The following is a 57,671-nucleotide window of genomic DNA, read 5'->3' on the forward strand; positions in this document are numbered from 1 at the left end:
TCTGGGCGTGGTGCTGTGGATGCTGCGGGTGCACGAGTGGCAGGCCCTGCCCGCGCTGCTCGGCACGTGTGCCGCTCTGCTGCTCGGCGGCGCCGGAGTGGTCTCCGTGGTGTCGGCGCGCTACACGTATCCCACACCGCCGCCGGGCGCCTCGCCCATGAAGACTCCACAGGGTTTCACCATCCTCAACCTGGTGGTCCAGTTCGTCGTCATGGGACTCATGCTCCTGCTGGCACTGCCGCCCCTCGTGCTGCTGTTCGTCCACCTCGGCTCAGGGGCTGCGGTGTGGAGCTGGCTGGCGCTCGCGGTGGGGCTCGTGGAGGGCCTCGTGCTGCTGTGGCTGGGCGTACGACTGGGCGGGAAGTGGCTGGACGCCCGCGGTCCCGAGCTGCTGCAGGAGGTCTCCGGGTACCGGTGACCCGGACACCCGCCCACGGCGCACGGGGTAGAGTGGACGGCATGGACACCACCGAAGCCCAGCACGTCGGGGGCCCCTTCTCGCGGTCCTCCCGGGTTCTGAACAGCACCGAGTCCGGCACGGAGACCGTGGGGGGAACCGCCACGATTGAGCGGGAGGAGACCCGCCAGTTCGCGGAGCCCGGTGACCACGAGCGGTTCGCCCACTACGTCCGCAAGGAGAAGATCATGGAGTCGGCACTGTCCGGCGAACCCGTGATCGCGCTGTGCGGCAAGGTGTGGACCCCCGGACGCGATCCCCAGCGCTTCCCGGTGTGCCCGGAGTGCAAGGAGATCTACCAGGGTCTGCGCCCCGGCAAGGACAAGCCCGAGAACTGACAGCACCACCGCAGCACCCCGTCCCGCCCCGCGGGACACCGGCGGCGCCCGCACAGCGGGCGCCGTTGCCGTGCCGACCGGTGGCGGCCTGGACGACGCCGCGCGGCGGCACGGCCCCGCCCCCGGCGTGTCTGCGTCACCGGAGACTGTCGCGGTGCGTCGGCGCCCGGCCGCAGCGCGTGCTGGCACGGGGTGCCGGCACCACACGAGAGGCCGCGGTTCTCGAGCCGCGGCGTCGTGGATGGACCACGGGTCCGCGGACGCGCGAACGGATCGGGCAGGCGAGCGGACGGGCAGGGCGCACGCCGGGGCCGCGGACGGGACCGGGCGGCGTCGTCCGGGGAAACGGTGCCCGGAGAAACGGTGGAAACTCGCGCCACAGGGCGCGGAGAGGACGAGCACCACGTGTCAGACAGCGATCAGATGTCCCTTTTCGGGGCGGCAGCGGACCTGCCTCCGGCGTACCCGGACCGGGCCGCGTGGGGCACCGCACCCAAGCTCCGTGCGTGGCAGGCGGAGGCCATCCAGCGCTACGAGCAGGCTCAGCCCCGGGACTTCATGGCCGTGGCGACCCCCGGTGCCGGCAAAACCACGTTCGCGCTCACCGTGGCCAAGAAGCTGCACGACGCCGGCGTGGTCCAGCGGGTGACCGTGGTGACCCCCACCGAGCACCTCAAGCGCCAGTGGGCCGATGCCGCGGCACGCGTGGGGCTCGCGATCGACCCCAACTTCAAGAACGCGGACGGTCAGCACGGCCGCGGCTACATGGGCGCGGCCGTGACCTACGCGCAGGTGGCGAACAAGCCGCTGCTGCACCGGGCCCGGACCGAGGCCGGACGCACGCTCGTGATCATGGACGAGATCCACCACGCGGGCGACGCGCTGTCCTGGGGCGACGGGCTGCGCGAGGCTTTCGAGCCGGCCACCCGGCGGCTCGCGCTCACCGGTACGCCCTTCCGCTCGGACACCTCACCCATCCCGTTCGTGCGCTACGAGGAGGACGGGGACGGCATCCGCCGCTCCACGGCGGACTACACCTACGGCTACGGCAACGCCCTGCAGGACCACGTGGTGCGCCCCGTGATCTTCATGGCCTACTCCGGGCAGATGCGCTGGCGCACCTCCGCGGGCGAGGAGATGGCCGCCCAGCTGGGGGAGGGGTTCACCAAGGACATCACGTCCCACGCGTGGCGCACGGCCCTGGACCCGCAGGGCCAGTGGATCCCGTCCGTCCTGCGCGCCGCGGACCAGCGCCTGACCCAGGTGCGCCGCACCGTGCCGGACGCCGGAGCGCTCGTGATCGCGACCGACCACCAGGACGCCAAGGCCTACGCCGAGCAGCTGCACGCCCTTACGGGGGAGCGGCCCACCGTGGTGCTCTCCGACGACAAGGCCGCGTCCAACAAGATCGACCAGTTCTCGGAGTCGGACAAGCGCTGGATGGTGGCCGTGCGCATGGTCTCCGAGGGGGTGGACGTGCCCCGCCTCGCGGTGGGCGTCTACGCGACCTCCACGTCCACGCCGCTGTTCTTCGCCCAGGCCGTGGGCCGCTTCGTGCGCGCCCGCAAGCGCGGGGAGACCGCCTCGGTGTTCCTGCCGTCGGTGCCCGTGCTCATGGCGCTCGCCAACTCCATGGAGGAGGAGCGGGACCACGCCCTCGACAAGCCCAAGAGCGTGCCCGACGTCGTGGACTTCGACCAGCCCATGGAGAGCGGCTGGGACGACGACCTGCTGGAGGAGGCCAACCGCGACGAGCGGGCGTCGTCCGCGCTCGCACAGGGCAACTTCCAGGCCCTGGACTCGGACGCGTCCTTCCACGGCGTGCTCTTCGACGGCGGCGCGTTCGGCGGCGGCGCCGCCGTGGGCTCGGAGGAGGAGGCCGAGTACCTCGGCATCCCCGGCCTGCTGGATCCCGAGCAGGTCTCCGAGCTGCTGCGGGAGCGCCAGTCGCGCTCGGCGCAGCGCCAGGGCGGTGGCACGGCCCCCCAGCAGCCCGCGGTCCCGGACCACCGGCGGCTCAAGGACCTGCGGGCCCAGCTGTCCAAGAACGTCTCGGCGTGGTCCGCCCGCACGGGCACCCCGCACGGTGTGATCCACAACGAGCTGCGCACCAAGTGCGGTGGTCCGCCCGTGGCCCAGGCGTCGGAGGAGCAGCTGAACGCGCGCCTCGCAATGCTGCAGCGCTGGTTCATCGGCCGCAAGTAGGTCCCGTGCACGACGCCGCTCGGCCGGGTCCTCGACGCCCCGCGCGCCATCCTGCGGGCGCTCGGCCCTCGCAGACGCGCGCGGACGCCCTCGGCACCGCCTCCCGATCCGAGCCGGTTCCCTTCCCACGCCGAGCTGCGGCCCACTGGGCCGCGCCCGGCAGGGACACGTCAGGCCAGGTCGGTGACGACCTCCACGCCCGCGGCTTCCAGCTCCGCGACGGCGCGCTGGCCGCCTTCCGCTGAGACAGGCGCCGTGAGCGGCAGCAGCAGCCGGGTCTCGTAGCCGGCATCTACTGCATCCTTGGCGGTGGCCAGCACGCAGTGGTCCAGGGCGAGCCCCACCACGTCCACGGCCTCGACGTCCCGCTCCCGGAGCCAGTCGTCCAGGCTCACACGGTCCTCGTCCGCGGCTTCCTCCGGCTCTCCCATGGGCACGTCCACGTCCGGGGCGGACAGCCCCTCGAAACCCGAGTAGGCGGCGTCGTACGCGCCCTTGCGGAAGAACTCGGTGACGTGCTCGGTGTCGAAATCGGGGTGGGTCGCCGCGCCGGGGGTGTCCGCCACGCAGTGCACGGGCCAGCTCGTGGCGAAGTCCGGGGTGTCGCTGAAGTGCTCTCCCGGGTCCACGTGCCAGTCCTGGGTGGCGGCCACGGCCACGTAGTCCGCGTGGTGGTCCTCGAGGTGCTCGGAGATCCCCGCGGCCACCGCGGCGCCCCCGGCGACGGCCAGGCTGCCGCCCTCGCAGAAGTCGTTCTGGACGTCGACGATCAGCAGTGCAGTGCGCACGGTGTCCTCCCTGCTCAGTGAGCGGTTCCTGGTTCGATGACGGTGGGGATCACGGGCTCGCCCTCGGAGAGCCTGCGTGCCGCCCGCGGCAGCTCCGCCACGGACTCGGCGTGGCGCCGTCGGGCCCGCTGCACACCCTCGGGGCCGGTGAAGCCGTCGTGCAGCTCCCCGCCGGTGACGTAGTCCACGAGGAGGGGACGGTCGTCGCCGTCGTCGTGGGGCTCGTGGGAAATGCCCACGAGCTCGTGGGTGGCCAGGCCCTCGGCGCTGCGGCGCCGCAGAGCGTACTTCTCGCCGCCCACGGAGGCCTTGCCCGAGGAAGCCTTGGCCACCGGCTCCATGGTGCCCGACGCGCCCTCCCGCGAGACGAGTTTGTAGACCATGGAGGACGTGGGGGCTCCCGAGCCCGTCACCAGGCGCGTGCCCACGCCGTACGAGTCCACGGGTACGGCGCGCAGGGCGGCGATCGCGTACTCGTCCAGGTCGCTCGTGACCGTGATGCGAGTGTTCGGGTTGCCGAGCTTGTCGAGCAGCGCACGCACCGACGCCGCCTGGGTCACCAGGTCGCCCGAGTCCAGACGCACCCCGCCGAGGTCCGGACCGGCGATGTCCACGGCGAGGCGGACGGCCCGCTCGACGTCGTACGTGTCCACGAGCAGTGTGGTGGACACTCCCAGAGCGTCCAGCTGGGCTCGGAAGGCCTGCTCCTCGGAGTCGTGCAGCAGGGTGAAGGAGTGGGCGGCGGTGCCCACGGTCCGCACGCCGTAGCGGTAGCCCGCCTCCAGGTTGGACGTGGACTCGAAACCGGCCACCACGGCGGCGCGGGCGGCGGCCACGGCAGCCTGCTCGTGGGCGCGGCGTGAACCCATCTCGATGCACGGCCGGTCCCCGGCGGCGCCCACCATGCGGGACGCGGCCGAGGCCACGGCGGAGTCGTAGTTGAGCACGGACAGGATGTAGGTCTCCAGGACGCACGCCTCCGCGAAGGAGGACTCCACGCTCAGCAGCGGGGAGTGGGGGAAGTAGGTCTCGCCCTCCGCGTAGCCGCGGATCTGGCCCGTGAAGCGGAAGTTCTCCAGGTAGGCCACGGTGGCGGCGTCCACCACGCCGGTGTCCCGCAGGAAGCGCAGCTGCTCGTCCGTGAAGCGGAACTGCTCCAGGCCCTCCAGGACGCGACCCACCCCGGCGAAGACCCCGTAGCGCCGACCGTGCGGCAGGCGGCGGGTGAAGACCTCGAACACGCTGCGGCGTGAAGCCGTGCCCGCTCGGAGGGCTGCCTGCAGCATGGTCAGCTCGTAGTGGTCCGTCAGCAGGGACGTGGCCTGCGGGTGCCAGGAATAGCTGTGCTCGTTCACCCTGCCAGCCTAGTGGGGCGCTCGCCGTGCGCACATCACCACGCCCCCGGCTACCATGGAAACGATGCTCACTTACCAGTTCCGGGGCCGTGTCCCCGCCCCCGCCGTGCTCATGAGTGCCGCGCCTGCGGAGTCCCCGCAGCTCACGCGGGAGGAGCAGGCGCTCACCGCCGTGAACGTGCCGTGGAACGTGGTGGTCTGGGACGACCCCGTGAACCTCATGAGCTACGTGGTGTACGTCTTCCGCTCGCACTTCGGGTTCACGGACGCCAAGGCCCGCACGCTCATGCTCGAGGTCCACCACCAGGGCCGGTCGATCGTCTTCACCGGCTCCCTGGAGGAGGCCGAGGCCCACGTGAGCGCACTGCACGGCTACGGCCTGTGGGCCACCTACGAGAAGGCGGGGGAGAACTGATGGCGCGCGGGTTCAAGCGCACGCGCAAGGGCATCGTGGGCCGCTTCGAGGCCCCCGAGGTGCGTCTGCTGCAGAAGCTGTTCTCGGACGTGGCAGAGACGCTCGCGCCCGAGCCGCGCGACACGGACGACCCCCTGGAGGCGCTCGTGGGTTGGGACGAGGACGTGGCCGAGCCCACGGACCCCGCGCTGCGCAGACTGCTGCCCGCGGCGTCGTCGGACCCCGAGCAGGCCGCGGAGTTCCGCAGGCTCACGGACCGCTCGCTGCGCGAACGCCGGATCGCGGCACTGCGGGCGTCCTCGCTCGCCCTGGAGTCCGATCCCGTGGTGCTGACCACGGAACAGGCGCAGGACGTTGCACGCGCACTCAACGACGTCCGCCTGGTGCTCGCGTCCCGGCTGGGGATCGACTCCCCGCAGGACGCCGAGCGGGTGGCGGAGCTCACGGACTTCGGGACGGCGCAGACCGTGGAGCAGTACATGGGCGTGGTGTACAACTTCGTCTCGTGGCTGCAGGAGACGCTCATGGAGGCGCTGCTGAAGACCCTCCCGTCCTCGTGACGCGGCATCGGAAGCACGCCTCGTCTCATGTTCGGGGTGCTCACCCGGACGCACTACAGTTTTCCGTTATGCAGGCTGAGCACCGTTCTCCCACCGGTCCGAACCCCAACTCGCCCATCGGGGTGTTCGACTCCGGAGTGGGCGGTCTCACGGTGGCCCGGTCCATCATCGACCAGCTGCCCAACGAGGAGATCCTCTACGTGGGGGACACCGCCCACGGCCCGTACGGTCCGCTGCCCATCGCCCAGGTGCGTTCGAACGCGCTGCGGATCATGGACGACCTCGTGGACTCCGGCGTGAAGCTGCTCGTGATCGCGTGCAACACGGCGTCCGCCGCGGTGCTGCGCGACGCGCGCGAACGCTACACGCGGGGCTACGACATCCCGGTCACCGAGGTCATCCAGCCCGCCGTGCGCCGCGCCGTGGCCACCACCCGCACCGGGCGCGTGGGCGTGATCGGCACCGAGGCCACCATCGGGTCCCGCGCGTACGACGACACGTTCGCGGCGGCACCCCAGCTGGACATCACCTCGGTGGCGTGCCCCGAGTTCGTGGAGTACGTGGAGCGCGGGGTCACCTCCGGTCCGGAGCTGCTGCGCACCGCCCAGGAGTATCTGCAGCCCCTCAAGGACGCCCAGGTGGACACCCTCGTGCTCGGCTGCACGCACTACCCGCTGCTCACCGCGGTGATCTCCTACGTCATGGGGGAGAGCGTCAACCTGGTGTCCTCGGCGGAGGAGACCGCGCGGGACGTGTACCGCAGCCTGCTCGACAACGGCCTCGAGCGTGATCCCGCGCTGGCACCCCACCACGAGTTCCTGGCCACGGGCGACCCCGTGAGCTTCGAGGGACTGGCCCAGCGGTTCCTGGGCCCGGAGGTGCTGCGCGTCCGCCACACCTCGTCCGTGGCCGAGCAGTACCCCACCGGCTCCCTCTCCACGATCCACCCGGCTCAGCGCTGAGTCGGCAGCAGAAAGGTCGCAACTCCATGATCCTCACCGTGGTCGGCAACTCGGGCAGCTTCCCGGGCCCGGACTCCCCGGCGTCCTGCTACCTGGTGTCGGGGGAGGACGCAGACGGACGGATCTGGCGGATCGTGCTGGACATGGGCAACGGCGCCCTGGGCACGCTGCAGCGCTACATCGACCTGCACGAGATTGACGCGATCATGCTCTCCCACCTTCACCCGGACCACTGCGTGGACGTGGGCGGTCTGCACGTGGCGGTCAAGTGGGATCCCCGTGGATGGAACGCAGGGACCATCCCCCTCTACGGGCCCTCCGCGACGCACACCTACTTGAACCAGCTGCACATGCTGCCCCCGGAGCACTCCATGGCCACGGAGTTCGACTTCCACGTGTGGCAGCCCCGGCAGCCCGTGACGGTGGGCCCGTTCACGGTGACGCCGTTCCCCGTGAACCACCCGTGCCCGGAGCCGTTCGCCCTGCGGGTCGAGCACCGGGGTCCGGAGGGTGTGGAGGTGCTCACCTACTCCGGGGACACCGATTCCTGCGAAGAGCTCGTGGTGGCGGCCCGGGACGCTGACGTGTTCCTGTGCGAGGCCGCCTACGAGGAGGGACGCGAGGACCACCTGCGGGGGATCCACCTCACGGGCCGGCGCGCGGGCCGGACGGCCGCGGAGGCGGGAGCGCGGCGTCTGCTGCTCACGCACCTGCCCGTGTGGAACGACCCGCGCACGGCAGAGGCGGAGGCGTGCGAGGCCTTCGACGGGCCGGTCTCCGTGGCGCGGCCGGCCAGGAGCTACCGCGTGTCCGGCCCGACCGACCGGTCGTTCGATGCGTTGGCACGCGCCGGGGCCGACGACTAGGCTGATCCGCATGACTGCGCCTACCGATCCGGCACGATCCACCGCGAACTCCACGGGCCAGGGCGAGCGCTCGACCACGGACGTGGTCCGCGCCGACGGGCGCACGGTGGCCGAGCTGAGGCCCATCACGATCACCCGGGGCTGGTCCGAGCAGGCGGAGGGCTCCGCGCTGATCGAGTTCGGAGGCACCCGTGTGCTGTGCACCGCCTCGCTCACGGAGGGCGTGCCCCGTTGGCTCAAGGGAGAGGGGCGCGGCTGGGTGACCGCCGAGTATGCGATGCTCCCGCGCGCCACCTCCACCCGGTCCGCACGAGAGTCCGTCAAGGGCAAGATCGGCGGGCGGACCCACGAGATCTCCCGGCTGATCGGGCGCTCGCTGCGCTCCATCATCGACCTCGAGGCCCTCGGCGAGAACACCGTGGTGCTCGACTGCGACGTCCTGCAGGCCGACGGCGGAACCCGCACCGCCTCCATCACGGGTGCCTACGTGGCGCTCGCGGAGGCCATCAACTGGGCCCACGACAACGGCGTGCTCAAGCGCCGCGTGAACCCCCTCACCGACTCGGTGGCGGCGGTGTCCGTGGGCATCATCGACGGCGTCCCCATGCTGGACCTGCCCTACGTGGAGGACGTCCGCGCGGAGACCGACATGAACGTGGTCGTCACCGGCTCCGGCGACTTCGTGGAGGTGCAGGGCACCGCCGAGGGTGTCCCGTTCCGCCGCGACGAGCTGGATGCGCTGCTGGACCTGGCGGTAGCCGGGTGCGCCCAGCTCGCCGAGATCCAGCGCGAGACCCTGGAGAGCACCCGTGGTCGGTGAGGTCCCCGGCGCCCGCGTGGTGCTGGCCACCCACAACCAGGGCAAGGTGCGCGAACTGCGCGCCATGCTCGCCGCCGCGGGTCTCAGTGACCCGGAGCTTGTGGTGGACGCCGGCACGGCCGGGCTGGGCGACGTCGTGGAGACCGGCGTGATGTTCCAGCAGAACGCGCTGCTGAAGGCGCGTGCCGCAGCCGCGGAGTCCGGCCTCGTGGCGCTCGCCGACGACTCCGGACTGGCCGTGGACGTCATGGGAGGATCCCCAGGGATCTTCTCCGCGCGCTGGGCCGGGCAGCACGGCGACGACGCCGCGAACCTCCGTCTCCTTCTCGCCCAGCTCGGGGACATCGCCCCCGAGCACCGCGGCGCTCGCTTCGTGTGCGCGGCCGCTCTCGTGGACCCCCGCGACGGCACCGAGCACGTGGTCACGGGAGAGCTGCCGGGAAGGATCCTCCCGGGTCCGGTGGGCGAGAACGGCTTCGGCTACGACCCGGTGTTCGCGCCCGAGGGGGAGGGTGGCGCGAGCTGCGCCCAACTCGGTGCAGAGCACAAGAACCGCATCAGTCACCGCGGCCGGGCCATGGCGGCGATGCTGCCCCACCTGCTGCGCGTCCTGGGCCACGAGGAGCGCGCAGCCGCACCCGTTCCGGGTGCCTCGCCCGAATCGGAGCCCGAGGCCTGACCATGACCTTCGCCTGCGGACACCTCCCCTTCGCCAACGCCGTGGAAGCGGTTCTGGCGGAGGCCGGTGTCTCCGTGGAGCGCTCCGACTGGGAGCTGCACGCGGGCGGCTCGGCGCACATCGTGGTCAACGCGGGCCACATGATGAGTGTGCGCATCGCCAAGAACCCCACCTCCGGTGAGAACGTCCGGCGTCGGACGCGGGCGCTGTCCAGGCTGCCGGAGTTCGACTTCACGGTGCCCCGACCGCTGACGCCGGTGATCCAGGACGGCCGCTACACGGCCGTCGGAATGACGTGGATCCCCGGGGCACCCCGGGCTCCGGGACCCGTGGACCCCCGTCAGCTGCGCCGAGTGCTGGAACAGATCGGCCGCGCGGACGCCCGGGCCGCCGAGCCGTGGCTGGACCGCCCCGGGCAGCACTGGGGCGGGCACCGGCGTCGCCACGTCCTGCTGGAGCAGGTGCTTCCCCGGCTGCTGCCACGCAGCAGGGACCGGGCGCTGCACGCCATCGAGGACCTCGTGGCGCTCGAGAACGTGACGCCCCAGCTCGTCCACGGGGACCTCATGGGCTCCAACATGCTGTGGCAGGGGGAGCACCTGGTGGGCGTCATCGACTGGGACCACGCGTGCCTGAGCGACCCCGCGTACGACATTGCCTCCCTGGGACTGTGGTTCGGCTGGCCCAGCGTGCGCGACGCCACGGACGAGGTCGGCTACGAACGGGCGCGCCTGCACGCCCGGATCTTCCCGCTGCAGGCCGTGGCCTACGCGTTGCACCACGAGCTCGACGCCGCCCAGGTCCGCCAGGCGGTCGAGAAGGCGGACGCCTGGTACGAGTCGCGCGCCGTGGCGGCCGTCTGAGCCACCCTCATCGTGTCGGAGTGGGGCCGTACGCTCACAGCGTGTCCGTCAGCTTCACCGCCATCGACTTCGAAACCGCCAACCGCAGCCTCGCCTCGGCCTGTGCCCTGGGAGTGGTGCGCGTCCGGGACGGTCGGGTGGTCGACACCCGGTACTCCCTCATCCGGCCTCCCGCGGGCCACGACGGTTTCGAACGGGGCAACGTGCGCATCCACGGGATTCAGCCCGCGGACGTGGCGGACGCCCCCACGTTCGACCAGCTCTGGGACTGGATGTGCGACAACATCTCCCCGGAGGACCCGGACTCCGTCCTGGTGGCCCACAACGCGGTGTTCGACACCGGTGTCATCAAGGCCGCCAACAGCGCGTGCGGGGGTGCATCCCGGGTCTGGGACTACGCCTGCACCCTGAGGCTGGCGCGGGCGGCGTACACGCTGCGCTCGTACTCCCTCCCGAACGCCTCGCGCGCGGCCGGGGCGGAGGTGCGTGATCACCACAACGCCCTGAGCGACTCCCTTGCCTGCGCCGGTATCGTGCTGGACCTCGCCCGACGCAGCGGGGCGGAGAGCATGGCGGAACTGGTGTCTCACTACGGCGTGCGGATGCAGCGCGCGGACCTGTAGCCGGTTCGGGCGCGCCCTTCCACGTCGCCTGACCACTGCGACCCGCCGGGCACCCCTGGTGCGATCCACTCGGAGGCCTCAGCCCCGGCCTGCCACGATCACCACGGGGTCAGGCGCACCAGCGGGAGATCCACTCGTCGGCCAGCGCCAGGAGATCGGCCCGGGTGGCATCACGAGCGGACGTCCCTGGTGCTTCGGGGGCGGCCGGATCCGTGCCGCTGAGCCCCCACATGGCAGCGGCCACCGTGGTGGCCACGGCACGGGCCGCGGTGTGGACCGGGGTGTCCCCGGGCAGCGCCGCAGAGGCGCGTCGAGCGGCGTCGTCCCCCGGAGTGGCTGAGGCCGGGGACTGCGAGGAGGCGGCGTCCGCCAGTGCGGCAAGTCCTAGAGCCAGGGCCGTCGACGCCGCGTGCTCGCCTCGTACGGCGAGATCCGGTGCCGCGGCCAGCAGCTCGCGCCGTGAGTCCGGTTCCGTGCACTGCGCCAGCAGCTCGAGGGTGCGGGGTGCGGGGCGGGTGACGACGGCGCACACCCGAGCGGTCTCGGCCAGCACGTCTTTCACGGTGGCACCGGTCTCTGCCGCGCGGGCGGCGGCGTGGACCGCGAGGGCCATGCCCACGGCGGCGGTCTGCGCCTCCGGGCTGCCGTGGGTGATGGCGGCCGAATCCACGGCGAGAGCCACGAGGGTCTTCCACCCGATGGTGGGGACCATGCCGTAAGGAGCCGTGCGCGCGAGAACCTCGGGGCTGTCCGCGGCGGGAAGCACAGGTCGCACGACCTCTCCGAGCGAGCCGGTGGCCAGCGCGTCGAAGGAGTCGCCGGAGTGCTCTCCCGGGGCGGCGAGGACTGGATGGTGGCGGTCCAGGTCGTCGGATGGCGGGTGCGGGGCGTGGTCGGGCAGCTGCGCGCCGTTGGTCACGGCCCACCGGAGGTAGGACAGCCAGGCGCACGCGGTGGGGTCTGCACTCTGGCCGTCGTTGGCCCAGCCCGCCACCTCGTCCAGCGCGGCCACCGTGCGTGCGGCGAGCTGCGTGGCCTGGTCGGGCCGGTCCGTGCCCGCGGCGATCCACGGCGCGAGAACCACTCCGCGGACCAGGTCCGGGTACCGGTGCGACGTCGCGTCCAGTCCTTGGTCTCGTGCCAGCAGCTCGGGTGTGTTCTCGATGGTCATGGGACCAGTCTAGGAAGACTCGCCGGTGTGATGACCATGAGGGCATGGCGAGCACACGAACACCGCAGACACACGGCCCCGGCGGGCAGGAGGACGAGGTGGTCTCTCACCCTGGCGAGGTGCCGCGGGCTTGGAGGCGTCCCAAAGGTCAGCGGGAGGCCCCGGGACAGCCCACCCCGGCGGGATTCACCCGGCAGTCGTCCGCAACGTTGTGCACGGTGGCACGCCAGACGCTCAGCTGCACGGGGGCGGAGGCCACTTGGTTGTATCCCGCCACGGGCTGCCACCCCGTCCCCGCGATGTTGTACTCACCGTAGAACCAGGTGGTGAGGGTGACCGAGTAGTCACCGGTTGAGGTGTACACGTGCGAGGTGTCCGTGGGAGTGTCCCACGCACCCTCCGGCAGGGGAGCACCGGTGAGGGGAGTGGGGCCCAGGGACGCCCCGTCCCCGTAGTTCCAGGTGTACTGGGCGGGGTAGGCGCGCACCGACACGGGGTAGCCACCCAGGGTGGTCTCGAACGTCTGAGGCTGCGCCACGGCGTAGACATTCGTGTTCATGTTCTTCAAGGTGTCCGGGGCGGGCTGCACGTGGTTCTCCGCCGGAGCCACCGCGAGGCGCTGGAAGTCCTGAAGGGTGAACGTGGGCAGTGGCACGTAGCCGTCGTCTCCCGCGCCGTCGGCCTGGGCATCAGAAACGCACATCTGAGTGCCTCGAGGTGAACGCGCGCCGTCCGATGCCCCGCCCACGACGATGTCCATGGACACCCCGGTCTGGCCGGAATCGTCCGTGCACTCCTGCTGGGCCCGGCAGCTGCGCAGGGCGGCGCCCTTGTCGCGGGTGCAGGGATCCTGGAGGCCGTAGACCGTCTTGTTCTTGGCGGTGTCCATCATGCGGGCGTTGAAGAAGATGGAGTCGTCGTCGGACATCAACCGGTCGCGGAGAGCCTTTTGAAAGGCCGGATCGGTGTCGGGGTTCCATGCTCCGCCAGGTGAATCTCCCCCCGATGCTCCAGAGGCGTCGGACGCGTTCGAGGTGCCCGGAATTCCGCGCCCGGAAAACTTCACCCGTCCTTCGATCTTGACGTCGATTATGGACCCGTGTGCACTAGATTCGGTAAATAGCTGGCTCTCCTTGGAACCTATTCCAAAATCTGGAAGCGTCGGCTCGTCGGCCACTGCAGGGGGCGTAATGGTTAGACAGAAAGTTGAGGCCGCTATAGTCAACAGCGCCGCAGGTCGTCGTTGGGTGCGCATCAGAGTGATCCCCTGGGGGACCCGGTGAGATATACCCATTGGGCGTTCTCTCGGTATAGGTAAACATCGAAGCCCTCGGATGAGTCGAACGGTAGTTGGCGTCGCGGTATCTTGCCGTCAACGATCGCTGTCGCACCTGAACTCTTAATCCTTACCGGCAAATTGTAGCCACCATCTGGGCGCTTTGTGAATGAATGTGGTTCGATTTTCGCAGTTTCAAATCCACCTGCGGCCCAGTTTCCTTCGCTATACATCTTTTCGTATGCCTCGTATTGTTCAAGACATTCTGCACAGTCAGTCGAGGTAATTTCCATGACGAGCGAAGTATCCCCTGTTTGTATGGAGTACCACTGCGCATCCGCTCGGTAGTTGAGGAAGGCCTGCGCGCCCGCCTCAGTCTCCTCCTTTGCCTCGGGGGGCATGACCGGCTTCGGTACGTTGCGTGCGGGGTGCTCCAGTGTGGCGGGCTCGTAGTCGTCTGGCACCTTCTGCCCAGTGGCCAGGACGGTGGGCTCCTCAGGCCGCCAGTCCTCGGGCAGGGCCGCTTTGCTCGATGCCGTGGGGGTGGCTGTGCTTGCGGGCTTCGCGGAACCGGTGTCGGTTCTTTCTGGTGAGGGTGACGCGGAGGAGGACGTCTCTGCGGCCTGGGTGCCGGCGGTGTTGTCCTGCGGGCTGGTCCCGCAACCACCCAGAACGAGGATGCCGAGGCCCACCAGGGCCAGAGTCCGCGCTCGCGTTCGTGCCGTACCCGTGTGCAGCATCTTTCACGCACTCTCCCTGTTGTCGTTGTCGAATCGGTGTGATGCACCTGACAATCACCAGAGCATAGGGTGAAGACTGCCGCCGCGGGAGTGGTCGGCGAGCAAATGTGGACAACTCCAATGATGCAGATGCACGACTGCACGTCAGGGGGGTGTGACGCCCCGCCCGTGCCTGAATGGGTCTCGACGTGGCCGCAGACGTCCGGGCGCGGTTCATGAGAAATCACGGAGAACGCAGGGTCCGACCCGGTGCACGTGGGCGCGATGCCGTCGACCCGGAGCGGGACACGGGCGCGCCATGCGTGAGAGCCCTTATGAGTGTCTGAGACCCCCGTTACGTTTGATGCATGCTGATACTGCACACCTCCGACTGGCACCTTGGCCGGACGTTTCACGGGGTCGACATTCTCGACGTCCAGCGGCGGGCGATGTCCGAGATCGTGCAGTGGGTGAAAGAGCGGGGGGTGGCCGTGGTTCTGGTCTCAGGGGACGTCTACGACCGGGCTCAACCACGCACGGAGGTGGTCGAGCTGCTCAACGCCACCCTCGGAGGGATTCGTGCGGCGGGGGCGCAGGTGGTGCTCACGAGCGGCAACCACGATTCTCCGGCGCGGCTCGGATTCGGGGCAGAAATCATGGCTCACGGCGGTGTGCACCTCCTGACATCCGTGGCTGGAGCAGAGCGGCCCGTGGTGTTCCGCCAGAGGAACGGCTCGGTGACAGCGGAACGAGCGCCGTCCGTCGCCCTGAAAGACGCGGGAGATCACGGGGATACTCACGAGGACGCCGTGGCGGTGTACGGCATCCCGTACCTGGAACCCCGGGCCGTGGCGCCGTTGCTCGATTGCCCTCCAACGCACCAGGCAGTCCTCGGTGCGGTGGCCCAGGGCATTGCCGTGGACAAACGGACCAGGGCTGGCATCCCCAGCGTGGTGATGGCGCACGCCTTCGTCACGGGCGCCGAACCCACGGACTCGGAACGAGTGGTGGACTCCGGGGGGTTGGGCACCGTGTCCGCCGAGGTCTTCGCCGAACACGACTACACCGCACTGGGACACGTCCACCGGAGGCAGCGGGTCACGGACACCGTGCGCTACAGCGGTTCTCCGGTGGCCTACTCCTTCTCGGAGGCGTCCCACACCAAGGGTGCGTGGCTGGTGGACATCGGCGCCCCGGGGGTGAGGAAGGTCGAGGAACTCGAGCACGAAGCCGGACTTCGCCTCGCGCGACTGCGTGGACCTCTGGACACGCTGCTTTCCGCCCCGGAAAACGCCGCCGCGCAGGATGCGTGGTGCCAGGTGGTTCTCACGGATCCCGAACGGCCGGCGGTCGCGATGGAGCGCGTCCGCACGCGCTTCCCCCGCACGGTGGAACTGCGCTGGGAGCCCGAGGGAGGACGCAGCCTGTCGCCGCGCAGGTACAGCGCCCAGGTGGCGGAGGCGGCCAGCCCTGAGGAACTGTGCGCCAGGTTCTACGACCACGTCCGGCACCGCGGACTGTCACCAGAAGAGGCCCAGGATGTGCACGATGTCGTGGCATCGGTGGCGGGCGCAGGGGCGCAGAGATGAAGCTGCACCGGATGGAGATCACCGCCTTCGGGCCTTTTGCGGGTCATGAATCCGTGGACTTCGAGGCGCTCAACGCCGCCGGCGTGTTCCTTCTCAACGGGGAGACGGGCTCCGGAAAGACGAGTGTCCTGGATGCCATCTGCTTCGCGTTGTACGGCACCGGCCCCACTACCGCGGCCAAGGGTGGCCGCAAGGCCGGGCACAGCGACCACGCGGATCCGCACACTGCGCCTCGCGTGGAGCTGGAGTTCACGGCCAGCGGCCGTCGCTGGCACGTGAGCAGGACTCCCGCGTGGCGGGAGCCGTCCACCCGGGCGGCGTCGGGGTGGAGCGAACGGCACGCCACGGTGCTGCTGCGCGAGCTCGTGGACGGAGAATGGTCGGAACGGGGGTACCGCCCGGATGACGTGGGGCAGATGATCCACCACGCGATCGGACTGGACCGAGAGCAGTTCACCCAGGTGATGATGCTGCCCCAGGGCAAGTTCGCCCGTTTCCTGCAGGCGGGCTCCAAGGACCGGGAGGAGCTGCTGGAGACCCTGTTCGGAACGGATGTCTACGCGCGGATCCAGGACGAGCTCAAGGTGCGCGCTGACAGTGCACGGGCGGATCTGCGCGAGGCGGAAGCGGAGGCTGAGCGCACCCACGACCAGCTCGAGCGGTTCCGTGATCGGGTGGCGCTCGTGGTTGAGCACCTGCCCTCGGACGCCCAGGAAAACGTCCCCGGACATGCGGACGGGGCGTTGGCGGAGGGGCTCTTTGGTGGAAACAGGCGGGCAACCACCGGGATGGCCGACGCTCCGCGGGACGGCGGGCGAACTCCCGCACCCGGGACGTTCCCGGCCGACGGCGCTCCGACCGCCGAGGACGACACGGCCGAGGTGCGCTGGGGTCACCTCCAGGCATCCTGCCGTCTGGTGGAGGACACCCTGACCACTGCGCGGTCCCAAGCAGCCGAGGACCACGCGGCGGCCCAGCAGCAACTGGCCCAGCTGCAGCGCACCCAAGAGCAGGCGGGGCGGTATGCCCGGCTGGAACACCAGCGGATGGAACTTGCGCAGGACGCCGATCGGGCCGAGACCACAGTGGCCCGGCTGCGGGACCACCAGGCCGCGTCGGGTCTGCGGGAGATGATCACCGGCGCGCAAGAGGCTGTGGCCACGGTCAGCGCCGCGGCGGCGCGCGTCACGGGGCTTCGGGAGGGCCTTGCGGTCAGCAGCGCGTCGGGAACGACAGCCCGCCGGGTCCTGGGGGATGCGGCCACGCTGCTGGACGAGCAGCTCGACCGCGGGGAGTTCTCCTCCGAGCTGCGAGATGCCGTCGTGGCCGCCCGAGAGACCGCGCGCGCTCTGGTCGAGCGTGCAGAGGCCGCGCAGCGCGAGCACCAGGACATGCTGGCGCAGCAGGAACGGCTCACTGTCCTCGAAACCGAGGAGCACCGTGTGCGCGAGGGTCTGGGCGCGGCACGGACCGAGCTGGCGAAGTCCGAACAGGCTCACAGCGCGCTCCTGGCGGGGGTCAAGGACGAGGCACTTGTTCGAGACCGGGCCCGCGCCTGCCGGGACGCGCTGGCGGCGAGCCGTGAGTACGCACAGGCACGCTCCGTGGAGGAGCGGTGCCGGAGCGCCTACGAACAGGACGAGAAGTCCCGGCGCGTCGCGGCGCTGCGCGTGGAGGAGCTGGAGGGGCAGCGCTATGCCCGGGCGGCGGCGTCGTTGGCCGAGGAGCTCAGCCCCGGGCACCCCTGCCCCGTCTGCGGGTCCACCGAGCATCCGGAACCGGCGAGCGCCACCTCCGGGGAGGACGTCAGCGCCGAGGTCCTGGACAGAGCTCGAGCTGCCAGGGAAGGCGCTCAGGCGGCGGCGGACCGTTCACACGCCGCGTGGCAGGACGCGCGGGACACCGCATCGCAGGCGCTGGCGCGCGGGGCGGATCCGGATCTCGAGGCGGTCGTGCAGAGGGCAGGCGCTGCCGAGGCCGCGGAAGCTGAGCTGGACGCGCGGCTGTCGGAGGTGGAACGCACCGCCACCACTCTGGCCTCGACCCGAGACCGGGTCGCGCAGTGCGAGGCGGTGCTTGCCCGGAAGGTGGCGGACGTGACAGCTGCCAGGACTCGGGTGGAGGCCATGGCGGAGCACGACGAGCAGGAACGGGCTCACCTGGCTGCCAGCCTGCGGGGTTTCCCTTCGGCAGCCTCCTTCCTGGAGAGCGCGGAGTCTCTGTCGGACACCGTTGAGGTATGGGACACCGAGCACCGCGTGCTGGAACGCGCGCGTCACGAGGCCCAGTCCGCCGAACGCGCGGTGGAGAAGGCCCTGGAGGCCTCGCCGTTCGCGTCGGAGGACGCGGTGCTGCGAGCCATCCTGGAGGACCGCGATGCCGCTGAGCTCACAGCATGGCACGAGAAGTGGACGCGTGACGTTGCGCGGGTCGAGGCCGAACTCGCGACCCAGGACATGCAACGGGCCGCGCGGCTCTCCGAGGAGGACCGTGCGCAGCTCACGGACCACGCGATGGAACGGGCTGCGGCCCGGTGCCGAGACCTGGAGGAGCTGCGTGACCGGCTCACCCAGCAACTCGGGGGCTTGCACGCGCTGCGCCGCGATCTCGACGCCGCTGCGGCTGACGTGCCGGCGCAGGAGGCCGCGCACCGGGTGGCACGGGAGAGAGCGGAACGTCTGGGCGGACTGGCGGACGTCGCCACCGCCACCTCCTCCGAGAACACGCTGCGCATGACACTGACCTCGTTCGTGCTCGCGGCGAAGCTCGAGCACGTGGCGGCGGTCGCGTCCGAACACCTCTCCCGCATGTCCTCCGGTCGATTCACCCTGGTTCACACGGACCAGACCCGCGGTGGTGGCAAGTCGGGGCTCGGACTGGAGATCGACGACTCCTGGACCGGGGCGCGCCGAGGAACCGAGACCCTCTCCGGTGGTGAATCCTTCTTCACCTCTCTGGCGCTGGCGCTGGCCCTGGCCGATGTGGTGCGAGCAGAGGCCGGCGGTCAGGAGATCGACACGCTCTTCGTGGACGAGGGTTTCGGGTCCCTCGACGAGCAGACCCTCGAACAGGTCCTCGAGACTCTGGACGGGCTGCGCCGCGACGGCCGCGTGATCGGTGTGGTCTCCCACGTGAGCGAGATGAAGCAGCGCATCGACACCCAGCTGGTCGTGACCAAGACCCCCCAGGGTTCGCACCTGGCGGTCACAGCCGGTCCCCTGACCGCCCAGTAGGCTGGCGGCGTGAACTCTCTGACCTCGCGCGCCGCCCTCCAGCGCCCCTCCGGTGCCCCGACTCCGCGGGAGCGCTGGGTGCGCAGCGACCGTCAGCTCAGCGCCATCACTCTGCTGCTGCGCCTGCCCCAGGTCATGGCCCCTCTGGGCGTCCTGACCTGGCTTGCCGTCACCTCGTCCTCGGCGTGGGCCGCTGCGCTCGGTTCCGCAGCACTCTGCGCGGGCATGGCGGTGTGCGCCATGGGCATGGCGGTCTTCGCCACGGTGCGGTGGCGGCTGTGGATCCTGGCGGCCGTCGCGGTGATCCAGTGCACGGTCATGTGGCAGCTGTCCCGGGTGGACATCACCACGGTGACGCCCTCGAGGGACGGGGTGCAGGAGTTCCTGCCCTTCTTCATTGCAGGCCTCTCCCTGGCACCCATGGGTCTCGCGGCGCGGCTCCGCTGGGCCTCGGTGTGCGAGGGGGAGGACCGCCCGCAGGCCTTTGGAGCCGCCATGCGGCGCGAATCGGTGAACGAGGCGCTCGCCACCGTCCTCGGTGCCGCCCTCACCGGGCTGCTCGCCGTGGTGACGGGCCCCTCATCCGTGCTGCAGGTCTCGGCGGTGCTGTCCGTGGTGTTCATGGCACTGTTCGTCCTGCACCCCTCCGCCCGGCACCCCCAGGCCAACATGCCGGTGAACCTCTGGTTCCGGGGATCGTGGTCGTGGCACCGGGAACAGGCCGCCGTCTTCCGGCTCCGGCACAGTGTGCTGTTCGGCATCGCGGCGTTGAACGCGCTGCTGGGCGCAGCCCAGGGGTGCCTGGCGGTCTACTCCGTGTCCCTGGACACGGTGGAGTCCATGGGTGTGATGTACGCGCTGCTGGGTTTCGGGGCCGCCGTGGGCTCAAGCCTCGCGGTGCGGTTCCGCCACAGGATCACGGCGTCCAACACGTGGGTGCTCGTGGCCACGGGTGCCCTGTTGACCACCATGCTGCTCTCCGGACCCTCCGGTACCGTCGGCTACGCCATGGTGCTCATGACCGTGGGGTTCTTCTCCGGCCCGTGCCTGTTGGCGATCCACAGCTGCGCGGGGCAGGTAGACATGGCCCACGGCTACATGGGGCTCGTCGCGCTCATGAACGTGGCCACGGGAGCGGCCACCGCGATCGGACTGATCGTGTGCACCTACCTGGGGGTGTACTTCGACTACATGACCGCGGCCATGATCCCCGTGGCCGCGGCCATGCTGCTGCTGGGCAGCGCTCTCGTCTTCAGCCACGGGTTGCGCCGCGCGCCCGGGACGGACCCCACGATCTGAGAAGATCTTCGGCCCACCGGGCCGTGGGGGAGAGGACGGGGACAGAGGCCCTTGCGGAAGCGGGCCCTCAGTAAGCGGCCCCGGAGACAGCAACTCGAAGGACGTGGGCCAGGAGACAGCGGCTCCCGCAAAGCCGGGCCGGCCGACCTCGGGTCCGTCCGGGCACGCGGAGGGCCGTCGCCCAGCAGAACGACGGCCCTCCGCGTGGGGTGCGGCGGGTCAGTGACCGCGCGCGATCCACTCGGGGAGGTGTGGCTTCTCGTCCCCGATGGTCGTGGAGTCACCGTGACCGGGGAGCACGAGGGTGCCCTCGGGCAGACTCAGCAGGCGCTCGTCGATCGACTCGATGATCGTGGGGAAGTCCGAGTAGGAGCGCCCCGTGGCCCCGGGCCCTCCCTGGAACAGGGTGTCGCCGGTGAAGAGCACCCCGTGGTCCCCGAGGTCCGGAGCATGGAAGACGACAGAACCGGGGGAGTGCCCGGGGGTGGCCAGCACGGTGAGGGCCACCGATCCCGCGAGGAGCTGCTGACCGTCGGAGAGCGGCTCCGGAGCAGGGCCGTCGGGGTACACCGCATGCCACAGCATGAGGTCCTCGTGGCTCATGAGCACGGGGGTCTCCCCGCCCAGGCGGTCCACGAACTGCCGCACGGCCTTGATGTGGTCGTCGTGCCCGTGGGTCAGCAGCACGTGGGTCACGGTGCGGTTTGCCACCGCCTCCAGCACGGCACCGGGGTCGTGGGCGGGGTCGATCACGGCGCACTCCGCGGCAGTGCCCACGATCCACACATTGTTCTCCACCTCCCACGAGCCGCCGTCGAGGTTGAAGGTCCCCTCGGTGACGCACTTCTCCACGGTCACGCCACCGCGGGGGTCGGTGAGCACGGTCTCGGGCTGCCGCGTCATCGGTCGAGCTCCACGACGGAGCGCAGGACCTTGCCGGAGGACATGGTCTCGAAGGCCTGGTCGACGTCGTCGAGCGCAATGCGCTCCGACACGAAGGCGTCGAGGTCCAGGCGCCCCAGGACGTACTGGTCCACGAGCATCGGGAAGTCCCTGGAGGGCAGCGTGTCCCCGTACCACGCGGACTTGATGGAGCCGCCGTGGGAGAACACCTCGTCCAGGGGCAGATCGACCGTGGTGCCCGGGTTCGGAACGCCCACGAGCACCACGCGCCCCGCGAGGTCCCGTGCCTGGAACGCCTGCATGAACGTGTCCGCGACCCCCACGGCGTCGATCACGAGGTCCGCACCGAACCCACCCGTGAGCTCGCGGATGCCCTCGATGGCGTCGGTGGTGCGCGAGTTGATCGTGTGGGTGGCGCCGAGGCGCTGCGCGGTCCGCAGCTTGTCGTCGTCCACGTCCACCGCGATGATCGTGGTGGCTCCCGCGAGCGCCGCCCCGGCAATCGCGGCCGTGCCCACCCCGCCGCAGCCGATCACGGCCACGGACTCGCCCCGCTGCACGGCCCCCGTGTTGATGGCGGCGCCGATTCCGGCGGTGACGCCGCAGCCCAGCAGCCCCACGGCCGCGTACTGCTCGTCCTCGAGGGGCGTGCCGATCGGCGTGCACTGACCGGCGGCCACCAGCGTCTTCTCCGCGAAGGCCCCGATGCCCAGGGCCGGTTCGAGCGCGGTGCCGTCCTCCAGGGTCATCTTCTGCGTGGCGTTGTGGGTGTCGAAGCAGTACCAGGGTTCACCCCTGCGGCACGCGCGGCACTCCCCGCAGACCGCGCGCCAGTTGAGGATCACGTGGTCGCCCACGGAGACCTCGGTGACGCCCTCGCCCACCGCGCTGACCACGCCAGTGGCCTCGTGCCCCAGCAGGTAGGGGAAGTCGTCCCCCACCCCGCCCACCTTGTAGTGCAGGTCCGTCTGGCACACGCCGCACGTGAGCACGTCCACCAGGGCCTCTCCCGGCCCCGGATCCGGAACCAGGATGGTCTCCACCGTGGCGGGCTCGTTTGCCGCCCGCACCACTACTCCCTTGACCTTGTGCATGCAGTTGCCTCCGTCGTGCTGCTCGGTTGCCTGTCGCTCCCAGTATGCGCGGTCCGCTCCGCGCCGCGCAGCCGCTCCGCGGGTATTCGCCGCGCGGTGAACATCACGGTGCTGCGCCGCGCAGGAACAGCTGCCCACGACGCCGCCGCCCACCGCCCCCGGCCACGGATCCCGAGTGCGCGACGGGGCCCGCACGATCGTGTCGTGCGGGCCCCGGGGTGCCGATCGCCTGGGCGGTCGGGAGGGTGCGGGTCAGTCCTTCTCGGAGTAGTCCACGTGCTCGGTGTGCAGCCGGATCTTGCGACCCTCGGCCTCGAGCTTCTGCTCCTTGGTGCGCAGCTTCTTCACCTGGGTGGTGTCCCGCGGGGGGAGCTGGATGGTGCGCTCGGCACGGATGCCGCCCTGCAGCTGACGACCGCGTTCGAGCTCGGCGTCCACCTCGGCGCCGAAGAGCAGCGCGTTGTTCATGATCCAGAGCCCCAGCAGCAAGATGATCACGGAGCCGATCACTCCGTAGGTGGCGTTGTAGGACGCGAAGTTGGAGACGTAGAACGCGAAGCCGAGGCCCGCGACGATCATGAAGACCAGGGCGATCGCCGCACCCGGGCTCATCCACTTGAACTTGGGCTGCTGCACGTTCGGGGTGGCGTAGAAGAGAATGGCGATCAGCAGGACCAGCAGGAACAGGGTCACGGGGATCTTGACCCAGGACCACACGGTCACGGCGGTGGAACCCAGCCCCACGGCGTCGCCGAGTGTCTGGGCGAGGTCACCCGAGAGCAGGACCATGACCATGATGGCGGCCACGATCAGCACCACGATGAGGGTGATCAGCAGCATGACGGGCTTGAGCTTCCAGAACGGGCGCCCCTCGGAGACCTCGTAGATGCGGTTCATCGAGCGGGAGAAGGCCCCGGTGTACCCGGACGCGGTCCACAGGGCACCGGCCACACCGACGACGAGGGCGAGACCTGCGCCGGACTGGGTGGTCAGCTGTGAGATGGGCTCAGACAGCAGCTCCACGAGGGACGAGGGGGCGTACTGGTTCAGGAAGTCCAGGATCGCCTTGGTCGTGGCCTCACCCTGGCCGAAGACGCCGAGGAGAGAAACCAGCGCGAGCAGCGCCGGGAAGATGGACAGCACGGCGAAGTAGGTGAGGGTGGCCGCGAGATCGGTGCAGCCGTCCTTGGTGAACTCGGACAGGGCGCGCTTGAGGACATACCCCCAGGACTGGCCCTTGAGCTTGCCGGGGGAGTCGGGCTTGGAGTCGTGGTCCGGGTGGGGAGCGGAGTCCTCCCGGGCCGCGGTCGACTCCAGGTTCTGGTCGGTCATGGGGGTCCTCTCGAGGGGGAAAGAGACGGGGCTGCGAGGTGCAGGCGCTGCGAGTCAGTGTACTAACTGTGCGCGGCCTTCCTGCGTGTGTCACCGAATGGGAGCGCGACCGCGCCCGTGGACTGGCACGGTCGCGGTCGCGCGGGTTCTCCGCCGGGCGCCGGCCCGGTCCCTCCTAGCGGGACAGGGACAGCGCGTACTGGTGGATGCGTTCGCTGAGGCGTGTGAGCACGCGGATCTCCTGGGCGTCCAGCGCCGTGCTGACCACAGCCGCGACCTTCTGGTCGTTGTCCGCCGAAATCTGCTCGTAGAGCTGCGCCCCCGCCTCCGTGAGTCCCACTCGCACTCCTCGCAGATCCTGCGAGTCCTGTCGGCGGGTCACGAGCCCCTTGTTCTCGAGACGCTCGAGCATGCGGGACAGACTGGACTGGGTCAGCAGCACGTGGCTGTTGAGGTCCCGCAGCCTCAGTCCGCTGCGATCCGACCCGTACAGCGTGGCCAGCACCTCGAACTCGCGGCGTGACAGCCCGCGGAGGTCAACGTCCCGCTGCAGTTGTCTGGTCACTGACACATGGCAGCGACTCAAAGCATCCCACGCCTCGATACTCCCCCTTGACGTCATTCTTTCCCCCTTTGTAGCAACGTTCACCCCCTATGAACGTTATCTACATGTTACGAGGGCGGGCTTTCCCATATCTCCCGGGACGTGTCCACACTTCTGGCCGGGGGCCTCGTGCCTGTCCACGCAAAGGGGCACACGACGGCGCGGGGGGCGTTGCGCACGCAGCGCAACGGCCCCCGCGGGAGACTGTGGTGGTCTCAGTCGATGCCGAGAACGGACGCGGTGTGGCCCATGATCTCGTCAGCCAGCCGCGGGTTGTCGTTGAGCTTGACGCCGTAGGCGGGAATCAGCTCCTTGATCCGGGGCTCCCACTCGGACAGCTTGGCCGGGAAGCAGCGGGAGAGCAGGTTGAGCATGATCGGCACGGCCGTGGATGCTCCGGGGGAGGCGCCCAGCAGGGCCCCGATGGAACCGTCCGCGCTGGTGACCAGCTCGGTGCCGAACTGCAGCACGCCGCCCTTCTTGGGGTCGGACTTCATGACCTGGACGCGCTGCCCGGCCTCGATGAGCTCCCACTGGGACCCGTCCGCCGTGGGGTAGTACTCGTGCAGGGCGTCGATCCGCTGGGACCGGGTCTTGGTCAGCTCGCCCATGAGGTACTTTACGAGGTCGAGGTTGGCCATCCCGGCGCGGGTCATGGGGTAGAGGTTGTGCGCGCGCACGCTCTTGGGCAGGTCCAGCAGGGACCCCTTCTTGAGGAAGTTCGGCTTGAACCCTCCGTAGGGGCCGAACATGATGGCGCGGCGTCCGTTGACGTACCGGGTGTCCAGGTGGGGGACGGACATCGGAGGCGCGCCCACGGAGGCCTGGCCGTAGACCTTGGCGTTGTGCTGCGCGGTGACGGTGGGGTCGGTGTTGCGCAGGAACAGGCCGGACACGGGGAAGCCGCCGAAGCCCTTGGCCTCCTTGATGCCCGACTTCTGCAGCAGCGGCAGCGCACCGCCGCCCGCGCCCAGGAACACGAACCCGGCGCGGATCACGCGGTTGTTGTCGCTGTTGAGACGGTCCTCCACGGACACCAGCCACGAACCGTCGCTCTGCCGCTTGAGGGTGGTCACCTGCTGGCCGTACTGCACGGAGACGTTGCGCCCCCGGAGGTGGTCGAGAAGCTGGTTGGTGAGCGCGCCGAAGTCCACGTCCGTGCCCTCGGGAGCGAAGGTGGCGGCCACCCGCCCCGCGCCGCGTCCGTGCATGGTCAGCGGAGCCCAGTCCGCGATCACGCTGCGGTCCTCGGTGAACTCCATGCGCTCGAACAGCTTGTTCGGCTTGAAGGCGTCGTAGCGCGCGCGCAGGTAGTTCGCATGCTCCTCACCGAAGACCATGGAGATGTGGGGCACCGAGTTGATGAAGGAGCCGGGGTCCTGCAGCGTGCCGTTCTCCACCAGCGAGCTCCAGAGCTGGCGGGTCACCTGGAACTGCTCGTTGATGTTCAGCGCCTTGTCCGCGCTGACGGTTCCGTCGGCAGCCTGCGGGGCGTAGTTGAGCTCGCACAGGGCGGAGTGCCCGGTGCCGGCGTTGTTCCAGGCGTTGGAGCTCTCCAGCCCAGCCGCGTCCAGACGCTCGAGGACCACCATCTTCCAGTCGGGCTGGAGGTCGTTGAGCAGGGTGGCGAGCGTGGCGCTCATGATGCCGGCGCCCACGAGGACGACATCGGCGGTTTCGGTGGGCTGAGGTGAAGTCACTGTTTCTCCCGTGCGTGCATGTGCGGCGCGGCACTGCGCCTGGACGTTCACGGTCCAGGGTATCCCCAGCCAGGGTCAACTCCCAACGCGCGAGCTGGCAGCGAAGCGGCTCAGGCGAGCTCCAGATCGTTGAAGCGCTCGAAGCCCGTGGAGGTCAGCGGGTAGTTCACCACCCGGGAGCTCACGGCCACCGCGGAGACGGGGTGGGACAGCGGCACGGCCGGCATCTCCTCGGACACGCGGTCGTTGAGGGTCTTGTACGCGCTGGTGCGGGAATCGCCCTGGGGCATGCCCGCGGCGCGGTTGACCGCGGTCATCAGCCCGGCGTCGTCGAACCCCAGGCGCGCCTGCGGTGCGCTGAGCAGCGGGGCCATGAAACTGTCCGGGTCCCGGAAGCTGCCGCTCCACCCGAGGAGGCTGAACGCGTGGTCCCCATCCGGGGTGGACACCGCATCGAGGTAGCCCTCGTCCCAGTCCATGGGCACCGGCTGCAGGCGGAAGCCCACGCGGGTGAGTTGCGCCGAGATCTGGGCGTACACCCGTTCCGGTTCCTGAAGGTACATCCTGGACGTGTGGCGGGGGTAGAGGAAACGCAGCCGTTCGCCACGGTAAGAACTCTTCTTGAGCAGGTCCTTGGCGTGCTGGGGGTCGTAGCCGGGGATCTGCAGGTTGTCCCCGTTGACGTTGAAACGTGCGGGCACGAACTGGTCCGCCACGTTGGTCCCGTTGGGGTACAGGGACTTGGCCAGTGACCCGCGGTCGATGGCGGCGGCGACGGCTCGGCGCACGTCCAGGTCCTGGAACGCACGGACCCGCTGGTTGAGTCCCAGGTAGGACACGGCGTAGGGGTCCCGGTAGAGCACCTGGATGCCCTCCCGCGCCAGCGGTGCGAAGTCGTCCAGCCCCACGAGGTCGTAGGCGTCCACCTCACCCGTGAGCAGGGCGGCGCAGCGGACCTCGGGGTCGGGGACGACCCGCAGCTCGAGAGTTCCCACGCTTCCGAGCTCACCCCAGTAGTCCTCGTGGGCGAGCAGCTTCACGGACTCGGGTGTTGCGGAGTCCAGTCTGAAGGGGCCGGTGCCCACGAGGTGCTGGTCCTCGGTGCCCGCGCGGATGCTCTCGGGGGAGGACATGGCGAAGGCGGGCTGGGTGAGCGCGGAGAGCAGCGGCGTGTAGGGGCGGGTCAGTCGGAGCACCACGGTGCGCTCGTCCGCCACGTCCACTCCCGCGTAGCACGTGCTGACCCTCGGGTCCGGTGAACCGTGGCGGAACGTGGTGGCGAACGCGCACTGGCGTGCCCAGGCCTCTGGGGATTCCGCCTGGGCCTGCCACTTGTCGAAGTTGGCCTTGACCGCTGCCGCGTCGAACTCCGTGCCGTCGTGGAACGTCACGTCCTCGCGCAGGGTGAAGGTGACGGAGCGCCGGTCGTCCGCGACCACCCAGGACTCCGCGAGTGCCGGGGAGGGCTCACCCGTGGAGCGGTCCGCGGCCACGAGACCCTCCAGGACCTGGGTGGAGACCCGTGACGTCTCCTGGGACGTGCGCCGGGAGGGATCCAGCCCCGTGGGTGCCGCGGCGTGTGCCAGCACGAAGGATGCCTGCGGTGGGGGTGCGCTCGCCCCCGAACGGGTGCTCCTGTCCCCGCATCCCGAGATCGAGAGGCCGAGACCGAGGCCGGCGGCAGCGAAGAGCGTGCGTCGCCCGAAAGCCTTCTCAGCCGTCACCCGCGCACCTTCCTGCCGTTCTGGTCGTCTTCTGGGTGGCGGTCCCCAGCCGTGCTGTGCGCAAGACGGGAATCGAACCCGCACGCCGTGAGGCACAGGAACCTAAATCCTGCGTGTCTGCCAGTTCCACCACTCGCGCCGTCCTCGGGCGTGCCGGTGGTCACCCACACGACCTCCCGAGATCGTCCCCCATCCTAACCAGTCGTCGCCCGGGTTTCGCCGGGAGAGCGGGGGTGCGCGCCGCGCCGTGACCACGGGCCGACGCCGCTCGGCCGGGCGGTGCCACGTTCCCCGGACGGAGCAGCGCGGAGCTCTCACGCCGGGTGGCGCGCTCGGCGCGGGGCGCCCGTGCGGGCGGAGGTGGGCTGGCGGCGTCGTCCGCGCACCGTGGCGCCGCGGACCCGCGGCGCGCCCGTGTCCCAGGACGCGCCCTGGACGGCGCTGAGGTCAGGAGTCGATGCCCAGATCCCTGCGGAGCTTGGCCACGTGCCCCGTGGCGCGCACGTTGTACTGGGCCAGGGCCACCGTGCCCTGCTCGTCCAGGACCACCGTGGAGCGGATGAGCCCTTCGGAGACCTTGCCGTAGTTCTTCTTCTCGCCCCAGGCGCCGTAGGCCTCCGCCACGCTGTGGTCCTCGTCCGAGAGCAAGGGGAAGCCGAGGTCGTGGTCGGCGGTGAACTCCGCCAGGGCTGCGGGGGCGTCGGGGGAGATCCCGACCACGCGGTAGCCCGCGCCGGAGAGGGAGGCCAGGTTGTCCCGGAAGTCGCAGGCCTGGGTGGTGCATCCGGGGGTCGCCGCGCGCGGGTAGAAGTAGAGGATCACGTTCTCCCCGCGCAGCTCGCGCAGGGACACCGGCCGGCCCTGGGCGTCGGACAGGGTGAAGTCGGGGGCGGTGTCCCCTGGGTTCAGGCGCGCGCTCATGCTGCAGTCCTCCGTGTGTGGTGACAGATGTTCCCTAAATTGTGCAACCTCGCGTACAGTGCAGGGGTGCAGATCGAGCATGCCATGCTCGGGCGCGCTGCGGGGATCCCGGCGACCGGGGGGGGTTGCCGCTGCGGGTCGATCGAATCGACGTCGTGCGCCTGCGGAAACGCCCCGTCGGGGGAGCGGCTTCCTGCGGCATCTTGACTGCCCTCGCGCTTTACTGTAAAGAGTCCGAAACGCACCGAGTGGATACAATCGTCTTATGTCGTACAGGAACCAGTGGCCCACGAACCGTCTGCTGTCCACCGCGGCACGGCTCGTGGAGCACGCCTGGAACGAGGAACTCGCGTCCCTCGGGGTCACCCACGCCGGCGTGATGGCTCTGGACGTCCTGCACTCGAAGGGCAGCATGACCCAGGCGCAGCTGGCGCAGGAAGTGCGCGTCCAGGCGCAGACCATGGGCAAGACCCTGCACCGGCTCGAGGCCCACGGGCACATTTCCCGCGCCAAGAACGAACGCGACCGCCGCTCCCACGTGGTGAGCATCTCTCCGGTGGGGGAGGGTGTGCTGGAACGTGCCGCACACATCGAGCAGGGCCTGCTGGGTGGCGGCCAGGACTCCGACGAGGAGTTCCGGTGCCGGCTCGTGGAGATCATCTCATCCCTCGGCGGTGCGCGCTGGCGCCGGGAGGTTGAGGAGGACCGCGCCGCGTGCGACGCGAAGAACTGCGGGGGTCTGCAGACCCACTGACCGTGGCGCGCCGTCGCTGATCCGCCCTGCGCGGCCGTCGGCGACACGTCACCCGCAGGGCCTGGCGGCCTTCGACTGCGGGGGGCGAGGATCCCGCCCTGCTCGGAACCCGCACGGCGTACCGTGCGCACTGCGAACATGACGAAAGCCGGACCGCTGATGCGGTCCGGCTTTCGACGTGGTGCGCCCCCAGGGACTTGAACCCTGAACCCATTGATTAAGAGTCAATTGCTCTGCCAATTGAGCTAGAGGCGCGGGTGCTGCTGGTTCGGGTTTTGGCGTTTCGCCGTTGCCTTCTCCCTCGCAACGAGAGATAACTTTAGCAGTCCGACCGGGGGAGTCAAATCGGGGGTCGGGGCGGTTCCTCGCCGGTTGTCCCGCGGCTCCCGCACCCGTGCTCCCGCCGTAGAATCACGGACATGAGTGCCCCCGCCGATCGTGTCCCGCTCGACTCCCTGACGGTCCTGTCCCTGCCGGACCCGTGGCTGCTCGAGGAGGTCGCCGCCGAGGCGCCGGACTTCCGGTGCGTGCTGTGGGACCTGGTGGGCGAGCCGCAGGAGTGTGCACGCCACGAGGTGGACATCGCGGTGGCTCCCTACGACAGCAACAGGTGGCGCAAGGACCCTTCGGTGCTGCGGGACGTCTCGCTCCTGCAGCTGCAGTCCACGGGGTACGACGGCGTTCCCGAGCTCCTGGGGGAAGGCACCGCTCTCGCGGCGGCCGGCTGGGTGCACGCCGCGGGGACCGCGGAGATCGCCCTGGGGCTGATCATTGCGGCGCAGCGGGAGCTGGACCGCGGTGTGCGGCAGCAGGCCGAGGGCGTGTACCGGACCTACCACTCCCGTGCGGTCGCGGACTCACGGGTGACCGTGGTGGGGGTGGGGGAGATCGGCGGCGCGGTGGCCTCCAGGCTCCGGCCCTTCGAGGTGCAGCTCACGCGTGTGGCCTCCTCCGCGCGGGACGATGCCGCCGGCCACGTCCACGGCACCGACGAGCTGGGGGAGATCCTTCCCCGCACGGACATCCTGGTGCTCGCGCTGCCGCTCACGGCTTCCACGGTCGGTCTGGTGGATCGGGAGATGCTCTCCCGGCTGCCCGACGACGCCCTGGTGGTCAACGTGGGGCGGGGGCCGGTGGTCGACACCGCCGCCCTCACGTCCGAGGTGTGCGCGGGGCGGCTGAGGTGTGCACTCGACGTGGTGGATCCCGAACCGCTGCCCGGCGAGCACCCCCTCATGGGCGCTGCGGGGTCGATCGTGCTGCCCCACGTGGGCGGCTCCAACGCGTCCTACCGGCCCCGGATGCGGCGCCTGGTCCTGGAGCAGCTGGAGCGTCTGCGTCAGGGGCGCTCGCCGCAGTTCCTGGTCCAGCCCGGTCGTCTCATGATGTGAGATGACTTGTCCGCCGATTGACACTCGGGTTCGCTGCGTCACACCATGGGGACATGAATTCGGCACAGCGCATCATCCAGGTCCTCGTCCTGGTCGCCCTCATTGGACGACCGGCCTGAGGAGCTGCGACGCGCACACCGCCAAGGCCCTCAGCCCACGGAACCCGTGGACAGGGCCTTTATTCATGTACGAGGACACCACCCCCGCCCTCTCCCGCCGAACACCACCCCGTCCGGCACCGTCACCACCACGCACGTAAGGACACAGCCCCATGAGCAAGGACCAGCCGATCTCACCGGCGGTGATGGCCCAGCGGAGCACCCCGTCCGGGCCCACTGCCCAGACCGCGGACTCGGACCGGGTCCACCTGACGGGCCACGCCGCGGACGTCGTCGCCCCTGAGCAGATGACGGGCTCCCAGGCGATCATCCGCTCGCTCGAGATGCTCGGCGTCACGGACGTGTTCGGGCTGCCCGGCGGCGCGATCCTTCCCACGTACGACCCGCTGCTGGACACCGAGAAGATCAACCACGTGCTGGTGCGCCACGAGCAGGGTGCTGGCCACGCCGCCGAGGGCTATGCGCTCGCCTCGGGCCGGGTGGGCGTGTGCATCGCCACCTCGGGTCCCGGTGCCACCAACCTGGTCACGGCCCTGGCGGACGCCAACATGGACTCCATCCCCATGCTGGCCATCACGGGCCAGGTGGCGAGCTCCTCGATCGGCACCGACGCCTTCCAGGAGGCGGACATCGTGGGCATGACCATGCCGGTGACCAAGCACTCCTACCTGGTGACCGACCCCGAGGACATCCCGCGGGTGCTTGCGGAGGCCTACCACCTGGCGTCAACGGGCCGGCCGGGCCCGGTGCTCGTGGACGTGGCCAAGGACGCCCAGCAGGGGCAGCTGACCTTCAGCTGGCCCCCGCACGTGGAGCTGGCCGGCTACCGCCCGGTGACGCGGGGGCACTCCAAGCAGATCAGGGAGGCCGCGCGGCTGATCGCCGCCGCCGAGCGTCCCGTGCTCTACACGGGCGGCGGCGCCATGCGCGCCAACGCCCCGGCAGAGCTCGCGGAGCTGGCGGAGCTCACGGGTGCCCCCGTGGTCACCACGCTGACCGCCCGCGGGATCTTCCCGGACTCCCACCGGCAGAACCTGGGGATGCCCGGGATGCACGGCACGGTGCCCGCGGTGTACGCCATGCAGCAGGCGGACCTGCTCATCACGCTGGGTGCACGCTTCGACGACCGCGTGACCGGCCAGCTGGACACCTTCGCGCCGAACGCCAAGGTGATCCACGCGGACATCGACCCCGCGGAGATCTCCAAGAACCGGATCGCGGACGTGCCGATCGTCGGGGACCTGGCGTCCGTGATCCCCGACCTCACCCAGGCGGTGCGCCAGGAGTTCGAGGAGACCGGGGCGCCGGACCTCAGCACCTGGTGGCAGGCCCTGGACTCCCTCACGGAGACCTACCCCCTGGGCTACACCCGCACGGAGGACGGCCACGGCAGCCCGCAGCACGTGATCGAGCGGATCTCCGCTCTGACGGGCCCCGAGGCCGTATACGCCTCGGGCGTGGGCCAGCACCAGATGTGGTCCGCACAGTTCGTGGACTACGAGCGGCCCCGGCAGTGGCTGAACTCGGCCGGCCTGGGCACCATGGGCTTCGCGGTCCCCGCGGCCATGGGCGCCAAGGTGGGCCAGCCGGACCGCGTGGTGTGGGCCATCGACGGGGACGGCTGCTTCCAGATGACCAACCAGGAGCTGGCCACGTGCGTGATCAACGACATCCCCATCAAGGTGGCGGTGATCAACAACTCCTCGCTGGGCATGGTGCGCCAGTGGCAGACCCTGTTCTACGACGGGCGGTACTCCAACACGGAGCTGAACACGGGCCACGACTCGCGCCGCATCCCGGATTTCGTGAAACTCGCCGAGGCCTACGGCTGCGCGGCCCTGCGGTGCGAGCGGGACGAGGACGTGGACGCCACCATCCAGAAGGCGCTGGAGATCAACGACCGCCCGGTGGTCATCGACTTCGTGGTCTCCGCGGACGCCATGGTGTGGCCCATGGTCCCCGCCGGGGTCTCCAACGACCAGATCCAGATCGCCCGCAACATGACGCCCGAGTGGAACACGGAGGACTGATCCATGAGCCGACACACCCTCTCCGTCCTGGTGGAGGACAGGCCGGGCGTGCTGACCCGGGTGGCGGGACTCTTCGCCCGCCGCGCCTTCAACATCCACTCCCTGGCCGTGGGCCCCACGGAGCTGTCCGGGATCTCCCGGATCACCGTGGTGGTGGACGCGGACGGTGAGCTGCTCGAGCAGGTCACCAAGCAGCTGAACAAGCTGGTCAACGTGATCAAGATCGTGGAGCTCACCCCGGAGTCCTCCGTGCAGCGCGACCACATCATGGTCAAGGTCCGCGCGGACGCCGCCACCCGGCTGCAGGTCACCCAGGCCGCGGACCTTTTCCGTGCGACCATCGTGGACGTCTCCACGGAGTCCGTGGTGATCGAGTCCACGGGCTCCCGCGACAAGATCCACGCGCTGCTCGACGTCCTGGAGCCCTTCGGGATCCGGGAGATCGTCCGCGCTGGCACCGTGGCCCTGGGCCGCGGCCCCAAGTCCATGTCCGACCGCGCACTGCGCCACTGATCCACCGGGCCCTGCCGGCTCGCACCGTCGACCGGGCACCCCGGACCGGCCCGCCGCCCCGCGGCGTCGGGCCCCACGAGAACCCCACCCGCTACCCAAGGAGACAGAGCAAGCTCATGGCAAAGATCTACTACAACGACGACGCCGACCTCTCGATCATCCAGAACCGCTCCGTGGCCATCATCGGCTACGGCTCGCAGGGCCACGCCCACGCGCTGAACCTGCGCGACTCCGGCGTGGACGTCCGCATCGGCCTCAACGAGGGCTCGAAGTCCCGCGCCAAGGCCGAGGCCGAGGGGCTGCAGGTGATGAGCATCGCCGACGCCGCCAAGGAGGCGGACGTCATCATGATCCTGACCCCGGACCAGGTCCAGGCGCAGGTCTACGAGGAGTCCATCAAGGACAACCTCCAGGAGGGCGACGCGATCTTCTTCGCGCACGGCTTCAACATTCGCTTCGGCTACATCGAGGCGCCCCAGGGCGTGGACGTGGCCATGGTCGCCCCCAAGGGTCCCGGCCACACGGTGCGCCGCGAGTTCGAGGCCGGGCGCGGTGTGCCAGACCTGGTGGCCGTGGAGGTCGACGCCTCCGGCAACGCCCTGCAGCTCGCCCTGTCCTACGCCAAGGGGATCGGCGGCACCCGCGCCGGCGTCATCGAGACCACCTTCACCGAGGAGACCGAGTCGGACCTCTTCGGCGAGCAGGCCGTGCTGTGCGGCGGCGTCTCCCACCTCGTCCAGTACGGCTTCGAGACCCTGACCGAGGCCGGCTACCAGCCCGAGATCGCGTACTTCGAGGTGCTGCACGAGCTCAAGCTGATCGTGGACCTCATGGTCGAGGGCGGGATCGCCAAGCAGCGCTGGTCCTGCTCCGACACCGCCGAGTACGGCGACTACGTCTCCGGTCCCCGCGTGATCCAGCCCGAGGTCAAGGAGCGCATGCAGGAGGTCCTTGCGGACATCCAGAACGGCGCCTTCGCGGACCGCTTCATGAAGGACCAGGCCTCCGGCGCCAAGGAGTTCAAGGAGCTGCGCGCCAAGGAGGAGCAGCACCCGGTGGAGACCACGGGTCGCAAGCTGCGCTCGCTGTTCGCGTGGGAGCAGACGGACGCGGACTACACCGAGGGCACCGCCGCGCGCTGATCCGCGTTCGCGCGGTCCCGTCGCCCGCGGCGTCGTCGTACCAGGTGGTGCCGTGCGCGGGAGCGGCGGGCCCGGTGGCGGGTCCGGGGCCGGTGCGCGGCGGAGCACCGGGCGGGGAAGGTGGGCGCGGGTCGATAGAGTGGAGGGGTGACTCAGCTGAACCCCTTCTACGCGACCACGGCCATCTCCTACCCGAACGGAGCGCCGCACATCGGCCACGCCTACGAGGCGATCGCCGCGGACACGCTGGTGCGCTTCAAGCGCCTGGACGGGTTCGGCACCCGGTTCCAGACCGGCACGGACGAGCACGGGCAGAAGATGCAGCAGACCGCGGAGAAGCTCGGCACCACCCCGCGCGAGCTCGCGGACGCGAACTCGGCACGGTTCCGGGAGATGGACGACGAGCTGGGGATCTCCTACGACCGCTTCATCCGCACCACGGACGAGGACCACGCCGCGGCCTCGCAGGAGTTGTGGAAGCGCATGGAGGCCAACGGCGACATCTACCTGGACACCTACGCCGGGTGGTACTCCGTGCGGGACGAGGCCTACTACGCCGAGGACGAGACCGAGGTGCGCGCGGACGGGCAGCGCTACTCGATCGGCACCGGCACGGAGCTGACGTGGACCGAGGAGGAGAGCTACTTCTTCCGGCTCTCGCGCTACCAGGACCGCCTGCTGGAGCTGTACCGCACGGACTTCGTGCAGCCCGAGACCCGCTCGCACGAGATCGCGTCCTTCGTGGGCGGGGGACTGCAGGACCTCTCGATCTCCCGCACCACCTTCGACTGGGGCGTGCCCGTGCCGGGCAACCCGGACCACGTGATGTACGTGTGGGTGGACGCGCTGACCAACTACCTCACCGGGCTGGGTTTCCCGGACACGGACGCGCCGCTGTTCCGCGAGTTCTGGCCCGCGTCCGTGCACCTGATCGGCAAGGACATCGCGCGCTTCCACGCGGTGTACTGGCCGGCGTTCCTGATGTCCGCGGGGATCGAGCTGCCGTGGAAGGTCTTCGCCCACGGCTTCCTGTTCAACCAGGGCGAGAAGATGTCCAAGTCCGTGGGCAACGTGATCGACCCCCACGCGATGGTGGAGGAGTACGGGCTGGACCAGCTGCGGTTCTTCCTGCTGCGCGAGGTGCCTTTCGGCCAGGACGGGAACTACTCGCACGACGCCATTGCCGGGCGGATCAACTCGGACCTGGCCAACGACCTCGGCAACCTGGCCCAGCGCAGCCTCTCGATGGTCGCGAAGAACCTCGGTGGGGAGGTTCCCGAGCCCGGTGAGTTCACGGCCGAGGACCTCGCGATGCTCCAGCAGGCCGAGGACGTGGTGGCCGACTACCGGGCGGCCTTCGACGCGCTCGCCTTCCACCGCGGGCTGGAGTCCGTGTGGCGCGTGATCGCCTCCGCAAACCGCTACTTCACGGCGCAGGAGCCGTGGGTGCTGCGCAAGACCGACCCCGAGCGCATGGCCACCGTGCTGTACGTGACCGCCGAGGTGCTGCGCATCGTGGCCATCCTGGTGCAGCCGGTGATGCCCGGCTCCATGGCCCGCCTGCTGGAGCAGCTCGGCCAGCCCGAGGGTGAGGCACGGATGTTCTCCGCCCTGGGCACGCGCCTGGCCCCCGGCACGGCGCTGCCCAAGCCGAGCGGTGTGTTCCCGCGCTACGAGGAGCCCGCCGCGCTCGCGGACTGACCCCTCCGAGCGGGCGCGCCGCGTCCGTGGACTGCATCCTGCTCACGGACCACGCCGCGTCCACGGGTGATGCGTTTCCCGCAGCTCGACGCCGCCCGTCGGTGCCGCACCCCGCGGCGTCGGCGGGCGGCGTCGTTCCCGCGGGTGGCCGCGCCCGCCACGACAACGCGGAAGGGCGGGCCTCAGTCTCACGATGTGGAACGGGCATTCATGATGTGGATACGGCCGCCCGCACGCCCCTACTGTGGGCCCATGAGCGAAACCACTGCCGCCGAGACCGCCCGCCGCCACTCGATCGCCGTCCTCCCCGGCGACGGGATCGGTCCGGAGGTGGTGGCCGAGGCCGTCAAGGTCCTCGACGCCGTGACGGAGCCCGCCGGGATCACCCTGGAGAGGACGGAGTACCCGCTCGGGGCCGAGCACTGGCTGGCCACGGGCGAGGTGCTCCACGACGACACCATGGAGCGGCTGCGCGCTCATGACGCGATCCTCTTCGGTGCCGTGGGTGCCGCTCCCAACGACAAGCGGGTGCCCTCCGGGATCCTGGAACGCGACCTGCTGCTCAAGCTGCGCTTCGGCTTCGACCACTACATCAACCTGCGCCCGGCCACCCTGTACCCGGGCACCACGAGTCCGCTCGCCGAGCCCGGCGACATCGACTTCGTGGTGGTGCGCGAGGGCACCGAGGGGCTCTACGCGGGCAACGGCGGAACCCTGCGCACGGGCACGGAGCACGAGATCGCCACCGAGGTCTCCGTCAACACGGCCCACGGGGTCCGCCGCCTGGTGCGCTACGCGTTCGAGCTGGCGCGCAGCCGGGAACGCAAGAAGCTCACGCTGGTCCACAAGCACAACGTGCTGGTCAACGCGGGCCGGATCTACCAGCGCACCGTGGACCAGGTCGCAGAGCAGTACCCGGACGTCACGGTGGACTACATGCACGTGGACGCGGCCACGATCTTCATGACCACGGATCCGGCGCGTTTCGACGTGATCGTCACCGACAACCTCTTCGGGGACATCCTCACGGACCAGGCCGGGGCCGTCACCGGCGGGGTCGGCCTGGCGCCGAGCGGCAACATCAACGCGGACCGCACCGCCCCCTCCATGTTCGAACCCGTGCACGGCTCCGCCCCGGACATCGCCGGGACCGGCACCGCCCAGCCCACCGCCGCGATCCTTGCGGGGGCCATGATGCTCGAGCACCTCGGTCACCCGGAGCTCGCCGCGCGCATCGACCGCGCCGTCCGCGAGGACCTGCGCCTGCGCGGCACCACCCGGCGGAGCACGGCGCAGGCGGGGGACGACGTCGTGGCGCAGCTGGGCGCGGACGGCGCGTAGCTGCCACGGCGGGTGCGCACGACCCTGCATACTGTGAGAGACACACATCACGTCCGGTCCGCACCACCACGGAGCGTGACCCGAACGGTCGAAGGAGAACATTCGTGACCACAGAATTCGCCAGGCAGCTCAACCCGCACCCCGCCACGGACGAGGTGCGCGAGGCGGTCCTGCAGAACCCGGGGTTCGGGAAGTTCTTCACGGACCACATGGTCTGCATCGACTGGCAGGGGGACGTCCAGCAGGGCACCGGCCGGTGGGACAACGCGCGGCTGCAACCCTACGGCCCGATCAGCCTGGACCCCTCCACGACCGTGCTGCACTACGGGCAGGAAATCTTCGAGGGTCTCAAGGCCTACCGGCACGGGGACGGGTCCGTGTGGAGCTTCCGTCCGGAGGCGAACGCCGCCCGCCTGAACCGTTCCGCCCAGCGCCTGGCGCTGCCCACGCTGCCCGAGGAGACCTTCGTGGACGCGGTGCGGGAGCTCGTGACCCAGGACCAGGCGTGGGTTCCCTCCGGTGACGGCGAGTCCCTGTACCTGCGGCCGTTCATGATCGCCACCGAGCCCTTCCTGGGGGTGCGCCCCTCCAAGGAGGCGCTGTTCTCCGTGATCGCCTCCCCGGCGGGCAACTACTTCGGCACCGTGGAGCCCGTGGACATCTGGCTCTCCGGGACGTACGCCCGGGCCGGCAAGGGTGGAACGGGCGCCGCCAAGTGCGGTGGCAACTACGCGGCGTCACTGATCGCCCAGATGGAGGGTGACGCCCACGGCTGCAGCCAGGTGCTGTTCCTGGACGAGGAGCGCGGGGGTGCCGTGGAGGAGCTCGGCGGCATGAACGTGTTCTTCGTCTTCGACGACGGCCGCGTGGTCACCCCGGAGCTCACGGGGACCATCCTGGAGGGCATCACCCGGGACTCCGTCATCCAGATCGCGAAGGACCGCGGTCTGCAGGTGGAGGAGCGCGCCTTCACCCTGGACGAGTGGCGTGAGGGCAAGCGCTCCGGGCACCTCACCGAGGTGTTCGCGTGCGGCACCGCGGCCGTCATCGCGCCGGTGCGCCGACTCGTGAGCCACGACGAGGTCATCGGCTCCGAGGACGAGAAGCCCGGTGAGGTGACCATGGCCATCCGCCAGCAGCTGCTGGACGTGCAGACGGGCAAGGCCGAGGACACCCACGGCTGGCTGACCCGCCTGGTCTGAGCCGGACGGTCTTCCCAGACCGCCGGCCTCGACCAGGCCCGAGGATCGGCAGCCGCCCCCCGTCCGTGGTGAACGGACCGGGGGCGGCTGTGTAGCCTGTGGGCATGCGCATCGCACGGTTCACACACGACAACGAGATCCACTACGGCACCGTCCACGGGGAGCCGGGCCAGGAGACCCTGCGCTACCTCACCGGGGACCCGCTCTACGTGGGGGTCCAGGAGCTGGACCGCACGGTGGCGGTCTCCGAGGCGCGGCTGCTCTCGCCCGTGATCCCGCGCTCCAAGATCGTGTGCGTGGGTCGCAACTACGCGGACCACGCCGCCGAGATGGGCAACGACGTCCCCAGCCGACCCTTGCTGTTCTTCAAGCCGAACACCGCGGTTTCCGGCCCGGGTGACCCGGTCACCCTGCCGGCCTGGACCGAGGAAGTCTCCTACGAGGCCGAGCTCGCCGTGGTGATCGGGCGCATGTGCAAGGACGTCCCGGTGGAGCGCGTGCCGGAGGTCGTGTTCGGCTACACCGCCGCGAACGACCTCACCGCCCGCGACGCCCAGCGCACGGACGGGCAGTGGGCCCGGGCCAAGGGCTTCGACGGTGCGTGCCCCCTGGGCCCGTGGATCGAGACCGAGCTGGACACCGCCGCACTGTCCGTGCGCTCGTCCGTGAACGGCGAGCTCAAGCAGGACGGCAGCACCGAGGACATGGTCTTCGACGTCCCCACCCTGGTCTCCTACGTCTCCGAGGCGTTCACGCTGCTGCCCGGTGACGTAATCCTCACCGGCACGCCCGCGGGCGTGGGCGCGGTGGACGAGGGCGATCAGCTGTCGGTGCAGATCGAGGGAATCGGGGAGCTCACCACGGTGCTGCGCCGCTAGCACCCGGGATCGACATCCAGCTGTGGACGACGCCGCCGCGGCACCGCGGCGTCTTCGGTGGCGTCCGTGAGGCGGCGCCACCCGGCGTCGTAGAATGGCGCCATCATGACTGACGACGCCTCCACCCTGCACCCCACCGTTCCCGCCGACGCACCCGTGCGCGTGCGCTTCTGCCCGTCGCCCACGGGCACCCCGCACGTGGGCCTGATCCGCACGGCTCTGTTCAACTGGGCCTGGGCACGCCACACCGGCGGCACCCTGGTGTTCCGCATCGAGGACACCGACGCCGCGCGCGACTCCGAGGAGAGCTTCCAGCAGATCCTCGACGCCCTGGACTGGCTGGGGATCACCTGGGACGAGGGCGTGAATGTGGGAGGCCCGCACGAGCCCTACCGGCAGTCCCAGCGCGGTGAGATCTACCAGGACGTTCTGGCCAAGCTGGTGGAAAGCGGGTACGTCTACGAGGACTTCTCCACCCCCGACGAGGTCGAGCAGCGCCACCGCGCCAAGGGCGAGGACCCCAAGCTCGGCTACGACAACTACGACCGCGACCTCACGGACGAGCAGAAGGCCGCCTTCCGGGCGGAGGGACGCCAGCCGGTGCTGCGGCTGCGCATGCCGGACGAGGACATCTCCTTCACGGACCTGGTGCGCGGCGAGATCACGTTCAAGGCCGGCTCCGTCCCGGACTTCGTGGTGGCCCGCGCCAACGGCACGCCGCTGTACACCCTGGTGAACCCCGTGGACGACGCCCTCATGGGCATCACCCAGGTGCTGCGCGGGGAGGACCTGCTGTCCTCCACCCCTCGCCAGATCGCGCTGTACCGCGCGCTCGTGGCCATCGGCGTGGCCGAGTTCATCCCGGAGTTCGGCCACCTGCCCTACGTGATGGGCGAGGGCAACAAGAAGCTGTCCAAGCGCGACCCGGAGTCCAACCTGTTCCACCACCGGGACAACGGCTTCATCCCCGAGGGCCTGCTGAACTACCTGGCCCTGCTGGGCTGGTCCCTGTCCGCGGACGAGGACATCTTCACGGTCGAGCAGCTCGTGGCGAACTTCGACATCCACGACGTCCTGGCCAACCCGGCCCGCTTCGACGTGAAGAAGGCCACCGCGATCAACGGCACCCACGTGCGCATGCTGGACCCGCAGGACTTCCGCGACCGCCTCGTTCCGTACCTGCAGGCCGCCGGACTGGTGGGGGAGACCCTGACTCCCCGCGAGAACGAGATCCTGGACCAGGCCGCGCCGCTCGTGCAGGAGCGCATGAACCTGCTCGGCGAGACCGAAGGTCTGCTGGGCTTCCTGTTCCGCTCGGACGGCGAGATCGTGGTGGCCGAGGATGCCGCCAAGCAGCTCAAGGAGAGCGCACCGCAGGTCCTCGACGCCGCACTGGCGGCGCTGGAGCCGCTGGAGGACTTCACCGCCGCGGCCATCGAGACCGCACTGCGCGAGGCCATCGTGGACGGGCTGGGCATCAAACCGCGGCTCGCGTTCGGCCCCGTGCGCACCGCCGTGTCCGGCCAGCGGATCTCCCCGCCGCTCTTCGAGTCCCTGGAGATCCTGGGCAGGCAGTCCACGCTCGCGCGCCTGACCGCGCTGCGCGCCCGTCTCGCCCAGGACTGAACGGGCCCGTTGCAGGGCCGCCGGTGCACGACGCCGCCCGGTCCCCACGCGCTCGACGCCGGACACCGGACCGGGCGGGGACGCACCCTCGGCAGGGGGAGCGGTTCCGCCCGGACCGGTTTGGCAGGGGAGCGCCGAGTGGGTATAGTTATTGCTCGTTGCGCGGCATTGAGCAGCTGAGCCGGGTGACAACCATTGGGATATGGTGTAATTGGCAACACAGCGGTTTCTGGTACCGTCGTTCTAGGTTCGAGTCCTGGTATCCCAGCGCTGATCGCAACCCCACGCTCCGTGTGGGGACGAGCATGCACGGCAGGTCCTCCGGCCACTCCGATGGAATTGGACCACGACAGCGTTGATGCTACTGTTTGGTGCGTCAACGAAGGAATGAGCGGAGCACGCGTTCCAGATCATTCTGAAAGTACACGGCCCCATCGTATAGCGGCCTAGTACGCCGCCCTCTCACGGCGGTAACGCGGGTTCGAATCCCGCTGGGGTCACGCAGTGAAAGCCCCGGTTTCCTTGGGAAGCCGGGGCTTTCTGCATGCCAGGTCCGGATGGCTCCCTGTGCCGCGCCCGCGCTGCCGGCCGGCCGTGGGGAGTGAGTGGGGGACCGTGACGACTGGCACAATGACCGTGTGAACACTGAGACCACGCCCGCCGTGCCACTCATCGAGGCACTGGAGGAAGCACGCGACCTGCTCCGCGCCACCACTCTGCCGCTGGCCACCGCGAGCGCCCCGCAGCAGCGCGAGAACGCGGCCCGCGCCGTGGCCCAGCTGGACGACTACGTCCTGCCCCGGGTCCGTTCCCTGGACGCACCGCTGCTCGCGGTGGTGGGCGGCTCCACGGGTGCGGGCAAGTCCACGCTTGTCAACGCCCTGGTGGGCCACCCCGTGACGCGCTCGGGCGCCATCCGCCCGACCACGCGGCGGCCCCTGCTGATCCACCACCCGCGGGACGCCGGGGCGTTCACCACCCAGCGGGTGCTGCCGCACCTGGCGCGGGTGCGCGGAACGATGACCGACCCCTCGGAGGCACCGGGGGCGGCCTTCGGCGGCTCCGGCCCCGTGGAGGACACCGGCTCGCTCGTGCTGCTCGGGGACGAGAGCATCCCCGAGGGTCTGGCCATCCTGGACGCACCGGACGTGGACTCGATCTCCGACGAGAACCGGGCGCTCGCGGCCCAGCTGCTCTCCGCCGCGGACCTCTGGCTGTTCGTGACCACGGCCAACCGCTACGCGGACGCCGTCCCCTGGCAGCTGCTGCGCAACGCCGCCGGCCGGGACATCACGGTGGCCGTGGTCCTGGACCGGGTGCAGGCGGCGTCGGCGGCGGAGATCGAGGAGGACCTGCGGCGGATGCTGGATGCCGAGGGGCTGAACGGGGCCCCGATCTTCGTGGTGGAGGAGTCCCCGCTCAACGAGACGGGAATGCTGCCGCCCGCCGCGGTCGCGCCACTGCGGGACTGGCTCGAGGCGCTCGGTGCGGACGCCCACGCGCGCTCGGACATCGCCGCGCGGACGCTCGGCGGCGCCGTGCGCGAACTCGCCGAGACCACGGAGCGCACCGCGGAGGCCGCCGCGGCCCAGGAGCACACCGAGGAGCACCTGCGCCGCGAGGTGACCACTGCCTTCGACGAGGCGCTGCGGGCGGTCGTGGACTCCACGCGCGACGGCACCCTGCTGCGCGGGGAGGTGCTCGCGCGCTGGCAGGACTTCGTGGGCACCGGAGAGTTCTTCCGCGGCCTGGAGGCAGGAATCGGACGGGTGCGGGACCGGATGTCCGCGTTCTTCACGGGCCGCCCGGCGCCCGAGGTGCGCGTGGAGGAGGCCATCGAGACGGGCCTGCAGGCGGTGGTCGTGGAGAACACGGCACGCGCCGCCGAGCTCTCGGAGCGGCGCTGGCGGGACGAGCCAGCCGGGCAGGTGCTGCTCGCGGGGCGCGACCTGGCGGCGCTGCCGCCCGAGTTCCCGCAGGAGGTCGCCCAGAGCATCCGGGACTGGCAGTCGGACGTGATGCTCATGATCCAGCAGGAGGGCGCGGGCAAACGCACCCGGGCGCGGGCCATGTCCATGGGTGTGAACGCCCTGGCCGTGATCCTCATGATCGCGGTGTTCTCCACCACGGGCGGTCTCACCGGCCTGGAGGTGGGGATCGCCGGCGGCTCCGGGGTGGTGGGCACCAAGCTGCTCGAGGCGGTGTTCGGTGAGGACGCCGTGCGCCGGATGAGCGAGCAGGCGCGCCGCAACCTGGAGACCAGGATCAGGGCCCTGCTGGACCACCGCGCGCGCACGTTCCTGGACCGGCTCGACGAGCTGGGAGAGCATCCCACGGCGGAGGCGCTGCACGCCGCCGCCGCCCGCCTGCGCACGGAGGGAGAGGCCCTGTGAGCCCCCGCACCCGCACCGCACCCACGCTCTCCGAACGGATCACGGGCCTCGCCACGGCCACGGACATCGCGGAGGGCCGGCTCGACGCCGCCGTGGTCCAGCAGGCCCGGCAGACCCTCGACCGTGCGGGCCAGCGGCGGGCGCTGTCCGCTGACCACACGGTCGTGGGGTTCTTCGGCGCGACGGGATCCGGCAAGTCCAGCCTGTTCAATGCGGTGGTGGGCCAGGAGCTCGCCCGGACGGCCGCCCGCCGGCCCACCACGTCAGCGCCGCTGGCTGCGGTGTGGGGGGACGAGGGCAGCCAGCCCCTGCTCGACTGGCTCGACGTGGCGGAGCGCCACGTGGTCGGCCCGGCGCTGAGCGTGACCTCGGGGCACGGTCGCGGGGCGGCCACCACCACGGGTGGTCTCGTGCTGCTCGACCTCCCCGACTTCGACTCCGTGACCCGCGAGCACCGGGAGATCGTCCAGCGCATGGTGGGTCTCGTGGACGTGGTGGTGTGGGTCGTGGACCCGCAGAAGTACGCGGACGCGGTGCTCCACCAGGACTTCGTCCAGCCGCTCTCCCGCCACGGCGCGGTCACCATGGTGGTCCTCAACCAGGCGGACAGGCTTGCGGAACGGGACGTCCCCACGGTGCTCGGCTCGCTGCGGGAGCTGCTGGCCCAGGACGGGCTGCCCGCCACCGGGTCCAGCGCCCCGGTCGCCGTCTCGGCGCGCACGGGGGAGGGCGTGGACGCACTGCGCGCCCGCATCCACGAGGTGGCCGCCGGGCGGGCGGCCGCGGGTGCGCGTCTGGAAGCGGACGTGGTACACGCCGCGCAGAACCTCGCCCGCGCCGCGGGGGAGGGTGATCCCCACGGGATCGACAAGGATGCGAGCGAGCGGCTCACCGCCGGGCTCGCCCGCGCGGCGGGGATCGACATGGTGGCCGACGCCGCCGCACGCTCGTACCGGCTGCGGGCCGGGCGCCACACGGGCTGGATCGCCACCCGGTGGCTCTCCCGGTTCCGCAAGGACCCCCTCAAGCGGCTGCACATCGAGACCCACGACCGGCACTCGGACCCCGGGGTGCACCGCACCTCCCTGCCGCCCATGAACGCGGCCCAGAAGGCCTCGGCGGACTCCGCGGTGCGTGGTTTCGCGGACCAGGTCTCCCACGGTGCGGGGGAGCCGTGGCGTCGCAGCGTCCGCGGTGCCGCCCGGCGTCACGAGGAGCGGCTGCCCGACGCCCTGGACCAGGCCGTGGCGCGCACGAAGTTCTCCGCACGCACGTCCTCGTGGTGGTGGATCGTGTTCGACGTCCTGCAGTGGCTGGCGATGGCCGTGACCGTCCTGGGCCTGCTGTGGCTGCTCGGGCTGTTCCTCGCGGACTACTTCCAGCTGCAGCTGCCCCCGCCGCCCACGGTGGAGGGCTTCCCCCTGCCGGTGCCCACGCTCATGGTCGTGGCCGGGGTGGTGCTCGCCCTGTTCCTGGCCCTCACCGGCGCGGTGCTCGCCTCACTCGCCTCCCGCGCACGGGCCTCTCGCGTACGACGCCGCCTGCTGCGGTCCGTGCGCGAGGCCGCAGCAGAGGCGGTGGAGGCCCCGGTGCGCGCCGAGCTCGACGCCCACCAGGAGTTCCGCGAGGCACTCACCCGAGCGGCCACGGCGGTCTGAGACACCGAGCTTCCCCGTGCCGCCCGGCGTTCACGCCGCGCTGACGCGCACGGCCTCCGTGAGCTGGCGGGCGGCCTGGACCACCACGTCCGCGTGCTTCTGACCGGGCTGCTTGGACAGCCGCTCGATGGGACCGGAGATCGAGACAGCGGCGATCACCCGGCCCGAGGGCCCGCGGACGGGGGCGGAGACGGACGCGATGCCCGCCTCGCGCTCGCCGATCGACTGGGCCCAGCCGCGGCGTCGTACCCCGGCGAGCGTGGTGGCGGAGAAGCGGGCGTGCTGCAGACCCTCGATCAGGCGCGCGTGGTCCTCCCACGCCACGAGGACCTGGGCCGCGGAACCGGCCTTCATGGACAGCTGCGTGCCCACGGGGATCGTGTCCCGCAGACCGATGGGCCGCTCGGCCGAGGCCACGCACACGCGCCACTCGCCCTGGCGGCGGAACACCTGGGAGGACTCGCCGGTGCTGTCCCGCAGCTGCAGCAGCACGGGTGCCGCGGCGGAGATGAGCCGGTCCTCGCCCGCGGCGGAGGCGAGCTCCACCAGACGGGAACCCAGGACGAAGCGCCCCTGGACGTCCCGGCCCACGAAGCGGTGGTGGGCCAGGGCGACCGCGAGACGGTGCGCAGTGGGGCGCGCGAGTCCCGTGGCCTCCACCAGGTCCGCCAGGGATGCCGGCCCGGCCTCGAGGGCGTCCAGGATGAGGGAGGCCTTATCGATCACGCCCACCCCCGAGGAGGAGTGCGTGGGCTCGTCGTTCAACCGGGACCCGGTGCCCAGACCACCCAGGGGAGAACCCAGGGGGGCGCCGGTGGGGTCCATCGCGTGCGTGGTGTCCATGCTCCGATAGTGACGTCTCACAATGCGAGAAGCAAGTCCACGGGCTGGAACTGGCCGCGGGCAGCCGGGACGATGGGTCCAGCGGCCGCACCCGTCGGCCGCCCGACGCCCGGGCCCCGCGGACGCCCGGGACCCGAGAGGCAAGGAGAGCAGAGATGAGCACCACGGACACCGCCGCACCGCGCACGCTCGCGGAGAAGGTGTGGGACGACCACCTGGTCCGCCGGGGCGAGGCGGGCCGCCCGGACCTGCTCTACATCGACCTCCACCTGCTCCACGAGGTGACGAGCCCCCAGGCCTTCGAGGGCCTGCGGCTCGCCGGCCGGGGCCTGCGACGCCCGGACCTGACGATCGCCACGGAGGACCACAACACCCCCACCGAGGACATCTTCTCCACCATCGCGGACGAGACCTCCCGCAAGCAGATCGAGACGCTGCGCGGCAACTGCGAGGAGTTCGGCGTCCGGCTGCACTCCCTGGGGGACGCCGAGCAGGGAATCGTGCACGTGGTGGGCCCGCAGCTGGGCCTGACCCAGCCCGGGATGACCGTGGTGTGCGGTGACTCCCACACCTCCACGCACGGGGCGTTCGGGGCGCTCGCGTTCGGGATCGGCACCTCGGAGGTGGAGCACGTGATGGCCACCCAGACGCTGCCGCTGGCACCGTTCAAGACCATGGCCGTCACGGTGGAGGGAACGCTCAAGCCGGGGGTGAGCTCCAAGGACATCATCCTGGCGGTGATCGCCAAGATCGGCACCGGCGGCGGTCAGGGGTACGTGCTGGAGTACCGCGGCTCCGCCATCCGGGCGCTGTCCATGGAGGCCCGCATGACCATCTGCAACATGTCGATCGAGGCCGGTGCCCGTGCGGGCATGATCGCCCCGGACGAGGTCACCATGGACTACGTCCAGGGACGCCCCCACGCGCCGCAGGGCGAGGACTGGGACGCCGCCGTGCAGTACTGGCGCACCCTGCACACGGACGAGGGTGCGGAGTTCGACCGGGAGGTCTTCATCGACGCGGACCAGCTGGAGCCGTTCGTCACGTGGGGCACCAACCCCGGCCAGGGTGTGCCGCTGTCGCAGCCCGTGCCGGACCCGGAGGACGCGGGCGACGACAACGCCAAGGACGCCGCCCGCCGCGCCCTGGACTACATGGGCCTCGAGGCCGGCACACCTATGAAGGAGATCCCGGTGGACACGGTGTTCCTGGGCTCGTGCACGAACTCGCGGATCGAGGACCTGCGTGCCGCCGCGGACATCCTGAAGGGACGCCGCAAGGCGGAGAACGTGCGGATGATGGTGGTCCCGGGCTCCGCGAAGGTCCGGCTGCAGGCAGAGGCGGAGGGCCTGGACCGTGTCTTCCGCGACTTCGGCGCGGACTGGCGGTTCGCCGGGTGCTCCATGTGCCTGGGCATGAACCCGGACCAGCTGGCCCCGGGGGAGCGCTGCGCCTCCACCTCCAACCGCAACTTCGAGGGACGCCAGGGCAAGGGTGGGCGCACCCACCTGGTCTCCCCGGTGGTCGCGGCGGCGACCGCCGTGCGCGGGACGCTCAGCGCGCCGTCGGACCTGGAGCCCGTGCGTGAGGAGACCGCGGTGCCCTCCGGGTTCCAGCCCGCCGTCTGACCACCACACCCGCCCGCAGCACCAGCAGAGAGGGACACAGCCATGGAGAAGTTCTCCACCCACCGCGGCGTGGCCGCCCCGTTGAAGCAGTCCAACGTGGACACGGACCAGATCATCCCCGCCGTCTACCTCAAGCGCATCACCAAGACGGGTTTCGACGACGCCCTGTTCGCCGGGTGGCGCAAGAATCCCGACTTCGTGCTCAACCGTCCGGAGTACGCCAACGCCTCGGTCCTGGTGGCCGGTTCCGACTTCGGCACCGGATCCTCCCGCGAGCACGCGGTGTGGGCGCTGCGCGACTATGGCTTCAAGACCGTGATCTCATCGCGCTTCGCGGACATCTTCCGTGGGAACTCGGGCAAGCAGGGCCTGCTGGCCGCGCAGGTGGACCAGTCGGACGTCGAGCTGCTGTGGAAGCTCATGGAGGAGCAGCCCGGCATCGAGGTCGAGGTGGACCTCGAGGCCCGCACCGTGACCTGCGGAGCCGTGACCGTGCCGTTCCAGATCGACGACTACACGCGCTGGCGGCTCATGGAGGGCCTGGACGACATCGGTCTCACCCTGCAGCGGGAGACGGACATCGAGGCCTACGAGCGGGACAGGCCGAAGTTCAAGCCCACCACGCTCCCCGCCAGAGTCTGACAGCCGGCTGGACCGGGAGCCGGTCCGGGCCGGTAGAATGTCGAGGTCCCGTGCGTGTTCCGCGCGCGGGAGATCACTTCCCCCAGATCGGTAGGTCATGACTTCTTTGCGCATCACCGGCGGAGTTCCGCTGACGGGTCAGGTGACGGTACGCGGCGCCAAGAACCTGGTCCCCAAGGCCATGGTGGCCGCGCTGCTCGGCGCCTCGGCCTCCACCCTGGGCAACGTTCCGGAGATCAAAGACGTCGAGGTGGTCACCGACCTGCTGTCGCTGCACGGAGTGGAGGTCACCCGCGACGACGCCCTGGGGCGCCTCACGCTGGACCCCACCAACGTGACGCGGGCGCGCCACGCGGACATCGACGCCCACGCGGGGGATTCCCGCATCCCCATCCTGCTGTGCGGTCCGCTGCTGCACGCACTGGGTGAGGCGTTCATCCCGGATCTCGGTGGCTGCCGGATCGGGGACCGCCCGATCAACTACCACCTGGAGGTGCTGCGCAACTTCGGTGCCAAGGTGGAGAAGCTGGACTCCGGCATCCGGATGAGCGCCCCGCACGGGCTGCACGGTGCCAAGATCGACCTGCCCTACCCCTCCGTGGGCGCCACCGAGCAGGTGCTGCTCACCGCCACGCGCGCCGAGGGCCACACCGAGCTGCGCGGCGCGGCCACCGAGCCCGAGATCATGGACCTGATCGCGATCCTGCAGAAGATGGGCGCGCTCATCACCGTGCAGACGGACCGCGTGATCCGCATCGAGGGTGTTCCCGAGCTCCAGGGCTACGTGCACAGCGCCCTGCCGGACCGCATGGAGGCGGCGTCGTGGGGTTCCGCGGCCCTGGCCACGGGCGGGGACATCTTCGTGGCCGGCGCCAAGCAGGCGGACATGATGACCTTCCTCAACACCTTCCGCAAGGTGGGCGGCGGGCTGGACATCCGTGAGGACGGCATCCGCTTCTTCCACCCGGGCGGGGACCTGAACCCCCTGATCGTGGAGACGGACGTCCACCCCGGGTTCATGACCGACTGGCAGCAGCCGCTCGTGGTGGTGCTGACCCAGGCTAAGGGCGTGTCCATCGTGCACGAGACCGTGTACGAGAACCGCTTCGGCTTCACCCGCGCCCTGAACCGCATGGGAGCGACCATCCAGGTGCACCGCGAGTGCCTGGGCTCCGTGCCGTGCCGCTTCGGGCAGCGCAACTTCCTGCACTCCGCAGTGATCTCGGGACCCACGCCCCTGCAGGCGGCGGACATCAACATCCCGGACCTGCGCGGCGGCTTCTCGCACCTGATCGCGGCGCTCTCCGCCGAGGGCGTGTCCACGGTGACCGGGGTGGAGCTCATCAAGCGGGGCTACGAGCACTTCACCGACAAGCTGGGCGGACTGGGCGCCAACTTCGACGTCACCGAGCAGTGACGCCCGGTGTCCTGAGCGTCCGGCACTGCGGCCGCCGCGCCCCGGTCCTCCCGGGTGCACCGCACACCGCGCGGGTCTCCCGCGCACCGTTGCCCGAGGAGGGGGTCTCCGGATGAGCAGAACGTCGCAACGATCCACGTTCCGGCTGATCGCCGCGGCCGTGATCCCCGCGTACCGCTCGCTCGCGGTGCCGCGCTGGCGGGGCACGGAGAACATCCCCGCGTCCGGCGGCTTCGTGGTGGTCTCCAACCACCTCACGGAGATCGACCCGATCACCGTGGCCTATGCGGTCTACAAGGCGGGCGTGATGCCGCGGTTCCTGGCCAAGGAGTCCCTGTTCCGGGTGCCCGTGCTGGGCCCGGTGCTCACGCGGATCGGGCAGGTTCCCGTCTACCGGGGCACCTCCCGGGCCAAGGACTCCCTGGAGGCCGCCTTCGCGGAGCTGGCCAGCGGGGGAGCGATCATCGTTTACCCCGAGGGCACCATCACGCGCGATCCGCAGATGTGGCCCATGCGCGGGCGCACGGGTGCCGCGCGCCTCGCGCTGCAGGCGGACGTTCCCGTGGTGCCCATGGTGCACTGGGGGGACCAGGAGATCGTCTACCGGGACCCCCAGGGCCACCGCACCGCCAAGCCCTTCCCGCCCAAGCGCGTGGACGGGATCGTGGGTGAGCCCCTGCGTGCCTCCGACCTGGTGCCCGGTGGGCTGAAGCACCCGGGGGAGCCGAGCAGCGAGGAGCTCGCGACCGCCACGGCCACGATCATGGTCACGGTGGCCCGCCTGCTGGGTGAGCTGCGCGGTGAGCCCGCGCCGCAGGAACTGCTCGATCCGCGCGCGCCCCGCCGGGCGGCGTCGTCGGACCCGGGCGACGCCGCGGTGCCCGAGGACGACCTCGGTTCCGCCGGCGGGAGCGTGGCCCCGTGAGCGCGCGTCCGCAGGGACCCGCCAGGATCACGGTGCTCGGCGCCGGATCGTGGGGCACCACCTTCGCCAAGGTCCTCGCCGACGCCGCCGTGGACGCCGGTGCCGAGCGGACCGTGTGCCTGTGGGGCCGTGACCCCGAGGCCGTCGAGCGCATGGCGCGCGAACGGCGCAACGAGCGCTACGTCCCCGGGATCGACCTGCCCGCAGCACTCACGGTCTCGAGCGACCTCTCCGAGGCCCTGGACGGCGCGGACCTCGTGGTGGCCGCGATCCCCGCGCAGGCGCTGCGTGCCCAGCTGGAGATCGCCGCCCCGGCGGTGGCGCCGGACGCGGTGGTGCTGTCCCTGGCCAAGGGCCTGGAGTCCAGCACCGGGCTGCGGATGACCCAGGTGATCGCCGAGGTCCTCGCGGAGGCAACCGGGGTCCCCGAGCAGGACTGGGCCCGGCGCACGTGCGTGCTGTCCGGACCGAACCTGGCCATGGAGATCGCCCGGGAGGAGCCCACGGCCTCCGTGGTGGCGGCGCCGGAGCACGAGACCGCGGCGTGGGTGGCCCGTTGCTGCGCGGCGCCCTACTTCCGCCCGTACACCAACACGGACGTGGTGGGCACGGAGATCGGCGGGCTCGTGAAGAACGTGATCGCCCTGTGCGTGGGCATCTGCGACGGCCGCGAGTACGGGGACAACTCCAAGGCCTCCGTCATGACGCGCGGCCTCGCGGAGACCACGCGGCTCGCCCTGGCCCTCGGTGGCCGCACCACCACCCTGTCCGGTCTCTCCGGCATGGGCGACCTGGTGGCCACGTGCTCGTCCTCCCTCTCCCGCAACCACACGGCCGGCAGGCTCCTGGGCGCGGGGCTGACCCTCGCGCAGGTGCAGGACGCCATGACCCAGACCGCCGAGGGGATCAAGTCCGCCCCCGCCGTGCTGGAGCTGGCACGGCGCCACGGCGTGGACATGCCCATCACGGAGGCCGTGGTGAGCGTGCTGAGGGGCGAGACACCCGTCCACGAACTGGCCCCCCGACTGCTGGGCCGAGACCTGAAATCCGAAGGGAACACCGCATGAGCACCACCCACGAGACCCCGGAGGCCACGGCGGAGGGTGAGAAGCCCTGCATCGCCGTGGTCTTCGGCGGCCGCTCGTCCGAGCACTCCATCTCGCTCATCACCGCCCGGTCCGTGCTGCGCGCGATCGACAGGGACCGCTGGGACGTGGTGAGCGTGGGGATCTCCCCGGACGGCGCGTGGTTCCTGTGCTCCCAGGAGGAGCTCGAGGCGCTGCTGGACGAGCAGCCCATGGCGCAGCTGCCCGTGGGCCCCCACCGCGTGAGCCTCCCGCTGCAGGCCGGGGACAGCCGGCTGCTGATCCACGACACCTCCGAGCACGGGGCTCCGCTGTCCCGCGGGCGGCACATCGACGCGGTGTTCCCGCTGCTGCACGGGCCGTTCGGCGAGGACGGCACGCTGCAGGGCATGCTGGAGCTCGCGGACCTGCCGTACGTGGGGTGCGGCGTGGCGGCGTCGGCCATCGGGATGGACAAGCACTTCATGAAGCTCGCGTTCGAGGCCGCCGGCCTGGAGGTGGGCCCGTACACCGTGGTCCACGACCGCACGTGGCGCACCGATCCGCAGGGCGTGCGCGATCGTGTGGCAGAGCTCGGCTTCCCGGTGTTCGTGAAGCCGGCGCGCGCCGGCTCGTCGTTCGGGATCACGCGCGTGGACGAGCCCTCCCAGCTGGACGCCGCGATCGCCACGGCGCGCGAGCACGACCTCAAGCTCGTGGTCGAGGCCGGCATCGACGGCCGGGAGATCGAGTGCGCCGTGCTGGGCGGGCACGGCACGGACGAGGCGCGAGCCTCCCTGCCCGGCGAGATCGAGGTGCACGGCCACGCCCTGTACGACTTCGAGGCCAAGTACGTGGAGTCCGACGGCGCCACGCTCTCGTGCCCGGCGCGGCTGCCGGAGGACGTGATCGAGACGCTGCGCCGTGACGCCGTGCGCGCGTTCCACGCCGTGGACGGCGAGGGGCTCTCGCGCTGCGACTTCTTCGTGACCCAGGACCAGCGCGTGGTCATCAACGAGATCAACACCATGCCGGGGTTCACGCCCATCTCCATGTACCCGCGCATGTGGGCGGCCTCCGGGATCGACTACAGCACCCTGATCGACGAGCTCATCACCCTGGCCCTGGAACGGCCCGTGGGACTACGCTGACCGGCAACCGCCCCGTGCCAGGGGACTGACGGCAGAGAGGCACACCGTGTGGTGCAAGCGCGCGGACATGATCGTCCACGAGAGCGACCCGTACAACGCCGAACCCCCGCGAGCCGGACTGCACGAGACACTCACCCCGGCGGACTCCTTCTACGTGCGCAACCACGGACCCGTTCCGCAGCTCGACGCCGCGACGTGGACCCTGGAGGTCACCGGACTGGTGGCCGAGCCCGTGCGGTTCACCCTGGAGCGGTTGCGCGAGGAGTTCGCGCACCACACGGTCACTGCCACGATGCAGTGCGCGGGCAACCGTCGGGAGGGGGTCCTGGAGGTCCGTGACGTCCCGGGCGAGGACCCCTGGGGTCCCGGTGCCACGTCCACGGCCCGGTGGACGGGCGTGCGTCTGGCGGACGTCCTGCGCGCGGTGGGCGTCCAGGACTCCGCGGGACACGTGGAGTTCGAGGCGCCGGACGTCTCCGAGATCGCTGACCCTCCCCAGCACTACGGCGGCTCGGTGCCGCTGTCCAAGGCACTGGCGGACGAGGTCCTGCTGGCGTGGGCCATGGACGACGCCCCGCTGCCCGCGGTGCACGGCGGGCCCGTGCGCGTGGTGGTCCCCGGCTGGATCGGGGCGCGCAGCGTCAAGTGGGTCACGCGCGTCACGGTGCGCGCCGAGCCGTCCGAGAACTACTTCCAGGCTACCGCGTACCGGGTGCTGGAGCCGGAGGCGGATCCGGACGCGGCGGGGCCGGGGGACGGGATCTCCCTGGGCCCGGTGGCCCTGAACTGCGACATCCTCGCCCCGGAGCCCGGCCAGGCGGTCGGCACCGGGGAGGTACGGATCTTGGGCTACGCGCACGCGGGGGAGGACCGCGGCGTCGCCCGCGTGGACGTCTCCGCGGACGGCGGGCACTCGTGGCAGGCCGCGGAGCTCGGGCCCGAGCCGTCACCGTGGGCGTGGCGGCACTGGGAGACCACCGTGGACCTGGCCGGGCCGGGACCCCACACACTCGTGGCTCGCGCCTGGGACACCACCGGCGCGTGCCAGCCCGAGTCCGCGCGGACGCTGTGGAACCCCAAGGGGTACGTGAACAACTCGTGGGCCCGCGTGCGGGTCAACCAAGCGGGGGATCAGGGCTGAGCCGGCTCCTTCTTCACGTCCGCCACGGACTCGCACGTGCGCTCCTGGGGGATGCTCTGCACGGCGGAGCCGGTGTCCACCAGAGCGGTCGAGGACGGCACGCGCTGCCCGTCGAAGAGCACCTCGACCGCTGGTGAACGGCCGTAGGTCACGGCCCGCCACTGGTTCTCCTGGCCGGGAACCTGCGAGATGAGCCAGTCCACGCCGCTCACATCGGTGCACGGCTCCGTGGTGGGCCCCGGTTCCTCGACGCCGCAGCGCACGATCATGGCGGACGGGTCCCCGTAGGCGGTGGTGCCCTGGCTGGACGTCTCCCGCTGCTCCATGCCGCTGACCTCGTCCGGCATGGCGAGCATCACGGGCGCGCAGTCCGGGTTCGCGGCGTCCGGAGCGGGGTCCACGGTCACGGTGGAGCCGCAGCCGGTGAGCACGACGGCGCTCGTGAGGGCCGCGGCGCCCACGGCCAGGCGGCGTCGTGGGCCGGTGGACGATGCCGCCGGGTGTGTCCCTCCCTGAGCCTCCCCGGTGCACCCGGCCCCGGTGCGCCCGGCCCTGGGGGTCTCCGTCCCCGGGGTTGCTGCGACGCAGGTGGTGGTGCGCGCGGTGGACAGGACGGAGCGGCGTCGGAACGGGGAGACCATGGGGCCCAGGATAGTGGACCGGGCCTCGGAGCCGGGTGGGTGCGCGTGCGCTCCAGCGCGTCGGAGCCGCTGGCTAGGGTGCGGGGTATGACGCACGAGGGCGCTGACACGGCCACGGTCTCCGAGGTGGGTGAGGCGCGCCTGCTGGAGGCCTTCCTCCCCGGGGCCACCACGGACGGACCGCACGTGGAGGTGGGTCCGGGGGACGACTGCGCCGTGGTCACCACCCCGGGGGGACGCGTGGTGATGACCACCGACACCCTCACCCTGGACCAGGACTTCCGGACCGTGTGGCCCAGCGGGGTGCGCACCTCGGGAACGGACCTGGGCCACAAGTGCGCGGCCCAGAACCTCGCGGACGTGGCCGCGATGGGCGCCGTCCCCACGGCCGTGGTCGTGTCCCTGACCCTGCCCGGGGACACGCCCGTCGCGTGGGTCACCGAGTTCGCCGCCGGGCTGTCCCGAGCGTTCGAGAACCTCGGTGCGCGCGAGTGCGCCCTGGTGGGCGGCGACCTCGGGAGGGGAGAGGAGCTGTCGATCACCGCCACCGTGCTGGGGCGCTGCGAGCAGAGCCCCGTGCTGCGCAGCGGTGCGCGGACCGGGGGAGTGCTGGTGCACGCGGGCGTGCTGGGGTGCGCGGCAGCCGGGCTCGACGCCCTGCAGAGCCCCGTGCCGGGGAGCTGGGACGCGCTGCCCGCGGACGAGCGGCGGGAGCTGCACACGGCGCAGCTGCGGCCGCAACCACCCGTGACAGCCGGGCGGGAACTCGCCCGGGCCGGCGCCACCGCCATGCTGGACGTCTCCGACGGCCTGCTGAAGGACGCCGGGCGAATCGCACGCGCCAGCGGGGTGCGCATCGACGTCGATCCGGGTGCCCTGGAGCCGGACGTCACCCGGCTGCGGCGGGCCGGGGAGGCCGCCGGGGTGGACCCGTGGCAGTGGGTGCTCACGGGCGGGGAGGACCACGGTCTGCTCGCGGTGCTGCCTGTGGATTCCCGGCTGCCTCCCGGGGTCCGTGCGATAGGCTCGTGTGCGCCCGCGGACCCCGCGGGAGGGCGGCACAGGGACGGGCCCACCCCGGATCCGCGCCCCGGAACGGATGCGCCGAGCCCGGCCGTGACCATTGCCGGACAGGCCCCCGCAGAGTGGCTCGGGCGCGACGTCGTTGAAGGATGGGATCACTTTGAGCCATAAGCCAGGCTCCTCCACCACCGAGGTGCGCGACTGGCTCGACACCGCGCACCGGGAGCTGCGCCGGCACGCGGACGTGCTGGACAACCTCAACGTGTTCCCCGTGGCGGACGCGGACACGGGCTCGAACCTCAGCATCACGGTGGGCCACGCGGCGGAGGCCGCCCACCTCATCGAGGGCAGGGACGTGGGGGAGCTGCTCGTGTACGCGGGGCAGGCCGCGCTCGAGGAGGCGCGCGGAAACTCCGGGATGCTCGCCGCACTCACCCTCACCGCCATGGGAGGCGTGGTGGAGGGCAGCACCCGGCTCACGGCGGAGCAGCTCAAGACCGCGCTCATGGCGGCCCACGTGCGCTGCTCGTCCGCGCTCACCGAGCCCGTCCCGGGCACCATGCTGTCCGTGCTCGACGCCGCCGGCGCCGTCCCGGTCCCCGACACCTCCCCGGACGGCTCCAACCAGCAGCTCGTGGAGTGGCTCGACCTCGTGGTCGCGGCCGCCACGTGCGCCGTGATCGACTCCGTGACCCAGATCCCCGTGCTCGCCGAGCGCGGCACCGTGGACTCAGGGGCCCTGGGCATGCTGATCGTGCTCAGCGCGCTGCGCACCGCGCTCGCGGGCCACCCCGCCGCCGAGGACCCCGTGGTGGAGGTCATCCGTCAGCACACCCACCCCCTCTCGGACACCACCCTCGAGCGTCAGGACGGGTACGAGGTCATGGGCACCATGGACCTCTCCGCCCTGGACGCCGCCGAGCTGCGCCACGAGCTGGACGACGCCGGCAGCAGCGTGATCGTGAGCGCCGTGGGAGACCACGAGGACGGCTACACGTGGCGCGTGCACGTCCACGTGGCAGACCCGGAGACCGCCCTGGACCTGATGCGGGGCCGCGGGACCGCGCGAAACGTCACCGTCACCACCCTCGCGGCGGAGCCCCGGTGACCACCCGGGAGGTGCCCGAGCCGCTGCCCCTGGACATGCCGCCCGGGGCCGGTCGCACTGCGCGGACGACCGCTCTGGAACCGCAGGCGGCGCCGTCCCCGGACACGGGGGCCACCGCAGAGGAGGCCCCCGCCCCGCCCCCGGCGCAGACGCGGTCCCACTCGGCCTTCGTGGGGCTGCTGGACCAGCCGCTCACCCGCTACGTCCCCGGCTCCTCGCCGCGCTCCACCGTGGCCCTGCTCGCCAAGGACCTCGGAATCACCACCGTGGGCCAGCTGCTGGACCACGCACCGCGGCGCTACATCCACCGGGGCAGGATCCAGGCGCTCACGGACCTCGTGGCCGGGGAACGGACGTCGTTCGTGGCCCGCGTGGAGTCCTCCAGCACCCGCCGCATGCGCAGCGATCCCCGGCGCAGTCTCACGGACGTCGTGGTGGCGGACGACTCCGGGGCCCAGCTGAAGATCACGTTCTTCAACGCCTACTCCGCGCAGAAGGACCTCCCGGTGGGGTCCCTGGCCCTGTTCACGGGCAAACCCGAGTTCTACCGGGGTGAGCTGTCCATGACGGGGGCGGACTACGCGCCCGTGGAGACCCCCGAGGCCGTGTCCGGGGCCTCGTCGGAGACCGGTGAGCTGATGCCCATCCCGGTGTACCCGGAGGCCGGCAAGCTGACCACGCCGAGGATCGGCAAGGTGGTGCAGCAGCTGCTGCTCACCGCTGACCTGGACTCTCTCGAGGACCCGCTCGCCCCGGAGCTGCGGGACGCGGAGGAGCTGCCTCCCCTGGGCCGGGCCTACCGGGACCTGCACCGCCCCGAGACGGTCGAGGCGTACGAGCGGGC

At 70.8% G+C, this 57,671-nt stretch carries 50 protein-coding genes and 4 tRNA genes (2 of these 54 cut by a window edge); 38 read left to right on the forward strand and 16 right to left on the reverse strand.

Annotation, left to right across the window (positions count from 1 at the left end):
• The 3 genes from D9R02_RS00250 to D9R02_RS00260 all read left to right on the forward strand — a co-directional run.
• Positions 1 to 418: the final stretch of a hypothetical protein gene (locus D9R02_RS00250; RefSeq protein WP_259463878.1), read on the forward strand. Its footprint begins 1,238 nt before the window's first position; only the last 418 of its 1,656 coding nucleotides appear in the window; its start codon lies beyond the left edge, outside the window; it ends in the stop codon at positions 416 to 418.
• A 32-nt stretch (positions 419 to 450) separates the two neighbouring features.
• A complete protein-coding gene (locus D9R02_RS00255) occupies positions 451 to 795 on the forward strand; it encodes a DUF3039 domain-containing protein (RefSeq protein ID WP_019309339.1) in 345 nt (114 codons plus the stop codon).
• Positions 796 to 1,218: 423 nt separating this feature from the next.
• Positions 1,219 to 3,000, forward strand: coding sequence for a DEAD/DEAH box helicase (locus D9R02_RS00260; RefSeq protein WP_035885041.1), 1,782 nt, complete (start codon positions 1,219 to 1,221; stop codon positions 2,998 to 3,000).
• A gap of 170 nt (positions 3,001 to 3,170) precedes the next feature.
• Here the strand turns inward: D9R02_RS00260 and D9R02_RS00265 are convergent, their stop codons facing one another.
• Together D9R02_RS00265 and D9R02_RS00270 are read right to left on the reverse strand one after the other, a co-directional pair.
• Complete coding sequence (locus tag D9R02_RS00265; protein WP_102613440.1) at positions 3,171 to 3,788, reverse strand: isochorismatase family protein; 618 nt, start codon at positions 3,786 to 3,788, stop codon at positions 3,171 to 3,173.
• Between the two features lie 14 nt (positions 3,789 to 3,802).
• Positions 3,803 to 5,143 (reverse strand): nicotinate phosphoribosyltransferase, encoded by a 1,341-nt coding sequence (locus tag D9R02_RS00270; RefSeq protein WP_102613441.1) that lies wholly within the window; start codon positions 5,141 to 5,143, stop codon positions 3,803 to 3,805.
• A gap of 64 nt (positions 5,144 to 5,207) precedes the next feature.
• Here D9R02_RS00270 and clpS point away from each other — a divergent pair, with 64 nt between their 5' ends.
• The 8 genes from clpS to D9R02_RS00310 all read left to right on the forward strand — a co-directional run bounded on the left by clpS (position 5,208) and on the right by D9R02_RS00310 (position 10,931).
• Positions 5,208 to 5,558: an ATP-dependent Clp protease adapter ClpS gene (clpS, locus tag D9R02_RS00275; RefSeq protein WP_019309335.1), complete on the forward strand. Its 351-nt coding sequence runs from the start codon at positions 5,208 to 5,210 to the stop codon at positions 5,556 to 5,558.
• The gene (locus tag D9R02_RS00280) at positions 5,558 to 6,118 is read left to right on the forward strand and encodes a DUF2017 domain-containing protein (RefSeq protein WP_019309334.1); all 561 of its coding nucleotides are present in this window, start codon (positions 5,558 to 5,560) and stop codon (positions 6,116 to 6,118) included. The genes clpS and D9R02_RS00280 overlap by 1 nt, the downstream gene beginning before the upstream one ends.
• A 68-nt stretch (positions 6,119 to 6,186) precedes the next feature.
• A complete protein-coding gene (murI, locus tag D9R02_RS00285) occupies positions 6,187 to 7,080 on the forward strand; it encodes a glutamate racemase (RefSeq protein WP_039101935.1) in 894 nt (297 codons plus the stop codon).
• A gap of 26 nt (positions 7,081 to 7,106) precedes the next feature.
• On the forward strand, positions 7,107 to 7,946 hold the full coding sequence (locus D9R02_RS00290) for an MBL fold metallo-hydrolase (RefSeq protein WP_019309332.1): 840 nt from the start codon (positions 7,107 to 7,109) through the stop codon (positions 7,944 to 7,946).
• Between the two features lie 10 nt (positions 7,947 to 7,956).
• A complete protein-coding gene (gene rph / locus D9R02_RS00295; protein WP_223110310.1) occupies positions 7,957 to 8,766 on the forward strand; it encodes a ribonuclease PH in 810 nt (269 codons plus the stop codon).
• Positions 8,756 to 9,445 carry an RdgB/HAM1 family non-canonical purine NTP pyrophosphatase gene (gene rdgB / locus D9R02_RS00300; RefSeq protein WP_121566088.1) on the forward strand — a complete coding sequence of 230 codons (690 nt, stop codon included), beginning with the start codon at positions 8,756 to 8,758 and terminating at the stop codon, positions 9,443 to 9,445. The genes rph and rdgB overlap by 11 nt, the downstream gene beginning before the upstream one ends.
• A gap of 2 nt (positions 9,446 to 9,447) precedes the next feature.
• On the forward strand, positions 9,448 to 10,308 hold the full coding sequence (locus D9R02_RS00305) for a phosphotransferase family protein (RefSeq protein ID WP_121566089.1): 861 nt from the start codon (positions 9,448 to 9,450) through the stop codon (positions 10,306 to 10,308).
• 41 nt (positions 10,309 to 10,349) lie between these two features.
• A complete protein-coding gene (locus tag D9R02_RS00310; RefSeq protein ID WP_065118191.1) occupies positions 10,350 to 10,931 on the forward strand; it encodes an exonuclease domain-containing protein in 582 nt (193 codons plus the stop codon).
• A 109-nt stretch (positions 10,932 to 11,040) separates the two neighbouring features.
• On the opposite strand, the gene D9R02_RS00315 is transcribed toward D9R02_RS00310, so the two are convergent.
• From D9R02_RS00315 to D9R02_RS11975, 3 genes are all read right to left on the reverse strand, one after another.
• A complete protein-coding gene (locus tag D9R02_RS00315) occupies positions 11,041 to 12,102 on the reverse strand; it encodes an ADP-ribosylglycohydrolase family protein (RefSeq protein WP_070638401.1) in 1,062 nt (353 codons plus the stop codon).
• Between the two features lie 148 nt (positions 12,103 to 12,250).
• Positions 12,251 to 13,030 (reverse strand): PKD domain-containing protein, encoded by a 780-nt coding sequence (locus D9R02_RS00320; protein WP_121566090.1) that lies wholly within the window; start codon positions 13,028 to 13,030, stop codon positions 12,251 to 12,253.
• Between the two features lie 326 nt (positions 13,031 to 13,356).
• Positions 13,357 to 13,842 carry a DUF6318 family protein gene (locus D9R02_RS11975; RefSeq protein WP_124108963.1) on the reverse strand — a complete coding sequence of 162 codons (486 nt, stop codon included), beginning with the start codon at positions 13,840 to 13,842 and terminating at the stop codon, positions 13,357 to 13,359.
• A gap of 623 nt (positions 13,843 to 14,465) precedes the next feature.
• On the opposite strand from D9R02_RS11975, the gene D9R02_RS00325 reads away from it, so the two are divergent.
• The 3 genes from D9R02_RS00325 to D9R02_RS00335 are packed head-to-tail and all read left to right on the forward strand — an operon-like array spanning position 14,466 to position 20,218.
• Positions 14,466 to 15,686 carry an exonuclease SbcCD subunit D gene (locus D9R02_RS00325; RefSeq protein ID WP_070638392.1) on the forward strand — a complete coding sequence of 407 codons (1,221 nt, stop codon included), beginning with the start codon at positions 14,466 to 14,468 and terminating at the stop codon, positions 15,684 to 15,686.
• Positions 15,683 to 18,919 carry an AAA family ATPase gene (locus D9R02_RS00330; RefSeq protein WP_257744213.1) on the forward strand — a complete coding sequence of 1,079 codons (3,237 nt, stop codon included), beginning with the start codon at positions 15,683 to 15,685 and terminating at the stop codon, positions 18,917 to 18,919. Before D9R02_RS00325 ends, D9R02_RS00330 begins: the two co-directional genes overlap by 4 nt.
• 9 nt (positions 18,920 to 18,928) lie before the next feature.
• A complete protein-coding gene (locus D9R02_RS00335) occupies positions 18,929 to 20,218 on the forward strand; it encodes an MFS transporter (RefSeq protein ID WP_223246096.1) in 1,290 nt (429 codons plus the stop codon).
• Between the two features lie 219 nt (positions 20,219 to 20,437).
• Here the strand turns inward: D9R02_RS00335 and D9R02_RS00340 are convergent, their stop codons facing one another.
• From D9R02_RS00340 to bcp, 8 genes are all read right to left on the reverse strand, one after another.
• Entirely contained in the window at positions 20,438 to 21,121 is a 684-nt protein-coding gene (locus D9R02_RS00340) for an MBL fold metallo-hydrolase (RefSeq protein ID WP_047979316.1), read from the reverse strand.
• Positions 21,118 to 22,215 (reverse strand): S-(hydroxymethyl)mycothiol dehydrogenase, encoded by a 1,098-nt coding sequence (locus tag D9R02_RS00345; RefSeq protein WP_047979317.1) that lies wholly within the window; start codon positions 22,213 to 22,215, stop codon positions 21,118 to 21,120. Before D9R02_RS00345 ends, D9R02_RS00340 begins: the two co-directional genes overlap by 4 nt.
• Positions 22,216 to 22,467: 252 nt before the next feature.
• Positions 22,468 to 23,547: a YihY/virulence factor BrkB family protein gene (locus tag D9R02_RS00350; protein ID WP_121566092.1), complete on the reverse strand. Its 1,080-nt coding sequence runs from the start codon at positions 23,545 to 23,547 to the stop codon at positions 22,468 to 22,470.
• A gap of 175 nt (positions 23,548 to 23,722) precedes the next feature.
• Complete coding sequence (locus D9R02_RS00355) at positions 23,723 to 24,112, reverse strand: MarR family winged helix-turn-helix transcriptional regulator (protein WP_019309319.1); 390 nt, start codon at positions 24,110 to 24,112, stop codon at positions 23,723 to 23,725.
• A gap of 254 nt (positions 24,113 to 24,366) precedes the next feature.
• The gene (locus D9R02_RS00360) at positions 24,367 to 25,851 is read right to left on the reverse strand and encodes a malate:quinone oxidoreductase (protein WP_019309318.1); all 1,485 of its coding nucleotides are present in this window, start codon (positions 25,849 to 25,851) and stop codon (positions 24,367 to 24,369) included.
• A 110-nt stretch (positions 25,852 to 25,961) separates the two neighbouring features.
• A complete protein-coding gene (locus tag D9R02_RS00365) occupies positions 25,962 to 27,575 on the reverse strand; it encodes an ABC transporter substrate-binding protein (protein ID WP_102613447.1) in 1,614 nt (537 codons plus the stop codon).
• A gap of 57 nt (positions 27,576 to 27,632) precedes the next feature.
• A tRNA-Leu gene (locus tag D9R02_RS00370) sits at positions 27,633 to 27,714 on the reverse strand.
• A 308-nt stretch (positions 27,715 to 28,022) separates the two neighbouring features.
• Entirely contained in the window at positions 28,023 to 28,496 is a 474-nt protein-coding gene (gene bcp / locus D9R02_RS00375; RefSeq protein WP_019309316.1) for a thioredoxin-dependent thiol peroxidase, read from the reverse strand.
• 265 nt (positions 28,497 to 28,761) lie between these two features.
• Here bcp and D9R02_RS00380 point away from each other — a divergent pair, with 265 nt between their 5' ends.
• Positions 28,762 to 29,250 (forward strand): MarR family winged helix-turn-helix transcriptional regulator, encoded by a 489-nt coding sequence (locus tag D9R02_RS00380; protein ID WP_102613448.1) that lies wholly within the window; start codon positions 28,762 to 28,764, stop codon positions 29,248 to 29,250.
• Between the two features lie 179 nt (positions 29,251 to 29,429).
• On the opposite strand, the gene D9R02_RS00385 is transcribed toward D9R02_RS00380, so the two are convergent.
• Positions 29,430 to 29,505, reverse strand: a tRNA-Lys gene (locus tag D9R02_RS00385).
• A gap of 164 nt (positions 29,506 to 29,669) precedes the next feature.
• Here D9R02_RS00385 and D9R02_RS00390 point away from each other — a divergent pair.
• The 13 genes from D9R02_RS00390 to D9R02_RS00450 all read left to right on the forward strand — a co-directional run bounded on the left by D9R02_RS00390 (position 29,670) and on the right by D9R02_RS00450 (position 45,244).
• Positions 29,670 to 30,641, forward strand: coding sequence for an NAD(P)-dependent oxidoreductase (locus tag D9R02_RS00390; protein WP_121566093.1), 972 nt, complete (start codon positions 29,670 to 29,672; stop codon positions 30,639 to 30,641).
• Between the two features lie 271 nt (positions 30,642 to 30,912).
• Entirely contained in the window at positions 30,913 to 32,790 is a 1,878-nt protein-coding gene (locus D9R02_RS00395; protein ID WP_047978538.1) for an acetolactate synthase large subunit, read from the forward strand.
• 3 nt (positions 32,791 to 32,793) lie between these two features.
• On the forward strand, positions 32,794 to 33,303 hold the full coding sequence (gene ilvN, locus D9R02_RS00400; protein ID WP_121566094.1) for an acetolactate synthase small subunit: 510 nt from the start codon (positions 32,794 to 32,796) through the stop codon (positions 33,301 to 33,303).
• Positions 33,304 to 33,419: 116 nt separating this feature from the next.
• The gene (ilvC, locus tag D9R02_RS00405) at positions 33,420 to 34,445 is read left to right on the forward strand and encodes a ketol-acid reductoisomerase (RefSeq protein WP_121566095.1); all 1,026 of its coding nucleotides are present in this window, start codon (positions 33,420 to 33,422) and stop codon (positions 34,443 to 34,445) included.
• Between the two features lie 147 nt (positions 34,446 to 34,592).
• Positions 34,593 to 36,146, forward strand: a complete 1,554-nt coding sequence (gene metG / locus D9R02_RS00410; RefSeq protein WP_121566096.1) for a methionine--tRNA ligase — start codon at positions 34,593 to 34,595, stop codon at positions 36,144 to 36,146.
• A gap of 252 nt (positions 36,147 to 36,398) precedes the next feature.
• Positions 36,399 to 37,487 carry a 3-isopropylmalate dehydrogenase gene (locus D9R02_RS00415; RefSeq protein WP_121566097.1) on the forward strand — a complete coding sequence of 363 codons (1,089 nt, stop codon included), beginning with the start codon at positions 36,399 to 36,401 and terminating at the stop codon, positions 37,485 to 37,487.
• A gap of 104 nt (positions 37,488 to 37,591) precedes the next feature.
• Positions 37,592 to 38,689, forward strand: coding sequence for a branched-chain amino acid aminotransferase (locus tag D9R02_RS00420; protein WP_121566098.1), 1,098 nt, complete (start codon positions 37,592 to 37,594; stop codon positions 38,687 to 38,689).
• 104 nt (positions 38,690 to 38,793) lie between these two features.
• Positions 38,794 to 39,567 carry a fumarylacetoacetate hydrolase family protein gene (locus D9R02_RS00425; protein ID WP_121566111.1) on the forward strand — a complete coding sequence of 258 codons (774 nt, stop codon included), beginning with the start codon at positions 38,794 to 38,796 and terminating at the stop codon, positions 39,565 to 39,567.
• Between the two features lie 105 nt (positions 39,568 to 39,672).
• Complete coding sequence (gene gltX / locus D9R02_RS00430; protein ID WP_121566099.1) at positions 39,673 to 41,193, forward strand: glutamate--tRNA ligase; 1,521 nt, start codon at positions 39,673 to 39,675, stop codon at positions 41,191 to 41,193.
• 196 nt (positions 41,194 to 41,389) lie between these two features.
• Positions 41,390 to 41,461, forward strand: a tRNA-Gln gene (locus tag D9R02_RS00435).
• 159 nt (positions 41,462 to 41,620) lie between these two features.
• Positions 41,621 to 41,693, forward strand: a tRNA-Glu gene (locus tag D9R02_RS00440).
• 138 nt (positions 41,694 to 41,831) lie between these two features.
• Complete coding sequence (locus D9R02_RS00445) at positions 41,832 to 43,586, forward strand: dynamin family protein (protein ID WP_070638618.1); 1,755 nt, start codon at positions 41,832 to 41,834, stop codon at positions 43,584 to 43,586.
• Positions 43,583 to 45,244 carry a GTPase gene (locus D9R02_RS00450; protein ID WP_019308941.1) on the forward strand — a complete coding sequence of 554 codons (1,662 nt, stop codon included), beginning with the start codon at positions 43,583 to 43,585 and terminating at the stop codon, positions 45,242 to 45,244. The genes D9R02_RS00445 and D9R02_RS00450 overlap by 4 nt, the downstream gene beginning before the upstream one ends.
• A 30-nt stretch (positions 45,245 to 45,274) precedes the next feature.
• On the opposite strand, the gene D9R02_RS00455 is transcribed toward D9R02_RS00450, so the two are convergent.
• Positions 45,275 to 46,087: an IclR family transcriptional regulator gene (locus tag D9R02_RS00455; protein WP_019308942.1), complete on the reverse strand. Its 813-nt coding sequence runs from the start codon at positions 46,085 to 46,087 to the stop codon at positions 45,275 to 45,277.
• 155 nt (positions 46,088 to 46,242) lie between these two features.
• On the opposite strand from D9R02_RS00455, the gene leuC reads away from it, so the two are divergent.
• From leuC to D9R02_RS00490, 7 genes are all read left to right on the forward strand, one after another.
• The gene (gene leuC / locus D9R02_RS00460) at positions 46,243 to 47,715 is read left to right on the forward strand and encodes a 3-isopropylmalate dehydratase large subunit (protein ID WP_121566100.1); all 1,473 of its coding nucleotides are present in this window, start codon (positions 46,243 to 46,245) and stop codon (positions 47,713 to 47,715) included.
• Between the two features lie 42 nt (positions 47,716 to 47,757).
• Positions 47,758 to 48,357 carry a 3-isopropylmalate dehydratase small subunit gene (leuD, locus tag D9R02_RS00465; RefSeq protein ID WP_121566101.1) on the forward strand — a complete coding sequence of 200 codons (600 nt, stop codon included), beginning with the start codon at positions 47,758 to 47,760 and terminating at the stop codon, positions 48,355 to 48,357.
• A 97-nt stretch (positions 48,358 to 48,454) separates the two neighbouring features.
• On the forward strand, positions 48,455 to 49,774 hold the full coding sequence (murA, locus tag D9R02_RS00470) for a UDP-N-acetylglucosamine 1-carboxyvinyltransferase (RefSeq protein WP_019308945.1): 1,320 nt from the start codon (positions 48,455 to 48,457) through the stop codon (positions 49,772 to 49,774).
• 112 nt (positions 49,775 to 49,886) lie between these two features.
• A complete protein-coding gene (locus tag D9R02_RS00475; RefSeq protein WP_070638375.1) occupies positions 49,887 to 50,699 on the forward strand; it encodes a lysophospholipid acyltransferase family protein in 813 nt (270 codons plus the stop codon).
• The gene (locus D9R02_RS00480; RefSeq protein WP_019308947.1) at positions 50,696 to 51,766 is read left to right on the forward strand and encodes an NAD(P)H-dependent glycerol-3-phosphate dehydrogenase; all 1,071 of its coding nucleotides are present in this window, start codon (positions 50,696 to 50,698) and stop codon (positions 51,764 to 51,766) included. Before D9R02_RS00475 ends, D9R02_RS00480 begins: the two co-directional genes overlap by 4 nt.
• Positions 51,763 to 52,914: a D-alanine--D-alanine ligase family protein gene (locus tag D9R02_RS00485; protein WP_070638372.1), complete on the forward strand. Its 1,152-nt coding sequence runs from the start codon at positions 51,763 to 51,765 to the stop codon at positions 52,912 to 52,914. The genes D9R02_RS00480 and D9R02_RS00485 overlap by 4 nt, the downstream gene beginning before the upstream one ends.
• Positions 52,915 to 52,960: 46 nt before the next feature.
• Complete coding sequence (locus D9R02_RS00490; RefSeq protein WP_121566102.1) at positions 52,961 to 54,055, forward strand: sulfite oxidase; 1,095 nt, start codon at positions 52,961 to 52,963, stop codon at positions 54,053 to 54,055.
• Here D9R02_RS00490 and D9R02_RS00495 read toward each other — a convergent pair.
• Positions 54,046 to 54,696, reverse strand: a complete 651-nt coding sequence (locus D9R02_RS00495; RefSeq protein WP_308302112.1) for a DUF3515 family protein — start codon at positions 54,694 to 54,696, stop codon at positions 54,046 to 54,048. The genes D9R02_RS00490 and D9R02_RS00495 overlap by 10 nt on opposite strands.
• Positions 54,697 to 54,783: 87 nt before the next feature.
• Between D9R02_RS00495 and thiL the strand changes: the two genes are divergently transcribed.
• The 3 genes in view from thiL to D9R02_RS00510 are tightly spaced (each overlapping or abutting the next) and all read left to right on the forward strand, a layout consistent with a single transcriptional unit that may run on beyond the window.
• Positions 54,784 to 55,890: a thiamine-phosphate kinase gene (gene thiL, locus D9R02_RS00500; protein WP_019308951.1), complete on the forward strand. Its 1,107-nt coding sequence runs from the start codon at positions 54,784 to 54,786 to the stop codon at positions 55,888 to 55,890.
• Positions 55,880 to 56,827 carry a DAK2 domain-containing protein gene (locus D9R02_RS00505; protein WP_029603083.1) on the forward strand — a complete coding sequence of 316 codons (948 nt, stop codon included), beginning with the start codon at positions 55,880 to 55,882 and terminating at the stop codon, positions 56,825 to 56,827. Before thiL ends, D9R02_RS00505 begins: the two co-directional genes overlap by 11 nt.
• On the forward strand, positions 56,824 to 57,671 hold the 5' end (the start) of the coding sequence (locus D9R02_RS00510; RefSeq protein WP_235005046.1) for an ATP-dependent DNA helicase RecG. 1,543 nt of this gene lie beyond the right edge of the window; only the first 848 of its 2,391 coding nucleotides appear in the window; the start codon lies at positions 56,824 to 56,826; its stop codon lies beyond the right edge, outside the window. The genes D9R02_RS00505 and D9R02_RS00510 overlap by 4 nt, the downstream gene beginning before the upstream one ends.

The organism is Kocuria rhizophila (genome assembly GCF_003667225.1).
Taxonomy (GTDB): Bacteria; Actinomycetota; Actinomycetes; order Actinomycetales; family Micrococcaceae; genus Kocuria; species Kocuria rhizophila.

Coding starts and splice junctions, on each gene's coding strand:
- D9R02_RS00320 (WP_121566090.1), bottom strand. CDS start 13,030: ATGTCCGACGACGACTCCATCTTCTTCAACGCCCGCATGATGGACACC.
- D9R02_RS00425 (WP_121566111.1), top strand. CDS start 38,794: ATGCGCATCGCACGGTTCACACACGACAACGAGATCCACTACGGCACC.
- D9R02_RS00415 (WP_121566097.1), top strand. CDS start 36,399: ATGAGCGAAACCACTGCCGCCGAGACCGCCCGCCGCCACTCGATCGCC.
- D9R02_RS00345 (WP_047979317.1), bottom strand. CDS start 22,215: ATGCACAAGGTCAAGGGAGTAGTGGTGCGGGCGGCAAACGAGCCCGCC.
- ilvN (WP_121566094.1), top strand. CDS start 32,794: ATGAGCCGACACACCCTCTCCGTCCTGGTGGAGGACAGGCCGGGCGTG.
- D9R02_RS00305 (WP_121566089.1), top strand. CDS start 9,448: ATGACCTTCGCCTGCGGACACCTCCCCTTCGCCAACGCCGTGGAAGCG.
- D9R02_RS00350 (WP_121566092.1), bottom strand. CDS start 23,547: ATGACCGACCAGAACCTGGAGTCGACCGCGGCCCGGGAGGACTCCGCT.
- D9R02_RS00395 (WP_047978538.1), top strand. CDS start 30,913: ATGAGCAAGGACCAGCCGATCTCACCGGCGGTGATGGCCCAGCGGAGC.
- bcp (WP_019309316.1), bottom strand. CDS start 28,496: ATGAGCGCGCGCCTGAACCCAGGGGACACCGCCCCCGACTTCACCCTG.
- rph (WP_223110310.1), top strand. CDS start 7,957: ATGACTGCGCCTACCGATCCGGCACGATCCACCGCGAACTCCACGGGC.
- murI (WP_039101935.1), top strand. CDS start 6,187: ATGCAGGCTGAGCACCGTTCTCCCACCGGTCCGAACCCCAACTCGCCC.
- clpS (WP_019309335.1), top strand. CDS start 5,208: ATGCTCACTTACCAGTTCCGGGGCCGTGTCCCCGCCCCCGCCGTGCTC.
- D9R02_RS00280 (WP_019309334.1), top strand. CDS start 5,558: ATGGCGCGCGGGTTCAAGCGCACGCGCAAGGGCATCGTGGGCCGCTTC.
- D9R02_RS00475 (WP_070638375.1), top strand. CDS start 49,887: ATGAGCAGAACGTCGCAACGATCCACGTTCCGGCTGATCGCCGCGGCC.
- D9R02_RS00325 (WP_070638392.1), top strand. CDS start 14,466: ATGCTGATACTGCACACCTCCGACTGGCACCTTGGCCGGACGTTTCAC.
- D9R02_RS00380 (WP_102613448.1), top strand. CDS start 28,762: ATGTCGTACAGGAACCAGTGGCCCACGAACCGTCTGCTGTCCACCGCG.
- gltX (WP_121566099.1), top strand. CDS start 39,673: ATGACTGACGACGCCTCCACCCTGCACCCCACCGTTCCCGCCGACGCA.
- D9R02_RS00455 (WP_019308942.1), bottom strand. CDS start 46,087: ATGGACACCACGCACGCGATGGACCCCACCGGCGCCCCCCTGGGTTCT.
- ilvC (WP_121566095.1), top strand. CDS start 33,420: ATGGCAAAGATCTACTACAACGACGACGCCGACCTCTCGATCATCCAG.
- D9R02_RS00290 (WP_019309332.1), top strand. CDS start 7,107: ATGATCCTCACCGTGGTCGGCAACTCGGGCAGCTTCCCGGGCCCGGAC.
- thiL (WP_019308951.1), top strand. CDS start 54,784: ATGACGCACGAGGGCGCTGACACGGCCACGGTCTCCGAGGTGGGTGAG.
- D9R02_RS00260 (WP_035885041.1), top strand. CDS start 1,219: ATGTCCCTTTTCGGGGCGGCAGCGGACCTGCCTCCGGCGTACCCGGAC.
- leuD (WP_121566101.1), top strand. CDS start 47,758: ATGGAGAAGTTCTCCACCCACCGCGGCGTGGCCGCCCCGTTGAAGCAG.
- D9R02_RS00330 (WP_257744213.1), top strand. CDS start 15,683: ATGAAGCTGCACCGGATGGAGATCACCGCCTTCGGGCCTTTTGCGGGT.
- D9R02_RS00485 (WP_070638372.1), top strand. CDS start 51,763: ATGAGCACCACCCACGAGACCCCGGAGGCCACGGCGGAGGGTGAGAAG.
- leuC (WP_121566100.1), top strand. CDS start 46,243: ATGAGCACCACGGACACCGCCGCACCGCGCACGCTCGCGGAGAAGGTG.
- D9R02_RS00315 (WP_070638401.1), bottom strand. CDS start 12,102: ATGACCATCGAGAACACACCCGAGCTGCTGGCACGAGACCAAGGACTG.
- D9R02_RS00390 (WP_121566093.1), top strand. CDS start 29,670: ATGAGTGCCCCCGCCGATCGTGTCCCGCTCGACTCCCTGACGGTCCTG.
- D9R02_RS00340 (WP_047979316.1), bottom strand. CDS start 21,121: ATGACGCGGCAGCCCGAGACCGTGCTCACCGACCCCCGCGGTGGCGTG.
- D9R02_RS00495 (WP_308302112.1), bottom strand. CDS start 54,696: ATGGTCTCCCCGTTCCGACGCCGCTCCGTCCTGTCCACCGCGCGCACC.
- murA (WP_019308945.1), top strand. CDS start 48,455: ATGACTTCTTTGCGCATCACCGGCGGAGTTCCGCTGACGGGTCAGGTG.